49 protein-coding genes (2 of these 49 cut by a window edge) are annotated in these 57,671 nt (G+C 40.7%); 31 read left to right on the top strand and 18 right to left on the bottom strand.

Annotated elements, in window-relative coordinates:
* The 5 genes from T7867_RS00495 to hemN all read left to right on the top strand — a co-directional run.
* Nucleotides 1-592: the 3' portion of a Crp/Fnr family transcriptional regulator gene (locus tag T7867_RS00495; protein WP_068219880.1), read on the top strand. It extends 131 nt beyond the left edge of the window; the window shows 592 of its 723 coding nt (coding positions 132-723); the start codon falls outside the window, past its left edge; its stop codon occupies nucleotides 590-592.
* Between the two features lie 268 nt (nucleotides 593-860).
* Entirely contained in the window at nucleotides 861-1,640 is a 780-nt protein-coding gene (locus tag T7867_RS00490; RefSeq protein ID WP_068219883.1) for a hypothetical protein, read from the top strand.
* A 2-nt stretch (nucleotides 1,641-1,642) separates the two neighbouring features.
* The gene (locus tag T7867_RS00485; RefSeq protein ID WP_068219887.1) at nucleotides 1,643-4,039 is read left to right on the top strand and encodes a heavy metal translocating P-type ATPase; all 2,397 of its coding nucleotides are present in this window, start codon (nucleotides 1,643-1,645) and stop codon (nucleotides 4,037-4,039) included.
* 1 nt (nucleotide 4,040) lies between these two features.
* Nucleotides 4,041-4,226: a cbb3-type cytochrome oxidase assembly protein CcoS gene (gene ccoS / locus T7867_RS00480; RefSeq protein ID WP_068219891.1), complete on the top strand. Its 186-nt coding sequence runs from the start codon at nucleotides 4,041-4,043 to the stop codon at nucleotides 4,224-4,226.
* Entirely contained in the window at nucleotides 4,192-5,535 is a 1,344-nt protein-coding gene (gene hemN / locus T7867_RS00475; protein ID WP_068219894.1) for an oxygen-independent coproporphyrinogen III oxidase, read from the top strand. The genes ccoS and hemN overlap by 35 nt, the downstream gene beginning before the upstream one ends.
* A gap of 22 nt (nucleotides 5,536-5,557) precedes the next feature.
* Here the strand turns inward: hemN and T7867_RS00470 are convergent, their stop codons facing one another.
* Nucleotides 5,558-6,163 (bottom strand): hypothetical protein, encoded by a 606-nt coding sequence (locus T7867_RS00470; protein WP_068219896.1) that lies wholly within the window; start codon nucleotides 6,161-6,163, stop codon nucleotides 5,558-5,560.
* A gap of 202 nt (nucleotides 6,164-6,365) precedes the next feature.
* The gene (locus T7867_RS00465) at nucleotides 6,366-6,905 is read right to left on the bottom strand and encodes an outer membrane beta-barrel protein (RefSeq protein ID WP_157717590.1); all 540 of its coding nucleotides are present in this window, start codon (nucleotides 6,903-6,905) and stop codon (nucleotides 6,366-6,368) included.
* Between the two features lie 238 nt (nucleotides 6,906-7,143).
* Here T7867_RS00465 and ccoN point away from each other — a divergent pair, with 238 nt between their 5' ends.
* The 9 genes from ccoN (at nucleotide 7,144) to T7867_RS00420 (ending at nucleotide 15,407) form a co-directional block, all read left to right on the top strand.
* Nucleotides 7,144-9,267: a cytochrome-c oxidase, cbb3-type subunit I gene (ccoN, locus tag T7867_RS00460; RefSeq protein ID WP_068219901.1), complete on the top strand. Its 2,124-nt coding sequence runs from the start codon at nucleotides 7,144-7,146 to the stop codon at nucleotides 9,265-9,267.
* A 3-nt stretch (nucleotides 9,268-9,270) separates the two neighbouring features.
* The gene (locus tag T7867_RS00455) at nucleotides 9,271-9,459 is read left to right on the top strand and encodes a hypothetical protein (RefSeq protein WP_068219904.1); all 189 of its coding nucleotides are present in this window, start codon (nucleotides 9,271-9,273) and stop codon (nucleotides 9,457-9,459) included.
* Between the two features lie 10 nt (nucleotides 9,460-9,469).
* Nucleotides 9,470-10,351: a cbb3-type cytochrome c oxidase N-terminal domain-containing protein gene (locus T7867_RS00450; RefSeq protein ID WP_068220804.1), complete on the top strand. Its 882-nt coding sequence runs from the start codon at nucleotides 9,470-9,472 to the stop codon at nucleotides 10,349-10,351.
* Between the two features lie 168 nt (nucleotides 10,352-10,519).
* On the top strand, nucleotides 10,520-11,941 hold the full coding sequence (ccoG, locus tag T7867_RS00445; protein ID WP_068219907.1) for a cytochrome c oxidase accessory protein CcoG: 1,422 nt from the start codon (nucleotides 10,520-10,522) through the stop codon (nucleotides 11,939-11,941).
* A 3-nt stretch (nucleotides 11,942-11,944) separates the two neighbouring features.
* On the top strand, nucleotides 11,945-12,385 hold the full coding sequence (locus tag T7867_RS00440) for a FixH family protein (RefSeq protein ID WP_068219910.1): 441 nt from the start codon (nucleotides 11,945-11,947) through the stop codon (nucleotides 12,383-12,385).
* On the top strand, nucleotides 12,385-13,092 hold the full coding sequence (locus T7867_RS00435) for a sulfite exporter TauE/SafE family protein (RefSeq protein ID WP_068219913.1): 708 nt from the start codon (nucleotides 12,385-12,387) through the stop codon (nucleotides 13,090-13,092). The genes T7867_RS00440 and T7867_RS00435 overlap by 1 nt, the downstream gene beginning before the upstream one ends.
* 90 nt (nucleotides 13,093-13,182) lie before the next feature.
* Nucleotides 13,183-14,031, top strand: coding sequence for a universal stress protein (locus T7867_RS00430; protein ID WP_068219916.1), 849 nt, complete (start codon nucleotides 13,183-13,185; stop codon nucleotides 14,029-14,031).
* Nucleotides 14,032-14,134: 103 nt separating this feature from the next.
* Nucleotides 14,135-14,488, top strand: coding sequence for a translation initiation factor (locus tag T7867_RS00425; RefSeq protein ID WP_068219920.1), 354 nt, complete (start codon nucleotides 14,135-14,137; stop codon nucleotides 14,486-14,488).
* Nucleotides 14,481-15,407, top strand: coding sequence for an alpha/beta fold hydrolase (locus T7867_RS00420; protein WP_157717591.1), 927 nt, complete (start codon nucleotides 14,481-14,483; stop codon nucleotides 15,405-15,407). The genes T7867_RS00425 and T7867_RS00420 overlap by 8 nt, the downstream gene beginning before the upstream one ends.
* Nucleotides 15,408-15,715: 308 nt before the next feature.
* Here T7867_RS00420 and T7867_RS00415 read toward each other — a convergent pair whose 3' ends face one another.
* The gene (locus T7867_RS00415; protein WP_068219928.1) at nucleotides 15,716-16,603 is read right to left on the bottom strand and encodes a dienelactone hydrolase family protein; all 888 of its coding nucleotides are present in this window, start codon (nucleotides 16,601-16,603) and stop codon (nucleotides 15,716-15,718) included.
* A gap of 102 nt (nucleotides 16,604-16,705) precedes the next feature.
* Here T7867_RS00415 and T7867_RS00410 point away from each other — a divergent pair, with 102 nt between their 5' ends.
* Nucleotides 16,706-17,836 (top strand): Gfo/Idh/MocA family protein, encoded by a 1,131-nt coding sequence (locus T7867_RS00410; protein ID WP_068219930.1) that lies wholly within the window; start codon nucleotides 16,706-16,708, stop codon nucleotides 17,834-17,836.
* Between the two features lie 29 nt (nucleotides 17,837-17,865).
* On the opposite strand, the gene T7867_RS19640 is transcribed toward T7867_RS00410, so the two are convergent.
* Nucleotides 17,866-18,075, bottom strand: a complete 210-nt coding sequence (locus tag T7867_RS19640; RefSeq protein WP_068219932.1) for a PLDc N-terminal domain-containing protein — start codon at nucleotides 18,073-18,075, stop codon at nucleotides 17,866-17,868.
* A 119-nt stretch (nucleotides 18,076-18,194) separates the two neighbouring features.
* Between T7867_RS19640 and T7867_RS00405 the strand changes: the two genes are divergently transcribed.
* Nucleotides 18,195-18,713 (top strand): DUF6155 family protein, encoded by a 519-nt coding sequence (locus T7867_RS00405; RefSeq protein WP_068219933.1) that lies wholly within the window; start codon nucleotides 18,195-18,197, stop codon nucleotides 18,711-18,713.
* 30 nt (nucleotides 18,714-18,743) lie between these two features.
* Here the strand turns inward: T7867_RS00405 and T7867_RS00400 are convergent, their stop codons facing one another.
* The 3 genes from T7867_RS00400 to T7867_RS00390 form a co-directional block, all read right to left on the bottom strand.
* The gene (locus T7867_RS00400; protein WP_068219934.1) at nucleotides 18,744-21,422 is read right to left on the bottom strand and encodes an ABC transporter permease; all 2,679 of its coding nucleotides are present in this window, start codon (nucleotides 21,420-21,422) and stop codon (nucleotides 18,744-18,746) included.
* 380 nt (nucleotides 21,423-21,802) lie between these two features.
* Nucleotides 21,803-24,511: an ABC transporter permease gene (locus tag T7867_RS00395; protein ID WP_185101243.1), complete on the bottom strand. Its 2,709-nt coding sequence runs from the start codon at nucleotides 24,509-24,511 to the stop codon at nucleotides 21,803-21,805.
* 108 nt (nucleotides 24,512-24,619) lie between these two features.
* Nucleotides 24,620-24,961 (bottom strand): PadR family transcriptional regulator, encoded by a 342-nt coding sequence (locus T7867_RS00390; RefSeq protein ID WP_068219939.1) that lies wholly within the window; start codon nucleotides 24,959-24,961, stop codon nucleotides 24,620-24,622.
* 151 nt (nucleotides 24,962-25,112) lie between these two features.
* Here T7867_RS00390 and T7867_RS00385 point away from each other — a divergent pair, with 151 nt between their 5' ends.
* Both T7867_RS00385 and T7867_RS00380 read left to right on the top strand, forming a co-directional pair.
* Nucleotides 25,113-25,910 (top strand): LytTR family DNA-binding domain-containing protein, encoded by a 798-nt coding sequence (locus tag T7867_RS00385; RefSeq protein ID WP_068219942.1) that lies wholly within the window; start codon nucleotides 25,113-25,115, stop codon nucleotides 25,908-25,910.
* 103 nt (nucleotides 25,911-26,013) lie between these two features.
* Complete coding sequence (locus T7867_RS00380) at nucleotides 26,014-27,261, top strand: S41 family peptidase (RefSeq protein ID WP_084375639.1); 1,248 nt, start codon at nucleotides 26,014-26,016, stop codon at nucleotides 27,259-27,261.
* A 181-nt stretch (nucleotides 27,262-27,442) separates the two neighbouring features.
* On the opposite strand, the gene T7867_RS00375 is transcribed toward T7867_RS00380, so the two are convergent.
* Entirely contained in the window at nucleotides 27,443-27,856 is a 414-nt protein-coding gene (locus tag T7867_RS00375; RefSeq protein WP_068219948.1) for a DUF6896 domain-containing protein, read from the bottom strand.
* A gap of 195 nt (nucleotides 27,857-28,051) precedes the next feature.
* Entirely contained in the window at nucleotides 28,052-28,549 is a 498-nt protein-coding gene (locus T7867_RS00370) for a hypothetical protein (protein ID WP_068219951.1), read from the bottom strand.
* Nucleotides 28,550-28,740: 191 nt separating this feature from the next.
* Between T7867_RS00370 and T7867_RS00365 the strand changes: the two genes are divergently transcribed.
* A complete protein-coding gene (locus T7867_RS00365; protein WP_089082285.1) occupies nucleotides 28,741-31,836 on the top strand; it encodes a VPS10 domain-containing protein in 3,096 nt (1,031 codons plus the stop codon).
* Nucleotides 31,837-31,999: 163 nt separating this feature from the next.
* Here T7867_RS00365 and T7867_RS00360 read toward each other — a convergent pair whose 3' ends face one another.
* From T7867_RS00360 to T7867_RS00350, 3 genes are all read right to left on the bottom strand, one after another.
* Complete coding sequence (locus tag T7867_RS00360) at nucleotides 32,000-34,597, bottom strand: ABC transporter permease (protein WP_322299734.1); 2,598 nt, start codon at nucleotides 34,595-34,597, stop codon at nucleotides 32,000-32,002.
* A gap of 3 nt (nucleotides 34,598-34,600) precedes the next feature.
* A complete protein-coding gene (locus T7867_RS00355; protein WP_273274220.1) occupies nucleotides 34,601-34,921 on the bottom strand; it encodes a PadR family transcriptional regulator in 321 nt (106 codons plus the stop codon).
* A gap of 90 nt (nucleotides 34,922-35,011) precedes the next feature.
* Nucleotides 35,012-36,220: a T9SS type A sorting domain-containing protein gene (locus tag T7867_RS00350; RefSeq protein ID WP_322299733.1), complete on the bottom strand. Its 1,209-nt coding sequence runs from the start codon at nucleotides 36,218-36,220 to the stop codon at nucleotides 35,012-35,014.
* A gap of 354 nt (nucleotides 36,221-36,574) precedes the next feature.
* Here T7867_RS00350 and hisG point away from each other — a divergent pair, with 354 nt between their 5' ends.
* The 5 genes from hisG to T7867_RS00325 all read left to right on the top strand — a co-directional run bounded on the left by hisG (nucleotide 36,575) and on the right by T7867_RS00325 (nucleotide 41,958).
* A complete protein-coding gene (gene hisG, locus T7867_RS00345; protein WP_068219963.1) occupies nucleotides 36,575-37,435 on the top strand; it encodes an ATP phosphoribosyltransferase in 861 nt (286 codons plus the stop codon).
* Entirely contained in the window at nucleotides 37,432-38,718 is a 1,287-nt protein-coding gene (gene hisD, locus T7867_RS00340) for a histidinol dehydrogenase (protein WP_322299732.1), read from the top strand. The genes hisG and hisD overlap by 4 nt, the downstream gene beginning before the upstream one ends.
* The gene (gene hisC, locus T7867_RS00335; RefSeq protein ID WP_407691174.1) at nucleotides 38,708-39,760 is read left to right on the top strand and encodes a histidinol-phosphate transaminase; all 1,053 of its coding nucleotides are present in this window, start codon (nucleotides 38,708-38,710) and stop codon (nucleotides 39,758-39,760) included. Before hisD ends, hisC begins: the two co-directional genes overlap by 11 nt.
* 155 nt (nucleotides 39,761-39,915) lie before the next feature.
* The gene (gene hisB, locus T7867_RS00330) at nucleotides 39,916-41,013 is read left to right on the top strand and encodes a bifunctional histidinol-phosphatase/imidazoleglycerol-phosphate dehydratase HisB (protein ID WP_288341961.1); all 1,098 of its coding nucleotides are present in this window, start codon (nucleotides 39,916-39,918) and stop codon (nucleotides 41,011-41,013) included.
* Between the two features lie 21 nt (nucleotides 41,014-41,034).
* Complete coding sequence (locus tag T7867_RS00325) at nucleotides 41,035-41,958, top strand: hypothetical protein (RefSeq protein WP_322299730.1); 924 nt, start codon at nucleotides 41,035-41,037, stop codon at nucleotides 41,956-41,958.
* A 178-nt stretch (nucleotides 41,959-42,136) separates the two neighbouring features.
* On the opposite strand, the gene T7867_RS00320 is transcribed toward T7867_RS00325, so the two are convergent.
* Together T7867_RS00320 and T7867_RS00315 are read right to left on the bottom strand one after the other, a co-directional pair.
* Nucleotides 42,137-43,504 (bottom strand): SPFH domain-containing protein, encoded by a 1,368-nt coding sequence (locus T7867_RS00320; RefSeq protein WP_068219979.1) that lies wholly within the window; start codon nucleotides 43,502-43,504, stop codon nucleotides 42,137-42,139.
* Between the two features lie 87 nt (nucleotides 43,505-43,591).
* Entirely contained in the window at nucleotides 43,592-43,939 is a 348-nt protein-coding gene (locus tag T7867_RS00315; RefSeq protein ID WP_273515824.1) for a DUF3052 domain-containing protein, read from the bottom strand.
* 280 nt (nucleotides 43,940-44,219) lie between these two features.
* On the opposite strand from T7867_RS00315, the gene guaA reads away from it, so the two are divergent.
* Genes guaA through hemL form a run of 3 tightly spaced genes read left to right on the top strand, consistent with a single transcriptional unit; the run spans nucleotide 44,220 to nucleotide 48,860 of the window.
* Nucleotides 44,220-45,749: a glutamine-hydrolyzing GMP synthase gene (guaA, locus tag T7867_RS00310; protein WP_273515825.1), complete on the top strand. Its 1,530-nt coding sequence runs from the start codon at nucleotides 44,220-44,222 to the stop codon at nucleotides 45,747-45,749.
* Nucleotides 45,749-47,566: an ABC transporter substrate-binding protein gene (locus tag T7867_RS00305; protein WP_273515826.1), complete on the top strand. Its 1,818-nt coding sequence runs from the start codon at nucleotides 45,749-45,751 to the stop codon at nucleotides 47,564-47,566. Before guaA ends, T7867_RS00305 begins: the two co-directional genes overlap by 1 nt.
* Before the next feature lies 1 nt (nucleotide 47,567).
* Nucleotides 47,568-48,860 carry a glutamate-1-semialdehyde 2,1-aminomutase gene (hemL, locus tag T7867_RS00300; RefSeq protein WP_322299729.1) on the top strand — a complete coding sequence of 431 codons (1,293 nt, stop codon included), beginning with the start codon at nucleotides 47,568-47,570 and terminating at the stop codon, nucleotides 48,858-48,860.
* A gap of 6 nt (nucleotides 48,861-48,866) precedes the next feature.
* Here hemL and T7867_RS00295 read toward each other — a convergent pair whose 3' ends face one another.
* The 4 genes from T7867_RS00295 to T7867_RS00280 form a co-directional block, all read right to left on the bottom strand.
* Nucleotides 48,867-50,030 carry a DUF3667 domain-containing protein gene (locus tag T7867_RS00295; protein WP_322299728.1) on the bottom strand — a complete coding sequence of 388 codons (1,164 nt, stop codon included), beginning with the start codon at nucleotides 50,028-50,030 and terminating at the stop codon, nucleotides 48,867-48,869.
* Between the two features lie 116 nt (nucleotides 50,031-50,146).
* Entirely contained in the window at nucleotides 50,147-50,782 is a 636-nt protein-coding gene (locus T7867_RS00290; protein ID WP_322299727.1) for a hypothetical protein, read from the bottom strand.
* 210 nt (nucleotides 50,783-50,992) lie between these two features.
* Nucleotides 50,993-52,159 carry a DUF2911 domain-containing protein gene (locus tag T7867_RS00285; protein ID WP_322299726.1) on the bottom strand — a complete coding sequence of 389 codons (1,167 nt, stop codon included), beginning with the start codon at nucleotides 52,157-52,159 and terminating at the stop codon, nucleotides 50,993-50,995.
* 67 nt (nucleotides 52,160-52,226) lie between these two features.
* Nucleotides 52,227-52,736, bottom strand: a complete 510-nt coding sequence (locus tag T7867_RS00280) for a DUF4442 domain-containing protein (RefSeq protein ID WP_322299725.1) — start codon at nucleotides 52,734-52,736, stop codon at nucleotides 52,227-52,229.
* Nucleotides 52,737-52,782: 46 nt separating this feature from the next.
* Between T7867_RS00280 and T7867_RS00275 the strand changes: the two genes are divergently transcribed.
* The 4 genes in view from T7867_RS00275 to T7867_RS00260 are tightly spaced (at most 45 nt apart) and all read left to right on the top strand, a layout consistent with a single transcriptional unit that may run on beyond the window.
* Nucleotides 52,783-53,901 carry an NAD(P)/FAD-dependent oxidoreductase gene (locus T7867_RS00275; RefSeq protein WP_068220003.1) on the top strand — a complete coding sequence of 373 codons (1,119 nt, stop codon included), beginning with the start codon at nucleotides 52,783-52,785 and terminating at the stop codon, nucleotides 53,899-53,901.
* 38 nt (nucleotides 53,902-53,939) lie between these two features.
* A complete protein-coding gene (gene nhaC, locus T7867_RS00270; protein ID WP_068220006.1) occupies nucleotides 53,940-55,409 on the top strand; it encodes a Na+/H+ antiporter NhaC in 1,470 nt (489 codons plus the stop codon).
* A gap of 38 nt (nucleotides 55,410-55,447) precedes the next feature.
* Nucleotides 55,448-55,996 carry a 3'-5' exonuclease gene (locus T7867_RS00265; protein WP_221405985.1) on the top strand — a complete coding sequence of 183 codons (549 nt, stop codon included), beginning with the start codon at nucleotides 55,448-55,450 and terminating at the stop codon, nucleotides 55,994-55,996.
* A gap of 45 nt (nucleotides 55,997-56,041) precedes the next feature.
* Nucleotides 56,042-57,671, top strand: partial view of a M28 family peptidase gene (locus T7867_RS00260; protein WP_068220012.1) — the 5' portion only. Its footprint extends 89 nt past the window's final position; 1,630 of the gene's 1,719 nt are visible here — the first part of the coding sequence; it begins with the start codon at nucleotides 56,042-56,044; the stop codon falls past the right edge of the window.

The raw sequence follows: 57,671 nt of genomic DNA, 5'->3' as shown, positions 1-57,671 counted from the left end.
CAAAAAGGGGCAAACGCTTTTCTATGAAGGAACCAGGCCTATGGGTATTTTTTGTATCAATCACGGAAAGGTGAAAGTATACAAAATGGGCTCCAATGGTAAAGAGCAGATTCTATTCATTGCTCAGCCAGGAGATTTTCTGGGGTATAGGTCTTTGCTAAGTGAAGAGTTTTATGGGGCTACCGGAACGGTGCTTGAGCAAGCTGCAATATGCTTTATACCTAAGAGCGACTTTCTATCTATTTTAAGTAAGAACCCAGCATTCTTTCAAAAGCTAATGAAAGCGGTTTGCCATGAACTTGGTGTTATGGAGGAGAAATTGGCGCAACTAGCTCAAAAGTCGGTAAGAGAGCGACTGGCTGCTACCATCATTATGCTGAAAGAGACCTACGGAATGGAAGGTGAGGGTAGTGATGTAATCGATATAGCACTTTCTAGAGAAGATTTAGCCAATATAGTGGGCACCGCAACGGAGACAGTTATTCGCCTGCTTTCCGATTTTAAATCAGATGGACTCATCGGTTTAAAAGGGAAGAAGATACAAGTGCTAGATGCTCAGCGATTAATTCACGAAGCAGATTTCTACGCATAAGGCTTTTGTAAAAGCCAATTTCGAGTTTAAGAGATAACAAGACTCTATAGATGTTTTTGGTCGCTTTTACCCAGACCTTTTAAGGAGAGTCCTAGTTGATCTGTTATGCCCTTGGGGAAATTTAAGGAGGGATAAGCTTTCTGGTTTCTGCCATTAGCTTACTCTAAATGAATGGTAAACATGATTTTAATCATGTTTTAGTCTGATGGCCATCAATCACAACTTTTAGCGGTCCACATACCTTTGATTACCAATTAAATCTAAGGTAGTGAAACAGACCATACTCTTAGCTTCAGCCTCACAGGCTAACTTAATTCCTCTGCTAGAAAGCACTGAGGGTGTGTTAGCTCCAATCAATCAGAAGTATTGTAAGGTGTTTTTCATTGAGCAATTGGAAAAGGCTCATGTGTCTTCTGGGGCTCAGACTTCTAAGAAAGTTTCGGAGAGTCTAGATTCTCAGGTAGAGTATGAGATGGGTGTTGAAGAGTACACCAAGAGCCATGGAATTGAGGTGGAAACCTTAAAGAAAGTAGAAACGGAAACTTTGATTAGTGAAAGTTCTGTGGCCGATTTAATGGTGATTGATCTTCAAAGTGCACAACATAAAAGTGCACCTGATTGGCTGAATTATCTTATTGAGTTTTCTGCTTGCCCATTGCTACTGTTGCCGGGTAATGTTGATGTAGAATGCTTGGTAGCTGCCCACGATGCCAGTCAAGAGACAGTGAAAATGATGAAGGGTTTTCTTAAACTTTTCAATGAAGACTTAAGAAATCTGCCGCTTTCATTGCTTATGTCTGACCCCGAAAGCGAGTTAGAGATGGAGCGTGAAAAGGTGTTCATTAAATACCTAAAAGTTTACTTTCAGAATATTGGTGCCCAACACCTATACGATGAAGCTTTTCCAAGCCTATTCAGGTATGTACAGAATGAATGCGATAAACCAATGCTTATTGTCAATACCGATTTGGGGCGACAGATTTTAGAGAGCACCGAACAGTTCGAGACTCAAATTCTAGAACATCCAATTTTCATCTTCAAAGACTGAGCATGCGAGAGACCATTGAAAAGCAACAAACCACTTGCTATCACTGTGGAGATGAATGTTACACAGGCCAGATAACGGCCGATGAAAAAGATTTTTGCTGCACTGGGTGCAAAACAGTTTATGAGATTTTATCTGAAAATGAGCTTTGCGATTACTACACCTTAGAGCAGAACCCAGGGATAACACAAAAGAATAAAACCGCTCTTTTCGACTTTTTAGACAATGAAGAAATTGTCAGGTCTTTGCTAGAGTTCTCTGATGGAAAGCATGAGCGAATCACTTTAAGCATTCCTAATATCCATTGTAGTAGTTGTATCTGGCTGCTAGAACATTTGGACAGGCTAAACCCTGGGGTGTTAGATTCTAAAGTCAATTTCAGTCAGAGAAGGCTGACAGTTCATTACAACTGTCAAGAAATTTCATTGCGCCAACTGGCAGAAGGACTAGATAGAATTGGCTACACACCAGTTTTTAACTTAGAGAAGAAGGAAGAGTCTAACAGTGTTTATCAGCAGTTCGATAAGCAATTGCTCATAAAAATGGGTATCGCAGGCTTTTGCTTTGGTAATGTAATGCTACTGAGCTTCCCCGATTACCTCGGAATAACTTCGCTTGAGTATAATTATCAGGTCTTTTTCAGGTGGTTAAATGCGGTATTGGCTTTGCCTGTGGTTTTCTACAGTGGTTGGGATTACTTCGTTTCGGCCTTCAAATCTATCCGTCAGAAATATGCCAATATAGATGTGCCAATTGCCCTAGGGCTAGTGGTGCTGTTTTTACGCAGTGTCTATGAGGTGGCTTCAAAAACGGGTTCTGGCTATTTCGATTCACTCGTTGGCTTAGTGTTCTTTCTGCTCATTGGTAAATGGTTTCAGAACAGAACGTATCAGGCGCTTTCTTTCGACAGAGACTATAAGAGTTACTTTCCGCTGGCTGTACTAAAGTTGGTAGGTAAAGAGTATAAACCTATCATTGTGAATGATCTGGAGAAAGGTGATGAAATGCTTATTCGCAATGCCGAGCTGATCCCTGCCGATTCAATCTTAATCGATGATCAGGCTTTTATCGACTATAGCTTTGTAACGGGTGAGGCAGAACCTGTGCAGAAAAGCAAGGGGCAATACATCTATGCTGGTGGACGAATTGCAGGAAAACAGGCTAGGTTCATCATTCAAAGGCCAGTTTCTCAAAGTTACCTGACTTCGCTTTGGAATGAAGAAGGCTACGAAAGGAAGGAGAAATCGCTCAAGCTAATAGATAGAGTGAGTCAGTATTTCACCATTGCCATAGTAGCTATTGCCATTGTGTCGGCAGTTTACTGGCAGTTTACTGATCCATCAAAAACATGGCTGGTCTTTACTTCAGTCTTAATTATTGCCTGCCCATGTGCTTTGGCACTTTCAACACCGTTTACCCAAGGCAGCATTCTCAGAGTACTTGGAAAGCACCATTTGTTTCTTAAGAATGCTGATGTAATTGATGATCTACAAAAGGTTGATACCATCATTTTCGATAAAACAGGGACTATCACAGATCCGAAAGCAAAGCAAATCGAATTTGAGGGCGAAGAATTAACAGCTGCCGAGGCTTCTTTGGTTGTGGCAGCCGTTTCGAGCAGTACCCACCCATTAAGCAGGTATGTCAAAGAATTTTTGAATGCCGAGCCAGATGTCTATCAGATTGAGTCGTTTGAAGAAGTTACTGGCAAGGGCATTTTGGCTGTGGTAAGTGGGGTAGAGGTGAAGCTAGGTTCGGCAAAGTTTATAGGAATGGAAAGCCTTGAAGAAGCCAAATCTAGTGCTGTTTACTTAACCATAAGCGGTAAGTACAGAGGGGTATTTAAGGTGAATAACACCTATAGAAATGGATTGAAAGAGGTGATTGAAGAGTTGTCTCTGGCGAATGAGCTCAAGCTGCTCTCAGGAGATAATGATCAGGAAAGGGCTGCATTGACTGAATTGTTTCCAAAAGGAACCGAAATGCAGTTTGAACAAAAGCCTGACGATAAATTGAAGAAAGTGCAAGCTTTGCAAAAGAATGGTCATCGGGTAATGATGTTCGGTGATGGCCTCAATGATGCTGGAGCACTAAAGCAGAGTAATGTTGGTGTTGCTATTACAGAAGATATTTCATCTTTCAGCCCAGCCTGTGATGCTATTATGGATGCCAATGCTTTTAAGAAATTAGGTAGTTTACTGTCATTAATTACCGAAGGGAAAACGGTGGTTATAGCAAGCATGGCCATTTCATTGATGTATAACGTGGGTGGCATCACCTTCGCGGTATTGGGTATTCTTACTCCGCTTTTTGCGGCAGTGCTAATGCCTTTGAGTAGTATTTCTGTGGTGGCTTTTACCACCGCAATGGTAAGGTTAAGAGCAAAAAGAAAGGGATTGTAATATGTCGGTTATTCTAGTTCTAATTGTTACCAGCATTATTGTAGCAATTGTCTTTTTAGGAGCCTTTTATTGGGCAGTGAGGTCTGGGCAATATGACGATACCTATTCGCCTTCAGTGAGAATGTTATTTGAGGAAAAGAAAAAGAAGAAAAATGAAGAAGGAGCTGGAATTGCTGAAAAAGTATGATGTGCCCGTGCCTCGATACACCAGTTATCCAACGGTGCCCGATTGGCAGGTAAACACCTTCACAAAGAAGGGCTATAAAGAACTAGTTCAACAGTCATTTGCCAAGCATGGTAAAGATGGTTTGAGCCTCTACATCCACTTGCCATACTGTGAGAGCCTCTGTACTTACTGTGGTTGCAATACTCGCATTACGGTAAATCATGCAGTGGAAGGTCCATATATTCAAGCTCTTATTAAGGAATGGCAGCTTTATTTACAGGTTTTAGGAGAGCGGCCAACCATTAAAGAAATTCATTTAGGGGGCGGAACCCCTACCTTCTTTTCACCTAAACATCTGAAGGAGCTCATTGTAGGTCTGCTGGAATATGCAGACCTGCACGAGCGATATGAGTTTAGCTTTGAAGGACACCCAGGCAATACTACTTACGACCATCTGAAAGCCTTGGCCGAGGTTGGTTTTACACGAGTCAGTTTTGGCATTCAAGACTTCGACCCGAAGGTGCAAGAGGCTATCAATAGAAGACAGAGCTTTGAAGAGGTTGAACAAGTAACCCTATGGTCTAGAGAGTTAGGCTATAAGTCGGTGAATTTTGACCTTATTTACGGACTGCCATTTCAGACCCTTGAGAGCATTCAAGATACTATTGATTATGTGTCTGAATTAATGCCTGATAGAATCGCTTTTTATTCTTACGCACACGTGCCATGGCAACGCCCAGGTCAAAGAGCATATTCTGAAAAGGATTTACCAAAGCCAGAAATGAAGCGGAGGTTGAATCAATTTGGTCAAGAATGCTTAAAGAACTTAGGCTATAAACTCATTGGTATGGATCATTTTGCTTTGGCAGATGATTCGCTGCTCAAAGCCATGCATACTGAAGATCTGCATAGAAACTTTATGGGCTATACCACCAACCCGGGTAAAATACTCGTTGGCTTAGGAGTTTCTTCTATTTCAGATGTTCACTTGGCTTACGCTCAGAATGTAAAAACGGTAGAAGGCTATATGGAAAAAGTGAATAATGGCGAACTACCAGTTTTTAAAGGTCATTTTATGTCTCAAGAAGATATAGAAGTGAGAGAGCAAATACTGAAAGTAGCCTGTCAGAAGTATTTCGATTCGAGCGATATAAGTCTTGATCAATCTGTTTTACAGGAAACACTGCTAAACGATGGCCTTATTCAAAAAGAAAAGGGCAGGTATTCAGTAACCGAAATGGGCAACCAATACCTGCGCAATATCTGCTCACTTTTCGACCCCAATTATGGAAAGAAAAGAGAGGGGAAGGTGTTTAGTCAGGCGGTTTAGGTTAAACTTCAATAGAATCGTCTCATTTAAATGGGGAGATGCTGATATAAGGAGAGAATATTGTTCTGCCAATGTCAAAATTGAATGAATAATAGATATTCATGTCCAGGCCAATAAAGATTGAATTAGATAGTTTATGCTTAAGTCTAGCACCTGCTATCCAATTTCGAAATGGTTCCTTTTCCCCTTTATCGTAGTGAGTTGTACTTTTACTTTCAGGCTGTCCCGCAATCTGAGTTTGAATACTATTATATTGATTAAGGTTAGTTACCCCGAAACCCATTTGTGGAATTATCTCAGTGAATTCAGAGAGCTGAAAACCATATCCGGTTTTCAGCTCGTAATAGGAGTTCATATATCTTCTTTCCAAATCTCGATATTCGATATTATTAAGGCTGTATTTTAGATTTATTAAGACATCATTGCTTAGGGTATGATTTAACGCTAGTCCAAAACCATATCCATCATTATTGTTGTTTTGAAAATCATCTAGTTTACTCCAAGCATTGACGTTATTGTAGCTTATTTCAATATCAGTTTGCGGTAAAAATTGTGCTTGGAGATGGACTTGCGATGACATGAAAATCGCAATAATAAAAAGATATAAAGACTTTGTTGCTTTCTGCATAAATGTGTGTTTCCTACTCTCATAATAACCATTTCCTTATAATTATTCAAGCCTAAGTCTACACTACTGGATGTATAATTTGATTCATGATTAGCGACTTATATTCAAGAAATAGCTTAGAAATAAGCTATTTACTTTTCGACCCCAATTATGGAAAGAAAAGAGAGGGAAAGGTGTTTAGTTAGGCGGTTTAACTCCTAGTTTAAAAAAGGAAGCTTACGCCAACATTTACGGTGTTAGGGTTTAGGCTGAACCCAGTGAAAGTTCTTTCGTTTGCTCCTTCTTCTCGGTTCTCATAATTAAAGCCTTGTACCGACATATCCATTGAGATTTTGTCTGATAGGAAGTAAGAGAATCCAGGTCTGATACCAATGCTAAAGGCAGATATATCTGCTTCCGCTGCTGTCTCTCCTGTTCCAAAAGCAATTTGAGGTTGAGCAAAGAAATAGAATCTATCTGCAATAGGCTTATAGAACCTACTAAATACTCCAAAGCTAAAAAGCTTGTCTTTTGCATTGGAGTTACCAGCCGATTGGTAGCCTAACACTACCCCTAGACTTATATTGTCTGATAAAAAGTAACCTGCTTGTGGAGTCAGGTCAAAACGGTTGGTTTCTATTCCGTTAACCTCAATACTTGAGATGTTAAAGCTACCGCTTACCTGAACTTTCCCTTTTTCTATTTGAGCGTTTGCCGTTAAAGCGAAAAGACTAAATAGAATAATTGCACTTAATTTTTTCATGATTTTGAGTTTAATGTGAATATAGAGCATAGACTCCTTTTATTGATTTAAGGTTTAGCTAACCTCTATTAAATGATTTAAGTGGTTTTAGCCTTTGTATTAGTGGTTATATGGCCATTTTTCTAACTACAATCTAGAACATGATTTAAATCAGTTTTTTACCTAATGGCCATCAGGTCGCATTCTTCCCCGCACAGCTACCTTCGAATCATAATTTTTGAAAACCCAAGCTGTGACTATGGAACTGCAACAATTCAAGTATGACAACAAAATTGTCAAGTACTTTGCGATAGCAACCGTTGTATTCGGTGTTGTCGGTATGTTGGTAGGGCTCATTATTGCCACCCAACTATTCTTACCCCAACTTAATTTCGGCATTCAGTATACCACTTTCGGAAGACTAAGACCGCTGCACACCAATGCAGTGATTTTTGCTTTTGTGGGTAATGCCATGTTTGCTGGAGTGTATTACTCCATGCAACGCTTACTCAAAGCCAGAATGTTCAGCGATATGCTCAGCTGGATTCACTTCTGGGGTTGGCAACTCATTATTGTGGCTGCGGCTATTACGCTTCCACTAGGTATGACCACCTCTAAAGAGTATGCCGAGCTAGAGTGGCCAATTGATATTGCCATTACCTTAATATGGGTAGTGTTCGGTATCAACATGATAGGTACAATTCTTAAACGAAGAGAGCGCCACATGTACGTAGCTATTTGGTTCTACATAGCCACTTTCGTAACAGTTGCTGTACTACACGTGGTTAACTCATTCGAAATTCCTGTCACATTATTCAAAAGTTACTCATGGTATGCTGGTGTGCAAGATGCGCTTGTACAGTGGTGGTATGGACACAATGCGGTGGCATTCTTCCTCACTACACCATTCTTGGGCCTAATGTACTATTACTTGCCTAAGGCAGCCAACAGGCCAGTTTACTCTTACAAACTATCTATTATTCACTTCTGGTCGTTGATATTTATCTATATCTGGGCTGGTCCTCACCACTTATTGTACACCTCGCTTCCAGATTGGGCGCAATCGCTCGGAACGGTATTCTCAATAATGCTTATTGCACCGTCTTGGGGTGGTATGCTCAACGGTTTGTTGACACTTCGTGGTGCTTGGGATAGGGTTCGAGAAGACCCAGTTCTGAAGTTTATGGTAGTGGCAGTTACCGCTTATGGTATGTCTACTTTGGAAGGTCCTTTGCTTTCTATCAAGAGTGTAAACGCTATTGCCCACTTTACCGATTGGATTATCGCTCACGTTCATGTTGGTGGTTTAGGTTGGAATGGGTTCCTCACCTTCGGTATGCTTTACTGGTTGATACCAAAAATGTGGGGTACTAAGCTCTTTTCAACCAAAATGGCTAATACACACTTCTGGTTGGGTACACTGGGTATAATAGTGTATGCTCTGCCTATGTATACCGCAGGTGTTGTTCAAAGCTTAATGTGGAAGAACTTCAATGCTGAAGGCTTCTTGGAGTACCCGAACTTCCTAGAAACAGTAACTCAGATTATACCTATGTATATGATGAGAGCTATAGGTGGTCTACTTTACTTCTCAGGTGTGATTATAATGGTGGTGAACCTTATGAAAACTGCCAAGCAAGGTAAGTTCATGGCCGAAGAAGCTGCAGAAGCTCCAGCATTGGAGAAGAAGAAAGTGGTTGGTGGTCACTGGCACAGTGCTTTAGAAAGAAAGCCGGTTATTTTCACTGTACTAACCTTGGTAGCTATCCTTATTGGTGGGGTTATTGAAATGGTGCCTACTTTCTTAATCAAGTCGAATATTCCAACCATTGCTAGTGTTCAGCCTTACACTCCGCTGGAACTTCATGGTAGAGATATCTATATCAGAGAAGGTTGTAATAACTGTCACTCGCAGATGGTAAGACCATTCCGCTCAGAGACAGTCCGATACAAAGGTGAGTACTCTAAGGCTGGTGAATTTGTGTACGATCACCCATTCCTTTGGGGCTCTAAACGAACAGGTCCAGACTTACATAGGGTAGGGGGACTATACAACAATGTATGGCACTTCAACCACATGCTAGACCCAACATCTACTTCACCAGGTTCTATTATGCCGCCATATCCTTGGCTATACAGACAGCAGATAGATCCAGGCTTAACAGCAGGTAAAATCAAAGCCTTAAGAACGGTGGGAGTGCCTTACGAAGAAGGATATGAAGAAGTGGCCAATAATGATCTGAAGGAGCAAGCAATGGCCATTAAGAACGACTTGAAGGAAAACAATATCGACATTCCTGAAACGGCAGAAATCGTAGCCCTAATAGCCTACTTGCAGAGATTAGGGACGGATATTAAAGCAGAACCAACCGCAAATAAGTAAGCCATGTTTAAGTATTATTTCGAACAAGTTCATAATGTGGAGGTTTGGCCCATTATTTCGCTCATCATCTTCTTCGTGTTCTTTGTAGGGCTGATTGGCTACGTGTGGAAAATGCGCAAAGACTATGTAGAGCACATGGGAGATCTTCCCTTGTCAGACGAGAGTTTAAATGAGTTTCAGTCCCAAGAATAAATTCAGAAGCATGAACATTTTAAGAAAATTCAAACATAAAACTTCTGCCCTCATGGTAGCTATTTTGATGCTCTTGGGTACGAAATCTTATGCCCAAACCACAGCAGGTTCAGGCATAAGTCAAGAAACCATGTTATACATCACTTTTGGTTTGGTGTTTCTAGTGTCTCTTTTGGTGCTCTTGGTAGCTATTTATGTCTTACAGCTATTAAAAGGCTTTATCCGAAAGGAAATGACAGAAGAGCAATTGGCCAGACAAGAAGCCGAACCAGGTTGGTTTGCCAAGCTTTGGGCTAAGTGGAATGACTTCAGGCCAATGGAGGAGGAAGAAGAACTCTTGTTAGACCATGATTACGATGGCATCAAAGAGCTAGACAATCACTTGCCACCGTGGTGGAAGGGCTTGTTTTACGTAACCGTGGTCTATGCCGTTGTATACCTTCTCATTTTCCACGTTTTCAAAACCGCACCTCTTCAAGAGGAGCAATATGAAAGAGAGATTGCAGCTGCAGAAGCACTAAAGGCCAATGCAGAAGCAGACTTGGTGGTAGACTTTGATGAGAATACCGTAACGGCTACTACAGACGCTACAGAGTTGGCTGATGGACAAAAATTCTTCGAGGCTCAATGCGCAGTTTGTCACAAGGCAGACGGTGGAGGTTTGGCTGGGCCTAACCTTACTGATGAATATTGGAGAAACGGTGGAGGTATTTCGAACATCTACAAAGTGATTAAGAACGGTGTGCCGAACACAGCCATGATCTCTTGGGAGAGTCAGTTGAATCCGATAAGAATGAGAAATGTGGCTTCTTATGTAATGACCTTACAAGGAACGAACCCTCCTGGTGCTTTGCCTCCAGATGGAGAGCTCTATGAGCCGGAGAACGAATAGACGTAGCTAGTCCTAGTATTTCACTAGGGCTACGTCATTCCCCCTGAAAACGGGAGTCTCTAAATGGTCTGTACAAGTGATCATGAGGTTCCCGATCAGCTTGGGACTGACGATCATGTTTTGAAGTTGCCAGTCTCGGTGTCACACTGAGACAAAAAATGAAAGTCAATGGAGCAGGATAAAATAAAGGATCTCTACAATTACGATGAGCAATATCGCGATACTATTGCTACCGTAGACGAGAAAGGGAAAAGGGTATGGATTTACCCTAAGAAGCCGAAGGGCCGATATCACAACAAAAGGATAGTGGTTTCCATTGTCCTTTTGGCTATTCTTTTTGCTGGGCCATTCATTAAAATTGGTGGCGAGCCTTTCTTGCTTCTCAATATTTTCGAACGCAAATTCTCTATTCTTGGCGCTGTATTTTGGCCTCAAGACTTCTTTATCTTGGCCCTTATGGCCATCAGTTTTTTCGTATTCATCATTCTTTTTACCGTAGTGTTCGGTAGGGTTTGGTGTGGTTGGGCTTGTCCGCAGACTCTCTTTATGGAAATGGTATTCCGTAAAATTGAATACTGGATAGATGGAGATACTGGCCAGCAACGTAAACTCAAAAAAATGCCTTGGAATGCTGAGAAGATCAGGAAAAGGTTGCTCAAGCATAGCATTTTTGCCCTGATAGCCATTCTTATTGGTCACACCGTGATGGCTTATCTCATAGGAATTGAACAGGTGAAAGAGATTGTTTCTCAGCCTCCATCTGAGAACCTGGCAGGCTTTATAGGGCTAATTGCCTTTAGCGCTATATTTTATGGAGTCTTTGCCTTTTTGAGAGAACAGGCTTGTGTAGCTATTTGCCCTTACGGAAGACTTCAGGGTGTGCTTTTGGTCAAAGACTCAATGGCCGTAATGTACGATTGGTTGCGAGGTGAGCCAAGGGGTCGAATGAAGCGTAACGAAGATCGAAACACCAAAGGCGATTGTATAGACTGTAAACTTTGCGTTCACGTTTGCCCAACGGGTATAGACATTAGAAACGGAACGCAATTGGAGTGCGTAAACTGTACCGCTTGTATTGATGCTTGTGATGATGTAATGACCAAAATCGGTAAGCCAACTGGGCTTATTCGTCCTACCTCTTATAGCGCTATTGCTGAAGGAAGGAAGAAACTCTTCACCCCAAGAGTTGCTGGCTACACTGGAGTATTAGTAGTGCTAATGACATTGCTCACTATTTTTGTGTCGGGCAGATCTGATGTGGAAGCCACGGTTTTGCGCATGCCAGGTATGATGTATCAGAAGGTTGAAGGTGGCATGATTCAGAACATCTACAATATTCAGTTCTTAAACAAAACTGCGGAAGATATTCAGTTAGATGTATCGCTAATTGGTGTTGACGGAACCATTGAATCTGTGGGGGAGGGTGCCACAATTCTGCCAGCCAAATCTAAAGTAGACCGGGTGTTTATCATCAAGCTGCCAGAAGCGGATTTAACAGAAACGAAAACCAAAATAGAGCTAGAGCTGCGCTCTGGTGAGCAGATCATCGATAATATTACTACTAATTTTCTTGGGCCTGTAAAGTTTTAAATTATGAATTGGGGAAATAGAATTATTGTGGCTTTTGTACTCTTTTTTGGAGTGCTTTTCACGCTCGTCTATATCAGTATGAATACTGAATTCAGCCTAGTGGCCGACAATTACTACGAGCAAGAGTTGGCTTATGAAGATCAGCTCACTAGAATCAGAAACGTAAATGCTCTAGACCAAAAACCTGAGTTTTCAATAGACAGAACAGGCTTGAAGGTTTCGCTTGCTTTCCCCGAAGGTGTTGCTCAAAACATCAAAGAAGGAAAAGTGAAGTTTTACCGATCTAGTAGTGCAAGGCACGATAAAGAAATGGAGTTAGAGCTGAATGAAACCAATCAGTTCGAACAAGATATTTCTGAGTTTGTGGTAGGTGCTTGGAAACTACAGCTTTTCTGGACTGACGGAAATAAAGAATACTATAAGGAAATAGACTTTGTAATCTGATGTTGCTCTTGTGGACTGGCTTTTTATTTGGGTTACTAGGAAGCATGCACTGCCTTGGTATGTGTGCTCCTCTCATTTGGGCCTTACCACAACAAAAGGATAAACGTGCAGCTTGGTGGAGAAATAAACTGGCCTATAACCTCGGGAGAGCAAGTACCTATGCCATGCTTGGTTTAATTATCGGTTTGGTGGGAGAAACGATTTCCTTTGTCGGATTTCAGCAATATCTATCAATAGGTACGGGTGTTTTGATGATTCTTTTTCTGCTTTTTACTCGAGGCCGAATTCCACAGTCATTTTCCGTTAAGCCACTCAATAAGCTAGTGCTCAAGGTGAAGATGAGATTGGGTAAACTACTTCAAGGTAATACCTTCAAATCGAATGCTCTCATGGGGCTTTACAATGGGCTGTTGCCATGTGGTTTGGTTTATATGGCTTTATTAGCTTCTCTTTCTATGTCCTCTTTGGGAGGAAGCGCTCTTTACATGCTAGTTTTTGGTTTAGGTACATTCCCAATGATGTTGGCTGCTGCCTTTTTCGGTAACACAGTGAAACAATGGAATCAGAAAGTGTTCAGCCGATGGGTGCCTCGTTTTATCTTATTGGTTGCTGCGCTTTTGATATTCAGAGGGCTCAATTTGGGAGTGCCCTATTTAAGCCCTAAGCTCAGCGCGAATAATGACATTGTGGTTTGCGAAACTCCATAGAAACTCTTCTCCGTTCATGACCTAAATCATTCTTTTCTTCGGATATTTTTTCGTATTTAAAAGTAGACAGAAATAAGAAAGGAAATAGTCATGAAAACCATACTCGTACCAACAGATTTTTCGGAACAAGCCAGAAATGCCACTAAGTTGGCGGCTGAAATTGCCAAAAGAGGCAATGCCAAAATATTGCTAGTGAATGTTATTGAAGGTGCTAGAAACTTCTCTTTTAACACTATGGGCGAGGGAGCCGAGCCTGTAGGTGAAGAGGCCTTCTACATCAATAAGCTCATTGAAGTTCAGAAACAGCACTTGAAAGACTCCGCAGCAGATGAATTGCTAAAGGGACTAACGGTAGAAACCATTTTGGAAATGGGAAACCCTTATCAGGGAATTAGTAATGTAATTGCTGAACATAAGGCAGACCTACTAATAATGGGTACTCAAGGTTCTAGCGGATTAGATGAAATACTCATAGGCTCGAATACTGAAAAAGTTGTTCGTTACGCCAAGTGCCCTGTAATTACCGTGAAAGACGAAGTAAGTTTAAGCGATATTCAGAATATCGTTTATGCGACAGACTTAACTACAGATCAGTCTAAATTCATCAGCCATATTAAAAGCATACAAGCTTTAACAGGTGCCAAACTTCATTTATTAAAGGTGAATACGCCTAATCACTTCTACACTCAGCGGCAGATGAAAGATAAGTTCAAGAAATTTATCGATCAGAATGGGCTAGAAGAGGTAACGGTGAACATCTATAATGAGGCCACTGAAGAAGATGGTATTCTTTACTTTGCCGAAGACCTTGGTTCTTGCATGATAGCCATTGCCACTCACGGTAGAACTGGTCTCTTACATCTCTTAACAGGAAGCATTGCAGAAGACTTAGTGAACCACGCCACTATTCCGGTAATGACACTTTCAATGAAGAAGTAAATATTATAGCTAATTCGAAAAAGGTAAATCGGGAATTAGGTTGAATAGACTTGATTTCCGATTTCTGTTTTCTAAATACCTTGTCAATAGCTAATTTCGAATTATGTCTAAGAAGAATAAAAGAGATAAAGGAAGAACTGGGGTAGTCTATTCGACTAATCAAGATTATGACTATGACTATGAGGGTGAACTCGAGGAAGAAACCCTATCTCCTTCAGAGCAAAACCTGAAAGTTATGCTCGATAAGAAGAGTAGAGGAGGTAAGCAAGTGACCTTAGTGGAGGGCTTTGTTGGAACTGCAGACGACCTCAAAGAACTTGGCAAAATGCTTAAGTCTAAATGTGGTGTTGGAGGCTCGGCCAAAGATGGTGAAATCTTAATTCAAGGAGATTTTAGAGCAAAGGTGTTAGAAATACTACAGTCAGAAGGATATAGAGCTAAAAAAGTAGGTGGCTAAAATTTTGCGCTCATATAGCATTATACTTTTACTTCTCCTGCTCGGAGCATGTAAGGAAAAGCCGCTTGAGGTGGAAGAAGGCTATATGATAGTGAATGGCTCTGACGTCTATTACAAAACTATGGGTGAGGGCGAACCGCTACTGGTTATCCATGGTGGTCCAGTATTAGATCATTCGTATTTCCTGCCTCATTTTGAGCGCTTAGCTAAAGACTATCAGCTGATTTTCTATGACCAACGTGCTTGCGGGAAATCATCAATAGAAATTGATTCCGCAACAATGAATCTTGCTGGTTTTGTGGATGATATTGAGCAAATCAGGCAGAAGTTGGGTCATGAAAAGCTCAATGTCTATGGTCACTCATGGGGCGGTTTGATAGCCATGAAATACGCTATTGCTTATGATGACAAAGTGGATCATTTGATTCTTTCAAACTCTATGGCACCAAGTGCAGTCGACTGGCAGAAAGAGAATTTAGAAGCTGCTAAGAACATCAATGCAGCCGATCAGCGAAGGTTAGATGTTATTGTGAGCACAGGGCTTCTACGCTCGGCTAATGCTGTTCCATACATTAAGGAAATGATGCTCCTTTCCTTTAAATCTCAAATGTTTGACGCTAGAAACATTAACAAACTCAATCTCTTTATTCCAGAAGATTTTCAGCAGAGAAGTGCCGTGTTCGGGCTTTTAGGGCCAGATTTAGGTACTTACGATTTATATGCTGATCTATCTAAAATTAAATCACCCACCCTTGTTCTATTTGGGCAGAGTGAGGCTGCAGTCAATTTGCACGCCCAAAAAATGACGAAGGCCTTACCAAATTCAAGGCTAGAGGTAATCAAAAATTCAGGTCACTTTCCATTTATAGAAAACCCTACCGAGTTCGATAAATCAGTTAGAAGCTTTCTAAATCAGTAAGTATAAAGTGCTGTCATTCCCGCGCTGTCAAAGAACTCCATTAATTGCGTTTAACTACAGATTTTGCCTTCGCAGGAATGACAGGTTACCTACATCAAATGCTTCTTAAAGAAAACCCTCGATCCCTAAAACGGTGCCAACTCATTAAACTTTGAGTTTCTCTCCAAAATTTTATAAAACCGAACCTCTTACCCTCCCGATGCTTCGGGAAGGTCTGGGATAATGACTACTTGTCAAAAAGAGTCTTTGCGTTCTTAGCGCTCTCTGCGGTAATGTTTAATCGCTAAGGTTGCTTGACTCGCAAGTAATTACATCAAGTGCTTCTTAAAGAAGTCGAAAGTTCTGTCTTCAGCAAGTGTAGCAGCAGCTTCATCGTACCGAGGTGTGGTGTTATTATGAAAGCCATGGTTTACTTCCGGATAAACAAAGGCTTGGTGTTCTACTCCATTGGCCTTTAATGCTTTTTCGTAATCTGGCCACCCAGCATTTACTCTAGTATCAAGTCCTGCATATTGAAGCATCAAAGGAGCCTTGATTTTTGCTGCGTCTTCAGCAGAAGGCTGGCTACCATAAAAAGGAACTGCCGCACCAAGTTCTGGTAAACGAACAGCCATCATGTTGGAGATCCAGCCGCCAAAGCAGAAACCAACTACACCTACTTTGCCGTTGCTTTCCGGTCTTGCTTTCAACCACTCATAGGCTGCTATAAAATCTTCCAGCATCTCATTTCTATCGCGCTTGCGCTGCATGGCTCTACCTTCATCATCATTACCAGGGTAGCCACCAAGAGGGGTCAATGCATCTGGGGCAATGCTCATAAAACCAGCAACGGCACACCTTCTTCCAACATCTTCAATATATGGGTTTAGCCCACGGTTCTCATGTACCACTACTATACCTGGTAGCTTGCCTGAAGCATTCTCTGGTTTTGAGAAAAGGCCTTTTATCTCACCACCACCTTTGGGAGAATTGTAAGTGACGTAATCTGAGCTTAGTCTCTTGTCATCTGGGTTAACAGTAGCCGTAGTCACATAGTCAGGCATTATAAAATTGAGCAAAGAAGCAACTGTAAGACCACCTACAGCATAAATGGAAAGCCTTTCGAGAAATACCCTTCGGTCAATTTTATTATGAGCATATTCATCATATAGGTCGAATACCTCTTGGTTGATGTCTTGTTTTTGGAGTTTTTTCATAGTTAGAGTTGATTAGTTAATGAGTAAGTTACTCATTATAAGCTACTAATGTTTAGCTCTTTTTGTGAGCGGGCTGCATGGTAATTCGTTAAATTCAGACCTATGAAATTATCACGCAGAGATTTTAGCATGAAGACAATAAAAGGAGTAGGAGCCATGGCGGCCATGGGAGTTTTACCATTGTCCAATTTGGCGTGCCAAAGTCAAGGGAGAAAACTTGGAGTAGCCTTGGTGGGTTTGGGGTCTTACAGCACCTATCAGTTGGCTCCTGCGTTGCAAGATACACAACATTGCTACTTGGCGGGTGTAGTTACGGGGACTCCAGCTAAAGAGAAGGAATGGGCAGATAAATATGGAATACCTTCAGCCAATATTTATAATTATGAAAATTTCGATGCCATTGCCGATAATAAAGACATAGACGTGGTTTATGTTGTGCTGCCGAACGCCATGCATGCTGACTTTTGTATTCGAGCGGCAAAAGCAGGGAAGCATGTCATCTGCGAAAAACCTATGGCTATCAGTGTTAAAGAATGTGATGATATTATCAATGCTTGTAATGAAGCTGGGGTAAAGTTAGGAGTTGGCTACAGGTTGCAATCTGAGCCTTACACCAATGAAATTAAGCGAGTTGTTAGGGAGAAACCTTTTGGTGAGGTTCGTTATGTTTCTGCCGAAGCTGGCTATCGATCGAGAAGTAACCCAGACCAGTGGAGGCTGGATAAAGCACTTGCTGGAGGAGGTGCTCTCCTCAACATGGGTGTTTATGCTATTCAAGGTTCTATTTATGGTACAGGGCAGAATCCTATTTCAGTTTCTGCACAAGAATTCAGTACTGATCCTGAATACTTTAAAGATACTGATGAGTCGATCTCAGCTCAGTTCAAATTCCCGAATGGAGCCACTGGTAATATCTTTACCTCTCATAGTGCTAATGTAAACCGACACTATTCTGCCTTCGACAATGGTTGGCTGGAATTGAATCCTGCCAATAATTATGGGCCATTATCAGGAAGATTATCCACAGGAGAGGAAATCAAATTCCCTCATGAAAGCCAGCAGAAGCTACAAATGGATGACTTTGCTCTTCATGTTCTGGAAGGCGCGCCAAATAAGGCCCCTGGAGAAATGGGTAAGCGAGATATGATTATCTGCGAAGCCATTTATCAATCTATCGCTGAAGGAGGAAGGACAATCGACTTAGATTTGGGTAGAATGGGAATTGTAGACTAAATAGTCATGTCTACTTGAGCAATAAATCTTTAACGAAACTTGGGCTGGAATTTCCTTTTAGGTGCTCTTCCTTTGAGTTGAAAATAAAGAATTGAGCCTAATACTGGAAAGGCAATGATCAATAAGAAAAAGATAGATTTTTGAGATGGATCTTGTCTTCTGGTTTTCGCAATGTCAAACAAAGCCCAAGACCAAAGTACTACAGTTAAACCGATCGAGATCAATACTAAGAATTCCATTTAGTGTTCATTTGTTTTATTCTAAGTTAAGCCCTTTTCTTGTTAGAGACAAACCAAGCTAAATTTACGCTGGGACTGAGCAAGAGAAAATTACATTACAGAATCACTACTTTTACTCCATGAGCAAAAGAGCCCTCACCAAGTACTTACAATCTCTGCCCAAGGAGGAATTGGAAAATCAAGTACTTGATTTATATAGCCGATTTAAACCTGTTAAAGATTATTACAACTTCGTTTTTAACCCTAAAGAGGATAAGTTGGTAGAAGAGGCTAAGGCTAAAATTGCCAATGAGTACTTTCCTTTAAAACGTAAACGAGCAAGGGCAAGAAGGTCGGTAGCGCAGAAATACATTAAGCAATTTCTGTTGCTAGAAATGGATGCTGCCCTTATTGCAGATGTTATGCTCTTCAATATAGAAACAGCTCAGCGCTTCAATGAAGCCAAAAGAATCAATCAAGAAGCTTTCTATAAAAGTATGTATAACTCTTTTGAGCAGGTGGTTCAGTTTACTGAGGCCAATGGATTAAGAGCGATCTATCAAAAGCGAATTCACCAAGTGGTTGAGATCGCTTGGGAGCAAGAATGGTTCAATGCCGAAGGCTTGGATAGATGTTTGGAGGAAATGAAACTGGCTTAGTTATTCCGCTAAGCCAGTTTCATCCTTGCTCTATTCAGACCTTAAACTTCTAACAGGGTTAGCAATAGCTGCTTTTAGTGCTTGAAAGCTAACTGTGGCTAAAGTAACTACAAGTCCGCCAAGTCCGGCTACAGCAAATACCCACCAGTAAAGCTCGGTTCGTACCTCATAGCTATCGAGCCATCCTTGCAGTACATTATAGGATACTGGAATTGCAATAAGACAAGATAAAATGATAAGCAGAGCAAAGTCTTTAGAAAGTAACTTCCAAAGGTTAATGACGCTGGCTCCTAAAACTTTTCTTATACCAATTTCCTTAGTTCGCTGTTCAGCTAAGAAAGATGATAGTCCAAATAGTCCTAAGCAACTAATAAGAATGGCTAGTAGGGTAAAGAACTTCGCTAGACGACCAATGCGTAGCTCGGCCTCAAACTTTTGATTATACTGATCGTCAGCAAATTGATAGTCGAACGGAGCTTCTGGTAAAATTTGGCTGTAAACCTCACCAATGGCAGCAATAGATTCGCTCGTACTCACATTCGGGTTCAAACGAATGTACATATAGCTAGTATACTCCTGATCTAAAAACATAATCGACTGATCGGTTTGCTGAAACGGGGAGCCCTTTATCATGTCTTTTACTACGCCAATTATGGTGTAGTTTACCGCTTCTCGCCAACTTGGGTCATATTTAACCACCGTGCCTACTGGGTTCTCCAACTGCATGGCTTTCATGGCAGATTCGTTGATTATGATGGCGTTCTTGTCGGTCTCACGGTTCGGATCAAAGTCTCTTCCTGCAATGAATTCCATATTCACCGCATCTGCATAACCATTAGAAATTGTGATGGTGTTGAATGACTGGTCGAAACTTGGATCCATTCCTTCCCAAGTAAAACCACCATTCCACCCCAACCGACTTGTAACTGGGTAATTGGAAAAGCCAACAGCATCGGCCATCCCAGTATTCAGTATCTCCTGTTTCATCAGTTCTCTTTGCTGGCCAAATCGGGGCGAGCCAGGTGCTAAAGCGATCATGCCTTTGGGAGAATAACCGATAGGTCGGTTTTTGGCGGCCTGAATTTGATTATTGACTGTAATGGTACCAATGATCAAGGCAATGGAAATATTAAACTGAAAAACAACCAAAACCTTTCTAGATAAGGATGCTGCTTTACCTGGTTTTAGCCCGCCTTTGAGTGCTTTAATTGGTCTAAAGCTAGAAAGATATGTGGCTGGGTAAGAACCGGAAACTACTGTAGTAAAGAGAATGAAAGCCATACCTGCCAGCCAGAATTCGGTCAGATTCCAAGGAGCAACTATGCCTTTACCCGATGTTTCGTTAAACCAAGGCAATAGTGCCCAAAGCAGTACCAGAGAAAGTCCAAATGCGGCAATGGTGTAGAGGAATGATTCCATGTAAAATTGAGTGATCAGCTGCTTTCTAAGTGAGCCAAGTGTTTTGCGAATGCCTACTTCTTTAGCTCGTTTTTCAGACCTGGCAGTACTTAAATTCATAAAGTTGATGCACGCCAGTAATAGAACGAATACGCCAATGACTCCGTAGAGCCTAACGAATTTCTTTTCCTGACTTAACACATTCACACCATCTTTCCATTCAGAATTCAAGTGCCAATCTTTCATGGGGTGTAGAATAAACGTTTGACCTGCTTCTTTTGCCCAATCATCGTAATGGTCTTGAATTTTTTCGGTTACCAGCTCTGCCAGCTGTTCATGATTTACATGGTTGGCCAATTTTACATAGATATCTATGTTGTAGTTATTCCATACGTTCATAGACTCTTCATTTTCCCGAAAAAGCAATAGTAATCTTGAGAAGAATGCGGCTTCAGAGAACTTTGAGTTCTTGGGTAAGTCTTTATAAACTCCGCCAACCAATAGGTCTTTGTCTGAATTGAGCTTTACAGTTTTACCGACCGGATTTTCTTCGCCAAAGAGCTTTTGAGACAAAGTTTCTGATAGCAGAATTGATCGGGTTTCTTTCAGTCCGTTAGTACTGCCATAAATCATCTCTAGGGTGAGTACGCTTGGTCCGTTTTCTTCAAGAAAGATTCCTACTTCTCTAAACTTCTTTTCGCCATTACCAATAATAGGTGCTTGCTTTCTGGCTCTCACCATAAAAAGTTCTTCTATTTGATCGGGGAACGATTGGCGTACCAAGTTGCCCATGCCAGTAGTTAAGGAGTTGTTTACTGCTGTTCCGCCTAAGCCATCAGATTCCACACGAAGCATCTGCGCTATGTTATTGTAGTTTTTGTGGTTTTGGTTGAAGGTGAGTTCATCTTTTACCCATAAGCCAATAAGCATGGCCACTACCATTCCCATGGCTAAGCCTCCAATATTGATAAAGGAGTAGCCTTTGTTTTTGAGCATCTGCCGATAGCTCACTTTAAAGTTGTGATTGATCATAGTGTTGTAAGAGTTTTTGAATTTGAAATATCGAAGAGCAAAAGGGCGTAGATAGTTAATGACCTGAAACCAATAGTTGCGCTTTGCCTTTCGCGTAGAATGTTTTGCTGCCGTTGAATAGAACTTCTCGTCCAAATCGCCCAACACCTCTTCTGCCAGTTCATCTTTCAAGAACCAGAGCAATAGCTTTTCTGCTAGGCGAGGAGGGGTACCCCCTTGTATTCCCCCTGAAGGGGGAGAGTTGGATTCGGAATTGATATGGTTTTTAGAATTCTTCATCGTTTTTCGTCATTGCGAGGCGCAAAATAAACGCAGTGGAATTTTGCAACGCGGCAATCTCCTCTTCGTTGAGAAAGTCCCTAGGTACTGTGTTGAAGCATACTCTAAATCCAGGTAGAGAGATTGCTTCGTCACAACCTTTGCTCCCGATGCCTCGGGACGCGAAGCTTGCTCCTCGCAAAGACGTCTTGCGAGTTCGTCTGTCGCGGTTCGAATATCCGGAAGGGGAAGGTTGGATATAGAATTAATATGGTTTTTAGTTTTCTTCATCGTTTTTCTTCATTGCGAGAAAGAAGAGATGTGCAACAATCTTTTCAGACGAAGCAAACTCTCGAATGATTTGTGAGGTAGCATCGTTCACTTGTAGTGACGTTTCAGTTTCATTCAGACCTTAATTTTTCAGCCGGATTGGCTATTGCAGCTCTCACCGATTCGTAGCTAATGGTGAATAGGGCAATACCAAAGGCAACCAATGCCGACACCAAGAAAATTGACCAGTTCAAGTCTATGGTATTGGCCATTCCTTGTAGAATCTCTTCCGATAGAGCCCAGCCGACAGGTATTCCAATAACTATGGCAATAAAAATCAGCTTGATGAAGTCTTTAGCTAGCAATGTAAAAAGCCGGCTCACACTAGCTCCAAGCACTTTCCTAACACTTACTTCTTTGCTCCGTTGCTCAACAGTGTAGGCAGAAAGCGCGAAAAGGCCTAAGCAAGCCACGGTAATGGAAAGGATACTGAAGATAATAAAGATGTTCTTTGCCTTGAGCAGGCTTGTGTACATTCGCTCAAACCTATCGTCCATAAATGAATACCTGATAGGTTGATTAGGCTTAATGTTATCCCAAGTTTTACCAATGCTGCTAGTAACTTCAGCGAGTTCATTGGTGCTTATTTTAATCGAAATAGTATTAAAACCTTTTCCGCGAGTCATGGCCAAAGGTCTTACGTTAGTTGCCAGCGACTCAAAGTTGAAGTCTTTTACCACGCCAATAATGGTTCGTTTATTGTTGAACATGTCTACCACTTGCTTTCCTATGGGGTCATCTAAAAGCAGTTGATTGAGCATACTTTCATTAATAATAATGGCTGAACTGTCAGAGGCTTGTTTGGTGAAGTTTCTGCCTTGGGTCAGTTTCATGCCCATAGTCTCAATATAGTCTTCGTCAACCCGCCAAGTGGCAGCTTCAAAGCTTGGATCTAGCTCTTTTCTTCCTTCGTTCCAAAAGGCCGCATTGGTTATTCGGCCTCCAGAGACAGGTAAATAGTCAGCTAGAGTGGCGCTAGAAATACCCGGAAGTCTCAATAATTCTTCCTTCAGTAAATCACGCTCTGATGCTTCTATGGTGTTGAGGCCGAGAATATTAATTACTTGATCTTTTTCATAACCAAGCGATTGATTCATGTAATGGTTGAATTGCTTGTGTAGCACCAATGAGCAAATGACGAGAATAACCGTGGCGGTAAACTGAAAAACCACCATGCCATTTCGAACTAGAGAATTTTTGCCACGGGTTTTTGTTTTGCCCTTAAGGGCATCTATTGGACTAAATCTGGAAAGGTAAAGGGCAGGGTATATTCCTGAAATAAAACCAATAATGATAGCGGCCAGGGCCAGGCTAGGAATAAACCAGAAATTATTGACGGGCAATACTAAAGTTTTATCGGCTAATTGGTTGAAGGTAGGGAGTGCAATGCTAGCTATTGCTAAACCGAGGATGACTGAAATGAGACTGTAAAAAATTGATTCGACTAAAAACTGACGAATAAGTCCTGTTCTCACTGAACCAACTACTTTTCTTAAACCAACTTCTTTAGCCCTCTGTATAGATTTTGCAGTGGAAAGATTGATGAAGTTTAGGCAGGCTAGCACAAGAATGATGAGTGCAATGCCTCCAAAAATCCAAACTAAATCCTCTTGTCCATGCTGCTGGTAGTCGCCAATTTCTTCAGGATTCAAGTGTACATTGGCTATGGGTTGTAAATAGAACGACCTGTAGTTGCGCATGTCGTCTAATTCAGACACACCTTCCGCAGCCAATAGGTCCATTACATAAGTGTCTCTAATTTCAACCAGTTTTTGCTCGAGTGCTTTCTTATTTGCTCCAGCTATGGTTTTTATGTAGAAAGTATAGTTAGAACAGCACCATCCTGTAGAGCCAGGGCCCGATTTTCGATCTTTTAAAGTGAGAATATAGTCACCTTGCAAATGGGTTGTGCTGGGTAGATCTTCCATTACCCCGCCAATAGTGTAAGGTTGATTTGAGTTGTCGTTTAGAATAAGCTGCTCGCCCACTGGATTGGTACCTGGAAAGAATTTCTCGGCCTTGCTTTTAGAAATGACTATTGAATTAGGCTGAGAGAGTGCTGTCTTTTGGTCGCCATAGAGCAAGGGTATTTCAAGAATTTCTAACAGCTCTGGGTCTGCATAAAAGAAGCCACTTTCATAGATGTTGTTGACCGATTCTTGCTTTCTGACGTGGTTCTCACCTACATCGCCCCATTTCCAGAAAACTGTCTTTGCTACTAACTCTATTTCGGGGACATAGTCTTCTAGAATTGGCTTGAATGGTCCTTGTAAGTTAGTCCACCGACCAAAATCTCCCGCATTGGAGTATTGATTGGCAATTCTAAAAATCTGCTCCTGATGTCTGTAGTGTTTGTCGTAGCTCAGTTCGTGTCTCACAAAGAGTGAAATGAGAATACAAGCAGCAATGCCTATAGCAAAACCACCAATTTTAATGGAAGAGAAAACCTTTCTTCGAAGTAAAGTTCTCCATGATATTTTAAGAAAATGACCAATCATAAATGTTGCTGTTAAGTTTCTGAACTTTGTTGATTTGAGTGCAAAGGGGCGTAAGTAATGAATGACCTGAAACCAATAATTACGCTTTGCCTTTCGTGTTGAATGTTTTTCTGCTGTTGAATAGAACTTCTCGTCCAAATCGCCCAGTACCTCTTCTGCCAGTTCATCTTTCAAGAACCAGAGCAGCAGCTTTTCAGCCAGGCGAGGAGGGGTACCCCCTTTTATTCTCCCAGAAGGGGGAAGGTTGGATTCAGAATTGATATGGTTTTTAGAGTTTTTCATTTTTTTATGAGGCGTCATTGAGAGAAAGAAAAGATGTGCAACAATCTTTTCTGACAAAGCAATCTCCATATTGAAAGAGAGAGACTGCTTCGTTCCTCGCAGTGACGTTTAAAAATTGAACTTCAAATTCCCAGCAAAAGCAGGAAACTGATTCCAAAGCGACATTTTAAAGTCTCTAGATTCTTCCAAAACCCGCTGACCAGACGCTGTAATGGTATATATCCGTTTTCTTCTTCCGCCTCTTTCTGCTGTGGCTCCACTCATTTCAGAACTTAAAAAGCCTTTTTCACCAAGTCTGTTGAGCGTAGAATGCACCGCACCTATAGAGACTGCACGCTGAGTTTGCGATTCAAACTCTTCCGCAATTCTGAATGCATAGGCTTCTTTATCTAAGATTCCCACTAAAAGCAGTAGAGTCTCCTCAAAATCACCAAGTTTAGTTTCTTTCATACGTTACTTACTAAATTGTAGAACAAATATATAGATGTAAAATTGATATGTTCTACTTTTTAGTAATAAATCTGATTTAGTTAGTGGAAGCTTCGGAATAGATTAGGGTTTTATATATTTCGAACTGCAAATAAGAAAGCCTCAAGTATTTGTGAATAAGCACTATCCGTTCGACCCTTCTTTTAAACACCATCTGCTGATTGCTGCGGGCTTAACTATATGGGTTTTTGCCTTTTTGTTTTTTACTGAGCCTTTAGATGTTGGTGAGCTTACCGACAAAGAGAAGTTATTGTACTTGCCTGTTTATGGACTCTTTAACTCAGCTTGTTACGTACTGACTTTGCCGTTTCAATACTGGTGGTGGCGAAAGCAAAAACAGAAGTGGTCTCTCACTGCTGAAGTACTTCAGCTTGGGCTTTTAACCGTTACTTGTTTTCTGGTTTCTAGACTGGTCTACTATTATATAGTGATGGATGCTCATCCTAATGCCTATACTCTTGGATACTTCGCTACTCATATTTATTTACCTGCAATTGCGACTATTCTCCCAATAATTGCCATAGGTAGATGGTCATTTGGGAAGTACAAAGAGAAGCAGTTGGAAGATAAGAAGATTGAAATTCAGGGCGCAGGTAGCTATGAAGGTTTGCGGCTCCATTTAAGTGATCTCATTTGTATTCAGTCGGCCGACAATTATGTAGAAGTAGCTTATTTAGTTCAAGGCGAAGTGAAGAAACAACTGATCCGAAATAAGCTTTCAGAAGTGGAGGCGAATAGGCCAGAGTTGATTCGAACTCACCGTTCTTTTCTAGTAAATCCTACTCATTTTATACAGTGGAAAACGGGAAATAGAAAGTTGTTTATGATGCTTTCTTCAGATTTAGAAGTTCCTGTTTCAAAAACTTATCAGCAAGCGGTAGAAGTAGCCGTCAATTCTACCACAGAATAGTGGTGTTTCGCCCCAAAGCCTTCTAAATAGGTTTAAAGGGCGATTTCTGTTTGTACGTTTGAGTCATCAGTCAATCGAAGTTTCGCAACAAAAACAAACAGAAATGAAAAAGCTACTTACACTAATCGCATTATTTACCATCACTCTTTCGCTACAATCACAGTCCGAATGTGACTGTAAACCTGAGTTAGATTTTGTCTATGAACAGATGCAAGATATCTCGTCTTTTAAAGATCAGATAAAGGGGGATAGACGAGACGAATTTGAACAGACTTACCAGAGTTTGAGGACACAAATGTCAGGCTCGATGACGCTATCTGATTGCTTTTGGCAACTCAATCAATTGATGTCTTTGGTGAATGATAAGCACGCTGAAATTTTTGGAAAGAAGCCAGGTTTTGAGGCAGAGAGAATTTACGATTCAGCTTTTATTGAAGCGTACAGAGCTTCTGACAATTTTATCAATTTCCCTAAAATAAACCGTGACTTGGATGAGCTTCAAACCTACCTTAAGACGAAAGCGGTAGATGACATAGAGGGCATTTATAATATTGGTAGTAAAATGAAAATGGGTGTTTATCGAGTTAATGAAACGGATAGTTTGGTGGGAGTAATACTCAGTTCTGAATTAGGTATTTGGGAGCCTGGGCATATTTACGCTTACATTAAAGAAACAGATAGACCAGCTCATTATGATATGGCCGTTTATGGTCAAACCCGAAAGAATTTAATGTATGCTAAAGCTCAGTTTTTTGATAATGGAATGCTGCTTTCTAATGTGATTAAAGAAGACTTTGGGAAGAGCTATAGTTTGATCCAAAAGAATCAGGAAGAGGGCTATCAATTGGCTTACGTGGCAGACGATGTTCAGTACGTTTGGCTTACTAGCTTCAGCAGAACAAAGATGGCTCAAAAGCGAGATGCTCTGATCGAACAGATTAATAATGAGTTAAAGGCATCTAACCTGATCATCGATTTACGGAACAATGGTGGAGGAGCGGACAAAATATCTCTACCTATATTGAAGGCGCTCAAAAAGAAATCGGTTAGCATTTACGTGATTACCAACTTCTATACTGGGTCTAATGCTGAAATGACTACCGTAAGGTTAAAGGAGAAATTCGATGCTATTCAATTGGGTCAGAGAACTTATGGCGCTATTAGTTACGGTTCTAATTATGGCAAAACTTATCACTCACCTTCCGGACTGTTTAGCTTTTACCCAACCGATATGCGCCAAAAGCAATTCATAGACTATGAAGAAGTTGGCGTGGAACCCGATGTTCAGCTTACTCAGGAAAAAGACTGGATTGAGCAGACTTTAGAATTCATTGAAGGTCAGAATTATTAGAACGTCATTCCAGAATTTTTCTTCCAAAATTTCAGCAATGGAAGAAAAATATCAGGAATCTCAAGGAATAAATAATAGTTGTTTACTTGAGCACTATTTAATCATCCTTATAAAATTTCTGGTGAAACATGTTTGACTGATATGTTAGCTAGGTAAGAAGCCGCCCGTAAGGGTGGCTTTTTTAATTACTTCTAACTTCAATAATTTGATTTGAGGCATAGGAATCCTCTAGTTTCTTTTTTAATGCTTGCCAAGTCAAATTCATGATTGAGGAATTGTGAAGACTTGTTGTATCTATAAACTCTTTTAAGAACCAAGGCTCTACTACTCTAAAGTTTGGATGGTCAGACAATTCAACTTCAACTGTTTGTCCATTTCTCTTATAAAACCCACATTGAGTGCCATGAAATGAGTATTTCCACTCACTATTAAGTTGTCCAGTTCTTGGAATGTTTTTATTTCCCACCCATACCAACTCATCGTAGTGTTGCCTATCTTGGATATCCAAATCGAACTTGCCTCCTAATTCGAATATGAGTTTCTTACAAAGAACCCTAAAATCTGCAACAGCATTTATTAAGTCTTCATCTTTCATTTTCTAATGTGAGCTTTTAGTATATGATAAGTAGGGCAGTAGAAAGCAATAAACTTTCAAATTTGCACTAAGCCGAAACGTTGTATTTTGTTTTTATCTTATTCATATTAAAGGCCAAATCAAGGATTTGGCGGTGTTAGTAAATAGCAATGAACTTTCCTAAACCACAGAATGCCCTATTTGCTATATACAGTGTTATTTTCTATATTTTCCTTCATTCATTTGGCTTTCAATATATTCTTTCAGTGTACGAGAGATTTGTTTAAGTGCACCAGTGCTTGAAACTAATTGGTCTTTTTCATAAGCATATCTCCATTTGATGAAGTCTCCTTTTATTTCATCTAAATGCTCTGAAATTTCATTCTTGTATTTATGAGAGTATAATTTTGAAATCTCTGACTGGTCTGCATCAGGAAGCTTTTTAAATAGTTTCAGCAAGTCATGTTTATTATCTCTTATCGTGCTTATTGAGCGTTCATATTCAGGATATCCGGGCTTATCAATTAAGTTAAATTCAGTTGTTACGAATAAGCACTTGATATAGAGTTCTATTGAGAATGCATAGTTGACAATTAGTGCCCTGGTTTTATTTTCTTCTTGAATGAGTTCAGCAGTTTCATAAAACTCTGTCGCATCGAGATAAATCATTGGATCAATACCCCTAGATTTTATTTTTTTTGGTGGTTCATTCATAATTGAAGATAACGTTAGCTACCGCGCTCTTTTAAGCGCCTTTATCCTCAGTAATTTATAAAAAACTCACGTTAGCCAACCAATTTTCAAGGGCTAACGTGCACTTTCCCCAAAACACTAACCACTTAAAGAAAACCATTTAAGTCAACTCTATGGCTTGGAGTATCTTTAAGTCAATCATTCTTTGTTTTATGAAAATACTCAAGCTTTCTCTTTCTGTGTTTTGTCTGTTTTTGTTCAGTCTAGCGCAGGCGCAAACAGATCTTTCACTTTTCAAGTCAATGGAGCCTCGTTCTATTGGTCCTGCCGGAATGTCGGGTCGTGTTACTGCAATAGATGTGGTAAGGCACAACCGAAACGTCATCTACATTGGTACTGCCTCAGGCGGTGTTTGGAAATCTACCAGTGCTGGAACCGAATGGGAGCCCATTTTCGATGATCAGGAAGTAGCTTCTATTGGAGCCTTGGCTATCGACCCATCGAACCCAAGTGTAATCTGGGTAGGAACGGGAGAGGGAAACCCTAGAAACTCTCTGAATTCTGGCTATGGTTTATATCGAAGCTTAGATGCCGGAAGAACCTGGCAGCATATGGGGCTCGAAAAGACTCGTAATATCCACCGAGTAATTGTTCACCCAAACGACCCTAAAACTGTTTGGGTAGGCGCCATTGGTTCTCCATGGGGAGAGCACGAAGAGCGAGGAGTCTTTAAAACTACCGATGGTGGTAAAACCTGGAAAAAGGTGCTTTATGGAGGTCCTGGTGTAGGAACTGCCGATTTGGTCCTAGACCCAAGCAATCCAAATAAACTGATTGCTGCCATGTGGGAGCACCGCAGATATCCTTGGTTTTTCAATTCTGGAGGCCCTGCATCGGGTATTTATATCTCTCACGATGGTGGTGAAACCTGGGACAGAAAGACATCGGAAGATGGTTTGCCTAAGGGTGATTTAGGTAGAATTGGACTGGCTATTGCACCTTCTATGCCCGATAGAGTTTACGCTTATGTGGAGTCTAAAGAGAATGCAATCTACAGATCGGATAATGGAGGGGTAGATTGGTATAGAATCTCTAATAGAGGCGATAGAGGAATTGGTAACCGTCCGTTTTACTATGCTGAAATCTACGTTGACCCGAAGAATGAAAACAGAGTTTATTCCATTCATACTTATGTCACCTCAAGTGAAGATGGCGGAAAGAGCTTCAATACTTTCGTAAACCCAGGCTATGTTCATGTAGATAATCACGCCTATTACATTCATCCAGATGATCCGAATTTCATAGTACTCGGAAATGATGGCGGCTTGGTAATCAGTACCGATAGAGGAGGTAGCTGGCAGTATTCGGAGAACCTACCGATTGGTCAGTTCTACCATGTGAATTACGATATGGAAACGCCCTACAATGTAATGGGCGGCATGCAAGACAATGGTGCTTGGTTAGGCCCAAGCCAATTATTGAAGCAAGGTGGAATCAGAAATAGTTATTGGGAAAGAATTGTTGGTGGCGATGGTTTCGATGTGGTGCCTGACCCACTAAACCCAAGATACGGATACTCACTAAGCCAAGGAGCGAACATTCAAAGATACGATCGCGAAACCGGAGAAATGCGTGGTATTAGGCCAGAGCATCCAGAGGGTGAAGACTTAAGATGGAATTGGAATGCTGGAGTAAATGTAGATCCACACGATAAGAAGACGGTTTACATTGGTGCTCAGTACCTTTTCAAATCGAGTGATTATGGCTTGAACTGGGAAATCATTTCACCAGACCTGACTACTAACAATCCTGAAAAGCAAGATCAGATCAATACTGGTGGACTGAACTATGATAATACAGGTGCAGAAATGCATACAACCATCACCGTGATTGAGCCAAGCACAAAAACTGAAGGTATGATTTGGGTCGGTACAGACGATGGAAATGTACAGTTGACTAGAGATGGTGGTAAAACATGGGCAAACAGTGCCGGTAAATTCCCGGGCTTACCTGAGGCCACTTGGGTACAGCAAATCAAGGCAAGTACTTATGATGAAGCGACAGCCTTCGTAGTTTTCGATGATCACAGAAGAGATAATTGGTCACCTTACGTTTACCAAACAACTAACTACGGAAGAACTTGGAAGCGCATTGTAAATGAAGACGATGTGTTCGGTTTCGCTTTGTCTTTCGTTCAAGATCCAATTGAGCCAAACCTGATGTTCTTAGGTACCGAAGGCGGTCTGTATGTGAGCATGGACGGTAGTGAAACTTGGGAAAAATGGACGCATGGCTATCCAACGGTTCCAACAATGGATTTGGCTATTCACCCGAGAGAGCATGACTTAATAATCGGTACTTTCGGTAGGGCCATCTGGATTTTAGATGACATCAGACCTATTCGTGAAGCAACTACCATGGGGATGAAGAAACTGAAAGATCAGACAGTTCATTTGTTTGAAATTCCTGATGCCACTAATGCTATTGTAGGGCCTTATTGGGGTTACAGAAGTACTGGTAACGGAATGTTCTTTGGAGAAAATAAGCCATTCAGCGCAGCCATTAGCTACTACGTAAAAGAGAAAAAAGGTAAGGTGAAAATGGAAATTTCTGACCAGTCTGGTAAAGTGGTGAGAACCAGATACTACACTCCAGATGCAGGATTGAATAGAGTATATTGGGGTTTTGAGACTGATGGAATTCGAAGCCCAGGTTCTAGACAGCCGAGCGGAAACGAAGTGACTCCACCAAGTGGCTATGATGCTTTGCCAGGCACCTACAATGTAAAACTGACTTATAACGGTCAATCTTCCATTCAGTCAATAAACCTCTTAAGAGATGAAAGAGTAGAGGGTTGGGATACTGCTGCTTTGCAAGAAAAGCAGGCCTTTATTACTAAGTACTATAATTTATCGAACGAGGTAACTGAGGCCGTTGATAGGCTCAATGAGGCGCAGGAAATTGTTGGGAAGGTTCAGCAGCTAGATGAAGACAATAAAGAACTTCAGGCAAAGTCTAAAGAAGTAAAACAGAAGTTGGCTGAATTAAGAAAGCTTTTCTACTCAGAGCCTGTGCAAGGAAATCGTGGAGATGATAGCCCAATTACAAGTCAGCTTAGAAATGTAAGGGGAAAAGTAGGAGGGAGCTATACTCCTGTTTCTCAGGCTGCGGAATATGCTTACGCCAACTTTGTTAGAAACTGGGAGCCAGTGAAAGAGCAGTTAAACGCTTTCTTTAATGAAGATTGGAGTGAATACAAAAGCTTTGTTGAGGGCTTAAATTTGCAGCTAGTGAAGAGTTTTAACTAGGTTAGAGTTAGCCTGAATTTAAAAGTGCTGTCTGAAGAGGTAACGTCATACCCGACTCCGTCCCGATAAATCGGCAGGGAATCTCCCAACTTTGCCTCAAAGCTAATGGAGATTCCCTGCCAAGCGGAGACTGACGAAAGCGACTAACTTCAGACAGCACTTCTTATTCATTTCTCAAGTTATTGGCCGGGTTCAGTCTCGCTGCTTTAAAAGTTTGGCCAAAGACGGTAAGCCAAGCAATGGCTAGTGTTGCTATTCCGGCAAGTGCAAAGAACCACCAGCTCAGATTTATTTTTACCGCAAAATCATTAAGCCATCGGTTGGCGGCCCAATAGCTAATGGGTAATGCAATGAGTATTCCAATGGCTACCAGGGTAGAGAATTGCTTGGTTAAAAGGAATACAATTCGCCATATTCCTGAGCCTAATACTTTTCGGATACTTATCTCTTTGATGCGTTTTTCTGTAGTAAATGCTGTAAGTCCAAAAAGCCCTAAGCATGATATTATTATCGCCAAAGCGGCAGCATATTTTGAGAGTGAGGCTATCCGCTGCTCAGATGAGTATAAAGCCTGATAGTCTTGGTCCACAAAAGCGGGTTTAAACGGAAATTCGGGGTTGAATTCAGCGTACGCTCTCTCTATTTCTTGCAAGGTTCGCGCGGTACTCGTTCCATCTATTTTAACCATTATAAAGTTGGCAGATGCTGGTCGGTTAAGGAATATAGCAGGTTCAACGTCTTGGTGTAAAGAGCCAATGGTAAAGTCTTTTACTACACCAACTATCTTTTTGTTTCCTGTATAATGGACTATGGATTTGCCGATAGGGTCATCCATTCCCATAGCCTTAATGGCGGTTTCATTGAAGATTACGGCATCTTGGTCTGTAGCGAATTCTTCGGAGAAATCTCTGCCAGAGATAAATTCAACACTCAGTAGGTCGATTGAATTCGCGCCTACATTATACTCCCAAAATTGTATCTGATCCTTGTCGGTCTTGCCTTCCCAAGCTACACCACCAGTTGAATTTAGGCCGCCTACCATAAATCCAGATATGGCTGCATTTTCAACTCCAGTAATATTCTTAATTTCATTGATAAAAGCGTCTGATTGGTCGGTTAGGTTGCCCTCCCTTTCGAAGTAGATCAGATTATCGCGATTATATCCCAAGTTCTGATTTTGAATCAATTGCATTTGCTGGTAAATAACCAGCACGCTCACTATTAGGATGGTTGACAGGGTGAATTGAAAAACAACCAATACTTTTCTGCCTATGCCGCCAGAGCTTTTGGCCAATTTAAAACCCTTTAGAATGGAAAGGGCTTCCATTTTAGACAGGTAGAGAGCTGGGTAGCTGCCAGCAACTATGCCAACTAAGGTCACTAAACCAACAACTGATAGCACTAGAATTAAATCAAATTGAAGTGCTATTTCTTTCTCTGTAATTTGGTTGAAGCCCGGAAGTAATAAAAGCGTAAGAAGGCCACTAATACCCAAAGCGATTAAGCAGATAAGAATAGACTCAGTTAAAAACTGATAGGCTAAAGACCTCTTACTGGCACCCATAGATTTTTTCACACCAATTTCCTTCATGCGCTGAGAGGCCTTAGCCGTTGCTAAGTTGATGAAGTTTATGCAGGCTATGAATAGTATCAATAGCACTATAAAAGAGATCAGTCTTACGTATTCAATACGGCCTCCTGCCTGTATGCCGTTTTCATATTCTCCGTAAAGATATAGGCTTGAATAAGGGGTTAGGAATAAGTCTACATTGGTGTCTTCTAGGTTGTTTTTGAATATGGTGTCAACCTTTTCGGTAACCAATTGAGGATTGGCATTGGCTTGTAAAACCGTAGCAATTCTTGCGTAATAATTTCCCCACTGTTTAAAAGTGATGAGCTCATCGTGGTAAAAGTTCCATGGCAAAAGCAGCTCGAATTGTTCTGAGCTATGACTTGGGATGTTTTCCAGAATTCCACTGATGGTAAAAGCTTTTTTGTTGCCTCCAAAATGCCATTCAATAGTTTTCCCAATAGCATCCTCATTACTGAATAGCTTTTCTGCAAGTGCTTTTGTGATTACTGCTTCTGAGTTGTAGGCCAGAACAGAACTGGCGTTTCCTCTAACCAACGGATAACTATAAACACTTAAGAAGTGCTCGCTAGCAAACTTTCCTTCAACCTTCAAAGAGATTGGAGTTTCACTTTTTGTGGAAATAGTGAACTCATGAGTGTCTGTATATGCCGTTGCCAGTTCTATTTCAGGTATTTGTGCTTCAATCTCTTCTAGCAACAAACCGGGTGTGCCTTTCCAAGTTCTGGTTCCACTAGCATCGGTGTGGTTAGACATGATGTAGTGAAGCTGGTCACTGTTTTCATGAAACCGATCTGTTTTTAGCTCATCGTTTACCCAAAGAAGTATGAGTAATACGCAGGTGAGACCAGAAGAAAGTCCGATGAGGTTGATGATAAACGAGCTTTTTTGGCGTAAAAAGCTTCTAAAGGTAATGGTGATGTTATGCTTGAACATGTCGTAATAATTGAGTTTTTGTTGACCTTGAAATGAGCGGATCATGCTTGGCCTAAATAGCAATAGCACATCCTTTATGAAGAGTAATTTGGCTCGAAACTGACCTTTGGTTGTTAACCTTATTTCGAACCTTTCTAACAAATCTCCTTCTATATCTTCTGCCATTCGCGGGTGGCAAAACCAGCGGAAGAAGGTTAGGATTAAATAAGGAGGGGTAGGTGATTTTTGCTTCATACCTTAAGCAAAATCTGGAATGGCACTCCAAAGGCTCATGCGTTGATCTTTGGTGGCTTTAAGTATATCTTTGCCTAAGTTGGTTACAGTGAAAAAGCGCTTGCGTTTTCCGCCTCTTACGCTAGTGGCTTCCCCTAATTCAGAGGTGAGATAGCCTTTGTCTTCCAATCGTTTAAGAACAGTTTGTAATGAGCCCATGCTGACCGAGCGTTTGAGCCTATTTTCTATTTCTTCAATGATTGAAACTCCGTAGGCTTCACCATGCAAAATGGCTACAGTGAGCATCACTACTTCTTCAAATTCACCTAAATGATGTTTCCCCATAATTAAGTATTTGCCTTAAATGTAGTTTTAATTATTCGAGCAGAAAAGATAGTGGTGAATTATTTTTACCTTAATTGTAGTAATTACTCCTTAGTCATTCTTTACAAAGCTCACTTTATTTACTTTTCCGAGATAAGCGATCGTTAAAAAGTATAAACCAGGACTGAGTTGAGAAACATCGTATTTCTGATCTTGTGTCTTTTTTAAAGTGAATTTGCAGCCAGTTGAATTAGTGGCTGTGATGAACTCAATATCCAGGTCTCCAGAAATATTGATTTCGTTTCTACATGGGTTGGGATAGATGTTAAAAGTGTTGCTTTCATCGCGCCATACGCTGACCGTCTCAAAGGTCTCTGAGGTACCAGAAAAGTCGTATTGAACCAATCTGTAATAAGAGCGACCGGTCAATGGGAAACTATCTACATAGCTATAGTTAATCCTTGAGCTGCTATTGCTTTTTCCTGCGATAGTGGCTAGCATAGTCCAAGTTTTTCCATCTGCCGATCTTTCTATTTCGAAGTGACTATTCTCTATTTCTTCTGCTGTAGCCCATTTTATCTGAACCACTTTGTCTTTTGGTAGAGCCTTAAAGTATAGGAGATTCACTGGCAAAATGTTGGTGTCTGTAGGGTTACAACTTGCATAGTTTGCATAAATAAACGCAGATCCACCGCCATCATGCCAAGCTGCGTAGTTCCCATCTGCGTTGCTAGACCATGAATTTGTGTAAGTGAAATCGGTAGTTGTGGTGTTGATGGTAGATCTTAAATGTCTTGTTCCGCTTGGAGAATTAGAGAACAGACCGCTATCTGCCCAAGTAATGTCAGTGGAAATAAAAACGTATACATCTTTAAGAATACCGCACATACCTGTCAAATCAATGAGTCTGACAGGTGCAGGTGTGGCGTTAGGGTTGTCTGCATTAATAATGAGTATATGTGAACCTGCGTTTATGGTGGTTCCTACTGTTCCCGCAATCAAATTAAGGCTTGTGCAGCCAGCTAAGGGCAAAAGCGCTTCTAGACTGGCTATGTAATTGGAAAGAACAGAAGTGCTGTTGTCGTCAAATGACTCAGTAAAAGCTTGATTAGCAGGGCTGCTTGTGCCGTAAGATAGGTTTATTGTAGCTGTGGAAGCAACAAAAGAGGTTGGGCCGCTATAAGCTAGAACAAATTCCCCCGCACCATCTTCCAATCCGCAGCCATTAACCATCAGGCTGACCATCTGGGCGTTTTGAGCGTGAATGCAATGGGTGGCTAAAAGAGCTAGGTAAGCCACCCATAAGTTCTTAGGTCTCATTATTATGAAAGGTTGAGGGTTGTGTGTGGCGAAAGGAATATTAAAATAATATAAGAATTTATATTAACAAAATGATTTTGAGTGTAAATTCCTGTGAGTTTATAGGGGAGTTTTGACTTGCGATAATTTGTATGTAAATGACTTCCTTTTTCTTCTTCTATTTAGTTGGATCAGAAAAACAACCCACTATCTTTGCAGCGTAATGCAAATGACAGTAGCCCATTTCCACGCTCATCATTTCCATCATCTCTCTTGAGAGAGATAATGCAACACCCCCTATGCGGCCTACGCGGCTGCTGTACTTTTCACAAATACTTTCAATCAATTTCTTAAATCACCAGTTGAATAATTCAAATGGAAACTAATCTGCGAATTGCAATTCAAAAAAAAGGCCGCCTAAGCGAAGACTCATTGAAGCTTATAAAGGAATGCGGTATTAAGGTTAATAACGGAACCGGTAAACTCATGGCAACAGCCACTAACTTCCCTATGGAATTCTTATTCCTTAGAGATGATGATATTCCGGGCTATGTACAAGACGGTATTGCCGATATTGGTATAGTTGGAGCCAATGAGGCCGATGAAAAAGATAAAGATGTAGACTTAGTAAAAAGCTTAGGCTTTTCTAAGTGTAGACTTTCTCTGGCTATTGCCAAAAATGAAGAATACAACGGCCTGCAAGACTTTGAAGGTAAAAGCATTGCTACTTCTTATCCGAAAATTCTTGGAGACTACTTATCTGATAATGGCATTAGTGCAGATATTCACGAAATCAGTGGTTCGGTGGAAATTGCGCCTAGCATCGGTTTGGCCTACGGTATCTGCGATATAGTAAGTTCAGGTTCTACTTTACTCAGCAATGGGCTGAAGGAGGTTGAGGTTATTTTTAAGTCTGAAGCAGTAATGCTTGCCAATAAGGGGCTTTCAGCCGAAAAACAGGCTATCCTAGAAAAGTTGATCTTCAGAATCAATGCAGTTCAAGCTGCTAAGAACAGCAAATACATATTGCTTAATGCGCCTAATGATCAGATTGAGGAGATTATCAAAATTCTTCCTGGCATGAAAAGTCCTACTGTGCTGCCACTGGCTATGGAAGGGTGGAGTTCGGTGCATACCGTTATTCAAGAAGATGATTTCTGGCAAATTATTGAAGAGCTAAAAGAGGCTGGTGCCGAAGGGATTTTAGTGGTTCCAATTGAAAAAATGATTCAATGAGAGTCTTTGTAAATCCTGATAAAGCCACCTGGCCAGATTTGCTCAAACGCCCAACAATGGACCTTGAGGAAATAGAGCAAAGGGTAAGGCCCGTGATGGAAAAGGTAAAGCTCGAAGGTGATGCTGCCTTAAAGCAATTCACACAAGAGTTTGACGGTGTGGCTATTGATGACTTTCAAGTCTCCGAAGCTGAATTCACCGAGGCGGAAACACTAGTGGAGGCTGATCTTAAAACTGCCATTCTTACTGCTAAGTCTAATATTGAGGCTTTTCATAAAGCTCAAAAACAAGGAGAGCTTGTGGTAGAGACTATGCCAGGGGTGAAGTGCCACCGCAGGTCAGTTGGGATCGAAAAGGTAGGCCTTTATATTCCTGGAGGTACTGCTCCTTTGTTTTCTACCGTGTTGATGTTGGCCGTACCTGCTAAGTTGGCCGGCTGTCAAGAAATTGTATTGTGTTCCCCTCCAAATAAGGAAGGAAAGATTCACCCTGCCATTCTTTACACCGCCAAGGCAGTAGGAGTAACCAAGGTTTTTAAAGTTGGAGGTGCTCAAGCCGTAGCAGCCTTCACTTTTGGTACAGAATCTATTCCGCAGGTGAATAAAATTTTCGGGCCTGGTAATCAATATGTAACTGCGGCCAAGCAGCTGGCAACTCGATTTGGCCTGGCCATAGATATGCCTGCTGGTCCATCTGAAGTAGCGGTCTATGCCGATGCTTCTGCCAACCCAAGTTTCGTGGCGGCAGATTTACTCTCTCAGGCAGAGCATGGGGTAGACTCTCAGGTTGTACTCGTGGCTAGCTCAGAAGAGGTTGTGAAAAATGTTCAAGCTGAAATTGAAAGTCAACTAAAGGCGTTGCCTCGTGCAGAGTTTGCTGCCAAGGCACTAGCCAATAGTGTAGCGGCTGTTTTAGATGAAACTGAAGCTGTCGCATTGTTAAACGAATATGGAGCAGAGCACTTGATTTTAAGTGTAGATGAACCATGGAACATAGCCAATCAAATAATTAATGCTGGTTCTGTGTTCTTGGGTCACCTTACTCCAGAATCTGCTGGCGATTATGCTTCAGGTACCAATCACACCTTACCAACGAATGGCTATGCTAAGATGTACAGCGGAGTGTCTTTAGATAGTTTCGTAAAGAAAATTACCTATCAGGAAATTACTCCTGAAGGATTAAAAGTGCTTGGCCCTGTGGTTGAAAAAATGGCTGCTGCAGAACAATTGGAAGCTCACAAAAACGCAGTTACTTTACGTCTTAAATCATTAAATAATGTTTAACCCTACTGATTTACTGAGGCCTCACTTGAAGCAATTAGTGCCTTACTCATCGGCTAGAGATGATTATAAAGGTAAGGATGGGGTTTTTCTCGATGCTAACGAAAACCCTATTGGTTCTATAACTGAGGAAAATTGGAATCGCTACCCAGATCCTTATCAGCTGGAGCTAAAAGCAAAGTTGGCAGAAATAAAAGGAATAAATGCAGAACAGATTTTCTTGGGTAATGGAAGTGATGAGCCAATCGATTTGCTTTATAGGGCTTTCTGCGAACCTCAAACTGATGAGGTAATTATTAACCCACCAACTTACGGCATGTATAAGGTGAGTGCGGATATCAATAATGTCAAAGCTAAAGAAGTACTGCTCACCAATCAGTACGATTTAGATACTCAGGCTTTACTCTCGGCTATTCAGCCTAATACAAAGATTATCTGGATTTGCTCACCAAATAACCCTACGGGAAATGATGTGAGTTTAGAGAAAATCGAAATCATTCTTAAGGGTTTTAAAGGTTTGGTTGTGGTAGATGAAGCTTATATTGATTTTGCTGATAGGCCTTCATTCACTACCCGACTTAATGAGTTTCCGAACCTTATCGTTTTGCAAACTATGAGCAAGGCTTGGGGCTTAGCTTCTTTAAGGTTGGGTATGGCGTTCTGTTCTCCAGAAACAGTGGCAATTCTGAATAGAATTAAACCACCTTATAACCTTAGCGGACTTACCCAAAGAACAGTGCTAAATGCATTGAATAATTTGGAGAAGAAAGACCAGATGGTTGCTGAAATCCTTGAAAATAGAGAGGAATTACAGAATGAGTTAGAAGCACTAGAAATTGTGAAGCGAGTATATCCTACAGATTCCAACTTCTACTTGGTGAAAATGAAGGACGCTAAAGAAGTTTACCTTAAGCTTATAGAGAAACAAGTTATCTTGAGAGATCGCTCAAAAGTAGTGCTTTGCGAAGATGGAATAAGAATCACCATCGGCACGAAAGAGGAGAATAAAAAACTGATTGAAGAACTGAAGAAATTGTCAAATTAGCCGTCATTGCGAGGAATGAAACCTGTAATAACAAGGTTTCATGACGAAGCAATCTGTCTGTTCTGTACCCAGTGCCAGATAATAAGCGGATTGCTTCGTCACAATCTTTTGCAAGTGCAAAGCTTGCTCCTCGCAATGACGCACTATAACCAACCATGAAAAAAGTACTTTTTATAGATAGAGACGGAACCATCATAGTGGAGCCGCCAACCGACTATCAGGTAGATTCATTAGAAAAATTAGAGTTCTTACCTGGAGCAATTACCAACCTAAGAAAGATTGCAGAACAACTCGATTATGAGTTGGTAATGGTTACTAACCAAGATGGGTTGGGGACCGACTCATTTCCAGAAGATACATTCTGGCCAGCACATAATAAGATGCTCAAGACTTTGGAAAATGAAGGAGTTGTCTTCGATGAAATCTGCATAGATAAAACCTTTGAGCATGAAAATGCACCTACAAGAAAGCCAGGAACTGGCTTGCTTACCAAATACTTGGAAGGTGATTATGACTTAGCCAATTCTTATGTTTTTGGTGATAGAAAAACGGATATTCAACTAGCTGAAAATCTAGGGGCTAAAGCTATCTACCTTGCAGAAGAGGCGGATGAAAGAGCTGCATTAACTACAACCAGCTGGGACGAAATTTATCAATTCTTACGCTTGCCAGATAGAAAAGCTACTGTTCAGCGTACCACCAAAGAGACTGATATTCTTGTAGAACTGAACCTAGACGGTGAAGGTAAATGTGATAACAAGACTGGTTTAGGTTTCTTCGATCATATGTTAGATCAGCTAGGAAAACACTCAGGAGCTGATTTGAAAGTTCATGTTGAAGGAGATTTGCACATAGATGAGCACCATACTATTGAAGATACAGCCTTGGCATTGGGTGAAGCCTATTTGAAAGCTTTAGGAGATAAAAAAGGCATCAATCGTTACGGTTTCCTGCTTCCAATGGATGAAGCGTTGGCTCAAGTAGCAATAGACTTTAGTGGTAGGCCATGGTTAGTTTGGGAGGCCGACTTCAAGAGAGAGAAAGTTGGGGACATGCCAACCGAGATGTTTATGCACTTCTTTAAGTCTTTTTCAGATACCTCTAAGAGTAATCTAAATATTAAGGTAGAGGGAGATAATGAGCATCATAAAATTGAAGCAATCTTTAAGGCTTTTGCTAAAGCCATTAAAATGGCTGTTTCTAGAAATGAAAATGAATTAGATAAGCTTCCTTCAACCAAAGGAACTTTATAATTTCGGCCTTCATTTAAGACTATGCGCAGGGCACTAGCCATTTTTTTTGTATTCATCAGTTTTCAAGTTTCAGGTCAAGGTGTTTTAGATTGGTGGGATCAGTTGCACAATTATCCTGATGCAGCAGGTCCTGATCGGTCTAGGTACATCAACTTATCTCCTGGGTATTTAGGGCCAAATGCCATGATTATGCCCTCTTTACCTAATATGACTATCGATAACGAGTTTTGGGTACAGGCCTTAGGGCAAACTCATGCTGGTAATGGAGATAAAACACAGAACTTCTTTCTTAAGGGGAACTTCCCGTTAGCAAGAGATAGGGTAATGCTTTACATCACTAGCGTTCCCTATGAAACATGGGAGGTGACACCTGAGACTCGTGATGAAAGAAGAATGATGGGGCTCGGTGGAAAAGGTGGAAATACTGGTGATGTGGCTTATGGAGTGATATTTAAGGTTTTTCGAGAAAATCATTGGTTGCCGTTCAATTTTGGTTTTAGGCTACATACTAAAACCACTACTGGTGGAAACCTTACTAATGCGAGGTCTACCGATAACAGTCTTTACCAGTGGGAAGGAAATTTCTCTAAAACCTTGATGGAAAAAGAAGAAGAGAAGTTACTGCTGAAGGCATCTTTGGGTTTTGTTACTTGGCAAACGAACAAGAACCGCCTTCCTGGCGGTTCTAACCATAATCAGAATGATGCGCCTTACTACGGATTTGGCGTTGAGTATTTAAACAGATCGTGGTTGTTAAGTAGCGATGTAGTAGGGTATACTGGTTATTTAGGAAATAGAGATTACCCACATTTTTTTCGAACACAAGTTCAATACAGGTTTAATAGATTAGCCTTGCGAACAGAGTATAATTATGGTTTGCAGTCTTGGGACTGGAATACATTTTCTTTAGGAGTTAGGTACTACATCCTAGAGCTTCTGGATTAAGACGAGAAAATAGAGACTGTCTCAAAAGCAACTAATTTGGTCATTCACAGCTTGACTGAGAATCTCTTCAGTTCTGCAAAGCCAGTTTAGTTGATTTCCTCCCGATATGACGGCACGGAATCCGAAATGATAATTAGCTTTTAGATTAAAGAAAAAAGCGAGCCGGAGCTCGCTTTTTTTAGTTGCCACCCTTAGTGGTGGAGGTTAATTGTTTAGTCATCGCTGCACCGATTAGTGCTTCTAGTGGTGTTCCGCCTCCATCATCTCCACCACCCATTATCATGGTAGTTGGAAATTTGATTTTAGCAATCTCCTTGGCTACACCAATGGCGATTTCTTTTTCTAACTCAGCCCTCTGCTGAGGCGTCAAACCTGCCGAAACTAGTTTGGCGTTTTGATAAGACTCGGCATCGGCTTTCACTTTTTGAGCGGTTGCTTTAAGTCGCTCAGTTTCTAGCGCTATGGCAGCAAGCTTCTTATTTGTCTCTTCCTGCTTCAACTTGGTCTCAATTGAGATCAATGCTTTCACCTGCTCTTTCTCCTGAGTTACCCTCTCTGCAGCCTTATCTCGCTCACCCTCCGCAATAATTCTGGCTTGAGCATCTTTGGCAGTCTTGATTTTTTGCTGCTCCAATTGCCTTTTGGCAGATTCATCTCTTTGGGCTTCAAGTCTTTGTTTGAAGACTTGCTCCAAGATCACATCGTCTACAATCACCTGTGCTACTATTATATTGTTCTCATTTATATCGTGAGGTATCCTGATGAATTTACCATTTCCATCTTCACGCTTTTTCACTTCGTAGCGAGTTTGTACTTCTTTGATCTCACGGTTTTCTTGCTCAATTGCTGTCACAACAGTGTCTCTATATTCCGTTTTTTCTACACTGTAAGCGCCATCTTTCAATTGCTCTTCTATGGCCACCCTAAAGTCTGAAGCCGAACCAGAGATGTAGTCTTGAGCTGCAAACATGTACCCGGTGTTAGAAACAACCTCTCTCACTGTAGGTATTAAGGTGTTTTGTGCGAGGTTTTGTAAGCTACGGAACTCGATAGCCAGCTCGATGAAAGACTCCTTGTCTGCAGGTAACTGAAAACGAGTTGAAAGCTTTGTTGTAGCGGTAACTTGGTCGATGAACCGGATGGGAATGGGATCCATTTCTCCTTCGATCTCATCGGTATCTTCTCCATCGCTGACCACTTTAACATCGATGAATTTTTGCCAGGGAGTAATTTTCGCAAACCCACGAAATTTGATTCCCTCGGTCATTACTGCATCTTTCTTACCGTTAGGATACACTACAAAGTACTGGTAGCCAGGCTCTGCCCAAAAGAACAGATAAGGTACCATAATCATAAAAGCTCCAACAGCCACTATGGCTAGAGATATCCTTCTACTGAACATGAGTAGCCAGGGAGAAGCTTTAGATTTAGTTTTTATCATCTGACCGTCTTTCCCTTCTGAATATTTGTCCTCTTCAGAAAGAAATGGCCTGACAATGAGTGTTATAAGTCCAAGTAGGATAATGATTATTCCAATAAAGGTCATAGTAATAATTGGTTAAAGGTTAAACATAATTCTTCCATTCAGCCCGTACGGCTGGTGTATAGTATTCCTGAAATGTTGGGGTGGGTATTAGCGATCGGTTAGTCGGTACACAAACTTTAGTGCAGACCAGATGTCGTCAATCGCGCATACTTTTACATCAACTAGCCCTGCTTCTAGACCAGTGTGGCGAACAATCCTGTCGCTTAGGTCAGTGGGTACATTAGATGATTTCTTTGGCCAAGAAATCCAGAGCTGTCCCGTTTTCTTGAGTAAAGATTTGAGTTGTAGAATTTCCGCCCTCAGCGTATCGGCCGATTTGCAGAAGTAATGGATAGAATCTACCTCGTTTGACTGATTTTCGGAACTTACCTGAACGTTATCAGGTAGCGGCCCTAGGTCATCCCAGTAATTGCTCGGTTCATGATAGGTTTGCAAAACAAAGCCTTCCTTGATACCGAGTTTTTTTAATAAGGGTGTTCCTGAATATCCTGCTATCTTTATTTGAGATACAATTAATTATACGAATAAAGTTCTGCAAAAGTTACATATTCAGAATAATATTTTATATATTGATATATACAGAATATTGTTCTGATGGTACGTATGGTTCTTAGAGGCTCATTTTCAGTAGAATACAGGGGTGAGGAATTTTAGCTAAGAGAATAGAAATAGTTCTTTTTGTTTAGCGAATCATTGGGCTTTGTTATTTTTGCGCATGGCAGAACAGATCCTCATCCTTGATTTTGGATCGCAGTATACTCAACTAATTGCACGAAGAGTCAGAGAGCTCAACGTCTACTGCGAAATACATCCTTACAATAACCTTCCTGAAATTACAGACGATATAAAAGGAGTAATACTCTCCGGTAGCCCTTGCTCAGTGAGAGAAGAAGACGCTCCCGATGTTGATGTAGATATGTTCCGTGGCAAGGTTCCCGTTTTAGGGGTGTGCTATGGAGCGCAACTTATGGCTCAGAAGTACGGTGGTAATGTTTTGCCTTCTGAAATTAGAGAGTATGGTAGAGCGCGCTTAAGTCATGTGGACTCTCACTTCGACTTAATGAAAGAAATAAGCCTAGATTCTCAAGTGTGGATGTCTCATGGAGATACCATTAAGGAGCTTCCTGAGGGTTTCGATATTATAGCAAGTACACCAAGTGTTGCCGTGGCGGCCTACAAGGTTCAGAATGAGCTTACTTACGGTATTCAGTTTCACCCCGAGGTAACCCATTCGGAAGAAGGTAAAATACTCTTAAGAAATTTTGTGGTTCATATATGTGGTTGCGCCCAAGAGTGGACTCCAGATATTTTTGCAGAGACTACAATTGCTGAGTTGAAGGAAAAACTTGGAAATGATAAGGTTGTTCTTGGCCTTTCAGGCGGGGTAGATTCTTCAGTAGCGGCTGTTTTAATAAATAGGGCTATTGGCGATAATCTACATTGTATTTTTGTTGATAATGGACTGCTAAGAAAGAATGAGTTTGAGTCTGTGCTTGAGTCTTACAAAGGCATGGGTTTAAATGTGAAGGGGGTAGATGCCAAGCAGCAGTTCTACGATGCTTTAGAAGGCATTACCGATCCGGAAGGGAAAAGAAAGGCCATCGGTAGAGTATTTATTGAAGTTTTTGATCAAGAGGCGCACAAGATTCAAGATGTAAAATGGTTAGGTCAAGGAACAATTTATCCTGATGTAATTGAATCTGTTTCTGTGAAAGGACCTTCAGCTACAATAAAATCGCATCACAACGTTGGAGGTTTGCCTGAGAAGATGAATCTAAAGGTGGTTGAGCCGCTGAATACACTTTTCAAAGATGAGGTGAGAAACGTTGGTAGAAGTCTGGAAATTGACCCGAATATATTAGGTCGTCACCCATTCCCAGGGCCAGGGCTTGGCATTAGAATTCTCGGAGATATTACACCAGAGAAGGTAGCTATACTTCAGGAGGTTGATTACATTTTTATCAACGGGCTAAAAGAAAAAGGACTTTATGATGACGTTTGGCAAGCAGGAGCTATGTTGTTGCCAATTCACTCGGTTGGAGTAATGGGCGATGAAAGAACTTATGAACAAGTAGTGGCACTTAGAGCCGTTACTTCTGTAGATGGTATGACAGCCGATTGGGTAGATCTACCTTATAACTTCTTGCAAGACGTTTCAAATGATATTATTAATAAAGTAAAAGGAGTAAATAGAGTGGTTTACGATATCAGTTCTAAACCACCGGCCACCATAGAATGGGAATAATGCAGAGATTTTTACTGGCAGTTGTTTTTGTGCTAATGAGTTTTTCAACTGCATTAGCACAAAACATTAAGCAGTTATTTGAAGAAGGAAAACAGCTTTTCGACCAAGAGCAATATGCCTTGGCTTTTGGAAAGTTTGAACCATTGACCGCTCTTACTCAAGAGAATGACATGGTGAAATATGCCTCTTTCTATTATGCGGTTTCTGCCTATAAAACTGGTGATAAAGTAATAGCCAAAAATGCTTTTAAGCAGATTGAAGGCAAATATCCTAATTGGAAGATCGATAATGAAATCGATTACTGGTTGGGCTTAATCGCCATTGAGCAGGGGCAGATTGCCGAGGGGTTTGATTACTTGGCAAAGGTTGAAGATGATAACTTTAGCTCTTCAATTCATGCGCTTAAAAAGCAGGCTGTTGATTCAATTCGAGATATTGACCGCTTAAAAGCTTTGCTGAATGATTACCCAGAAAATCTGATTGCTTCTCAACTAGCATCTGAAATGCTCCGCTTAGATGTTCAAGAACAAGATTTGGAGCTTTTGAACTCCCTTCAGGAGCAATACGACTTACAGATTTCTCTTACCTTAGACGATATTGAGGTTTCTCCAAAGAAGGAAGTTTACAATATCGGATTGTTTTTGCCTTTTGCCTATAGAGGTGATTCGGCCAGAATAGCTCAACTAGAGTCTAACTGGACCACTAGAATGTATCATGGTGCATTATTAGGTGTAGAAAAGTTAAAGAGTGAAGGCATCAATGTAAACCTGATAACTGTAGATACTCGAGATGGCAGGCAAAGGCTTGATCAGATAATTCGATCTGGAGAGTTGGATGATTTAGACTTTATTATAGGCCCAGTAACTCAGGGGGCTGTAGAGCAAATGACGCCTTTTTCTAAGGAGAAGAGAATTAATATGATCAACCCTCTTTCTTCCAATAGTGAGATTCTAGTAGAAAACCCTTTTGCTTTTTTATACTACCCAAGTAATGAGTCAATAGCCATTAGGTCTGCAGACTATGCTGTTAAGCACTTTAGGAAAAATAAGAATGCAGCTGTATTCTATTCAGGAGATGCCGATTTAGAGCGAGCTCTATTGTATAAGGAACTCCTTGAGAAAGATTCTTTTAATGTGCCAATTTTTAAGCGTGTGCCTCCTAATGAGTCAGTAAAAATTCAACAGTGGTTGGTAGAGGAACAAGAGATTGACCAAGATTCTAGCTTAGTCAATCGAATGATTGAAGAAATGGACTCGCTGAAGGCTGCTGGGGTTCAGCGTTGGCAGAAGTACTCAGAGAGGGACTTTGTAAAAGACACGCTTAAAATATTACCAGATAGCATAGGCCATGTTTTTATAGCGTCTGACTATTCTCAGCTTTCTACTAGTGCGTTAAGCGGTATTGCAGCTAGGCCAGATACCGTAGGGTTTCTTGCTTCTTCTAGGTTTTTGACAGCGGAGCAATCACTTTCTTTCGATCAACTAGAGCGTTTGAATGCGATTTTAGTGGGTAGTAATTATATGAATTACTCTACTTCAAAAGTGGCTGAGTTTAGAGAGAATTATATAAACAGATTTCTTTCAAGTCCGGTTAAAGAAGAAAGACTTGGAGATGCCTATTTGGGCTATGATATTGTAGTAACCTTTGGAAAACTTTTGCAAGAATATGGAAAGTATTTTCAGGTAGGTTTAAGGCGAAGAGATTTGATTGAAGGAGAGCTTACCGAATACTTTAGATACAGGCTTTCTAACGATAACAGATACATGCCATATTTAAGGGTTAGGTCTGCGAAGGTAGAGAAGATAGAAGATCAGTAGTATGCATCAGATTACAAAAAGCAATAACCTCTTTGAAGAGGCTCAAAATTATATCCCTGGTGGTGTTAACTCGCCAGTGAGAGCATTTAAAGCAGTTGGTGGAAATCCGATTTTCATTAAAAAGGCAAAAGGAGCTTTTATTTATGATGAAGATGGAAATGAATACATCGAGCTGATTAACTCATGGGGGCCAATGATTTTAGGGCATGCCAATGAAAAAATAGAAGAGGCTGTTCATGAGGCCGTAAAAGGCTCTCTATCGTTTGGTGCACCTACCGCAAAAGAAATAGAAATGGCCAAGACCATCTGTGAGATGGTGCCAAGCATTGAGAAAGTGAGAATGGTTAACTCTGGCACAGAGGCAACTATGTCGGCTGTTCGTTTGGCTAGGGGGTACACGGGTCGTTCTAAGGTTATTAAGTTTGAAGGTTGCTATCACGGTCATGGAGACTCTTTTCTGATAGCTGCTGGTAGTGGTGCTATTACACTGGGAGAACCTAATAGCCCAGGAGTAACTAAAGGCACAGCTAGAGATACCATCACGGTGCCTTTCAATGATATTAATAAAGTTCATGAGGCCGTTATGGCCAATAAAGATAATGTAGCGGCTATAATCATAGAGCCAGTTGCCGGAAATATGGGCTGTATTTTGCCCAATCAAGGTTATTTAGAAGCTCTTAGAAAGATTTGCGACTCTGAGGGGATTGTCTTGATTTTCGATGAGGTAATGACAGGCTTTAGGCTGTCTAAAGCAGGTGCTCAAGGTGTTTTTGATGTTCAGCCAGATTTGACTACCCTAGGAAAAATTATTGGTGGAGGAATGCCAGTAGGAGCCTATGGTGGCAAAAAAGAGATTATGGATTTTGTAGCTCCTGTAGGGCCTGTTTATCAGGCCGGTACATTGAGCGGAAACCCAGTGGCCATGGCAGCAGGGCATGCTATGTTGAATGAAATAAGTAGTGATGAGAGCTTGTATAGCGACTTGGCATTAATCACTGCTAAACTAGAAAATGGTATTCAAGCTGGTTTAGATGAGCTTGGCTTACCCTACACTATCAATAGAATAGGTTCTATGATTAGTTTGTTCTTTACCTCTGAAAAAGTGACTGACTTTGAAGGAGCTAAGAAATGTGACTTGAAACTATTTGGACAATACTTCAGAGAGATGCTCAAAAGAGGGGTCTACTTACCGCCATCACAATTTGAGTCTTGGTTTATATCTAAGTCTATTACGCCAGCATTAGCCGATAGAATTATTGAGGCCAGCAACGAAAGTCTTAAAGCCATTCACTAGTATTTATTAGTAATACCAGAAACTAATAAGTACTTCTAGTGAGAAGAAAATCTGAAGAAAGAAAACGTAGATGAAGCCAACTATGTTAAACTTTATCAGTGTCTTAAACCATTGCTGCTTGTATACTTTTAGAAAGGAAATATAGGCGTACGTACTAGTGACAACAAAGACGGCAAAGCCTAAGATGCCTCTTAGGCCTACTGCTTGTCCATCTGGAAAACTACCTTCAGTAATTAGTTTGAACATAATCAGTAGCGTTAATCCGTAGATCAAATAGGCAAAGGAGTGTATGTGCAGTGCATGTACAATATGCTTAATATATAGGTGTTTTCTCCTTACGTAAATCAGTTTTAAGATTCCTGCGAATAGAGGAATAAGAATAAACATCATTAGTGGAAGGTTGCCAAGTACAAAGCCTTTAAAGCCCTCATCATTCTTAAATATCTTTCTTACCTGCTGTTGTAGATGGGCTTCATCACTGTTGGAGAATAACTTGAAGTTTGTTTTACCTCCTTGAGTCAGGGAGTCCCAAAAAACAGAGTCGGCAATTCTATTATCACGGGCCAATCGGTGCATTTTATTAATGTAGCCTTCTTCTTTTCTATCCGGAATGGAGACAGAGCTTAAGGAAACCTTAAAATCTTCTAAGAAGTCTTCTCCATAGTCTGCATCTAATGAGTCTACTAGTTGGTCGAAAGAGGCAATATTACTGTATCGGTCCACTAAAGAGTCTTCCAATAAAGCCATTCTGGTGCTGTCGGATAACAGTTGAAGCCTACTATTGTCTTTAAGAGCCTCAATGCTAGCAGTGGTGAATTCGGCCTCTTCATCAAAAGTATTTAAGTTAATGTCTGACAGTAAATAGCTTATTGTGAAAAAGTAAAAGAGACTCATTACCAAGTAAAGCCTTACCGGATGTATGAAGTGCTTCACTTTACCTTCATGAAACCTATTGGTAAGTGCTCCTGGGTTGAATAAAAAAGGAATAAAACTATGGGCTAGCTTTGAGTCTATTCCAAAGTAGTTATCCAAAAACTCCTTGAATAGCGTGGAGAAGGTAACATTGTTGTCTGAATTAGACTGACCGCAACTTGGGCAATAGTTGTAATCTTCCTCTAAATGAGAACCGCAATTGTTGCAGGTTGTGCTTCTTCTTTGTTTGGCTTTCATGACTGGGCACTACTTGGAGCTTAAAGATAGTAGATGTAGCTATTAAGCAAAAGCACAAAAAAAGCTAATCCAGAAGAATAGCTTTTTTGTGAGTTGTGTTTAGGTGTAAGGGTACTCTAACTCCATCGTAGAGCAATTTGTGGTGTGTTGTATATTGAGTAGTTATTATTCTTTTCAACCAGATGGTTCAATTCATGATTGATGTTACTCCATAAAGCTTGGTTATGAGATAAAAAGCTCACTTTAGGTGTAACATCATCCTTTAATATGATCCTATTTCCCAACTCATCCTTTACAGTCTGATTCCAATCAAGGTTGTGTAAAGCATGTTTGGTTTTAAATAGGTTTAGAAAAATGTCTTTAAGCTGGTTGTTGTGACTCCTTAACTGAATTTGAGCAAAGAATAATTCATCTTCATAAAAGTGCATTTGAATAATACTCTTAATTCCTTTTATGCTGAATTTATAGAATAAGGTTTGTTGAGATTTGAGTGGTAGGTTTTTGTGCTGAATGAAATTTGGCTTACCAAAGAGCTTTTTAGCGTCCTTAACTGAAGCCCCAAATTCTAGTCTATAAAATCTAATTGGTTTTGCGGTGCTAAAACCTACATGGCTTGTTTCTTTATTGAAACTAAAGGCCGAAGCTACATTAAGAGCGTTTAGCGAGTGATAGAAATCCTCTTTTTCGAGATAGTATAGTTTTCTCTTCTTGCTTCTAAATATAGAGAGGCAAGGCCAGTCGGCAGTCCGCATAGTATCTGAATGTTTAGGTGTCAATTTGTCCCTAAGGACTCTGTGAAGTTAGGTAAAGAACCTTAGAAATAACAGGAGCGGACAAAGCAAAACTGGCTTCTAATTTACTCTAGAAGCCAGTTTTTGGAGTTGATCAAACCATTATTTAGTTTGAAATGCATTTATGTGTATGTGAAAAAAATGGAGGTTTCTAAGTCGATTTTTAAACTTCTATTCAAAGTTAAAATTTACATAGTAAATAGTCCTATCCCATAGCAGCTCAATGCTTCCGCCATTTTCTGTTTCTACCACTTGGATAGTAAAACCTTCAACTTCCTCGCTGTTTTCTTCCCTCATCATGGGTACTCGCATTAGGTCTCTACTTTCATCGTAAGACTGACCGTTTTGTCCTGTTTGTTTATTTATGATTAAGGTGCCACCATTTTCTTCAGGAATGCTGAACAAGGTGTATTCACCTGCTGGTACTTTATTTCCTGCAATGTAAATGTCTTTGGTGGTAGAGAAGTGGCTCGCGCTATTGGCTCCCGTTCTCCAATGTTCACCATAAGGAACAATTCCACCAAAAATTGTTCTCCCTCTCTTTTGAGGCGAACCAAAAGTAACTTTGAAGTCGGATCCGCCAAAGCTAGTTTCCATCTCTTCAGCCGGACTAAGTGTGCCAAACGGAGAGCCTTTTTTGTCGATTTCGATATACTTCTCTGTTAACATCTCAAAGTCTAGATCAGATACTCTTTCAACTATCAGTTTTCTGGTAGTCTCTTTGGCATCTAACCAGGTCATGTTGCCCTTATTATCGGTTTGTACATACATGTAACCTCTAGACGGGTGTCTCAGGGTATATTCGTTGTCTGCAGTTCTATGAATGATGAAATCAGACGCTCTTCTGCCAGTCAATAAGTATTGATGAATTGAATCTTCTGCAGATAAGTGTGCTCGGTTGAAGGCGATGTCATAAGGCCAATGTACCATATCAATAAATGGTAAATAAGTATTGTCATTGAGCATTGAGCTTCTGACCATTCCGTTTCTTCCTTCACTTTCAGAGACTAAGCTGTCTCCTTCGGCTTCAATATTTTGTTTTACAGAACCGCCTACAGGGAATTCTCCAAACAGGCCTTCGTAAGCTATGGCAGTCAGCGACTTTAATTTATTATTGGTGTCCCAGCTAATGCCGTAAGAGGTTAGGCTAATTCTTGGGCTTCTTAAGACTACATCTGCCCTAAGGCTGTTTTCTTGTTTTTCTACTCTTTCAATTGCTAGAGTGTCGCTTCCTAGTCTGGTTACATAATAGAAAGTGTTGTCTATAGATTGCTCTTTTGGGCTGCAAGCGCAAAATGCAAGTCCTATAAGCAAGTAAGCTGCTAAATGCTTCTTCATAAGGTCAATGGTTTTTTATGAAGTTAGCAAGTAGGTTAAATTCGACTAAACGCTTTTACTTCAGCGGTTAAAGCTTTGTTTTCACCTTTGCCCAATCTTTTATTTGCCAATAAATATGGCCTGTAGTTAGGTGGTTTCCATCCTTATCATAGGCTTTGGGTTCACAGCAAACCACTATAGATTCTTTATCTTTCAACGGCTCTATCACTTCATTTTTGAGCCATTCTTCAGAAATTTCAAATTTGACAACCGTATCCATTTTTGCCTGATAGTGGTAGTCCATTTCCATTCTCTGCATAATGATTCTATATTTTTTAGAATCTAAGCTGTTGAGCAATACCAAACCCGAAGAGTACTCGGAAGCCGTGGCCAAGGCACAGGCATGAATACCTTTAATGTGGTTGAAGTTGGCTTTCTTATATGGAATGGATACTTCTACAGAATGGTCTCCAATATTCTTGATTTTAAAACCATGCGGTTTATTAAATGGGATCATTCTGGCTAAGCCAAAGTTCAATAATGCCAAATGCCGCTTAGATGATTTTGCGCGCTCTAATAAGGTAGATGTGTCTAACATATTTTCTGTTTGTTTGAATTTATTGATTCTTCACTAATTTCCCGTCATGCTAAGTTTTTGGGAAAAGGATTTTTTCATTGCCTATGATCATATTGTGGTGGGTAGTGGAATTGTGGGGTTATCTACTGCCATAGCTATTAAGGAAAAGCAACCGAATAGCCGAGTGCTTGTGCTAGAAAGAGGGATTTTTCCTACAGGAGCGAGTACAAAAAACGCTGGTTTTGCTTGTTTTGGTAGCTTATCTGAAATAGTGGCCGATTTAGAGAAGCTATCAGAAGAAGAGGTTTTCAATCTAGTAAAGCTTAGATGGGATGGTCTGCAGCTACTCCGCAGCCGTTTAGGTGATGAAAAAATAGACTATAAGAGCTATGGTGGTTATGAGTTACTGCGTAATGATGAACTCAAGGCACTTGATCAATTAGATAGAGTTAATAACCTGCTTCTTCCGCTTTTTGGTAAGCCAGTCTACTCTGTTGAAAACAATAGAATTAGTGACTTTAACTTCCCCAAGGAGGCCGTAGATGCTATGGTGTTTAACCCTTTAGAAGCTCAAATTCACTCAGGCATGATGATGAAAAACCTTTATCAGTATGCAGCCGAAAAGGGAGTGGAAGTTATAACAGGGGCTCAAGTAGTAGCTTTCGAAGAAAAAGGCGATGTGGTAGAGTTAGCGGTTGCAGACGGCCCAACGTTTAAAGCTCAGCAAGTTGCCTTTTGTACCAACGCCTTCTCCAAGTGGTTTTTTCCTACTATGGATATTGAGCCTGGTAGAGGTGCGGTTTTGGTTACTAAACCTGTCGATGGACTCAAAATAAAAGGTACTTATCATTATGATGAAGGCTATTACTACTTCAGAAACTATCAGGATAGGGTCATATTCGGAGGAGGAAGAAATGTAGATTTCGAAACGGAAAAGACTACCAATTTTGATGTGAATCAGCGCATTCTTGATAAGCTATTAAATGATCTGGAGCAGATGATATTGCCTAACCAAAAGTTTGAGGTAGACCACGCTTGGTCTGGTATCATGGCTTTCGGCCCCAATAAGAAACCAATACTACAAAAACAGTCAGATAGAGTAAGTGTTGGTGTGCGATTAGGCGGAATGGGTGTTGCCGTTGGCAGTAAAATCGGTTCCGAACTGGCCGATTTAATGCTCCAATAATTAAATATTGTTATCTTCAAAGCTTACCAAATACACTTATGAGTTATAAGTTTCAGAAGCCATCTCTTTTTCAGGCACTTATCCCTATTATCTTTCTTGTCATTGCACTTTTTATCAATGTTCGGATTTTTGGCGATGCAGCTCTGGATGGTTCAAATCAGATTATATTAATTCTATCTGCCGGAGTAGCTTCACTAGTTGCTCTAAAGTTAGGCATGAAGTGGAATCAGATTCAGAATGGCATTGTAAAGAGCATTAGTTCTGCCATGGCATCCATCATTATTCTACTGCTAATAGGTTCTTTGGCTGGTACTTGGTTGCTTTCTGGAATTGTGCCTGCCATGATTTACTATGGTCTTCAGATTTTGAATCCGACAATATTTCTATTTGCAGCTTGTATAGTGTGTTCTATTGTTTCCTTGGCCACAGGTAGCTCATGGACCACTGCAGCAACAGTGGGTATAGCCCTGATTGGAATTGGTAAAGCTTTAGGTTTACATGAGGGTATGATTGCCGGTGCTGTGCTTTCTGGAGCATACTTTGGCGATAAAATGTCTCCGCTTTCAGATACAACTAACTTAGCTCCAGCAATGGCTGGTACTGATTTGTTCACGCACATCCGATACATGGCCTACACAACTGTGCCATCTATTAGTATTGCGCTTATTCTCTTTTTAATCATTGGGTTTACAACAAATAGTACTGAAGGCATAGGGCAAACGGAAGCCATTTTAATGGCTATAGACTCTAAGTTTAATATTAATGGCTGGTTGTTCTTAGTTCCGCTAATGGTCATTATCCTTATAGTTAAAAAAATGCCTGCTATACCAGCCATTCTAATAGGTGCGCTACTCGGAGGAGTGTTTGCGCTTATTTTTCAGCCAGATATTGTTAAAGAAGTTTCTGGTTGGGAAGGCACAAGCAATGAAATGACATTTGTAGGGATTATGAAGTCTCTCTATGGATCCATTTCCATTGTTACAGGAAACGAAATTGTGGATGAATTACTTTCGTCTGGAGGAATGTACGGTATGCTAAATACAGTTTGGCTTATTGTTTCTGCCATGATTTTTGGTGGAGTAATGGAAGCCAGTGGTTTGCTGATGAGAATTGCTGAAGCTGTAATTTCTAAAGTAAAGTCTACAGGTTCATTAGTGGCTTCAACTGCGGCTACTACTATCTTTTTTAATGGTACTGCTTCAGATCAATATTTGGCTATTGTGGTTCCGGGAAGAATGTATGCCGATATTTATAAGAAGAAGAAATTGGCTCCGGAGAATTTAAGTAGAACCTTAGAAGATTCTGGAACAGTAACTTCGGTACTGTTTCCTTGGAATACCTGTGGAGCTTATCACAGTGGAGTATTGGGAGTAGCTACAGGAAGCTATTTCTTCTACGCTTTCTTTAACTTGATAAGCCCAATTATGACTATTGCATTTGCCTATTTTAATATTAAAATCAGAAAATTAACAGACAAGCAAGAAGCTGAAGAGCTAGAAGTTGCCTAATTATGATGTTTCCACTTTCCATAAGTAAGAATGAGGTCATGGAATTTCCCCTAAGTCACTACACGGGGAAAATAGTGGTGGCTGCAACAGAAGAACAGATAGAAAATGCTGTTAGAGAAATCAATCAGGCTGAAATAGTAGGTTTCGATACAGAAGCAAAACCTACTTTTCAAAAAGGACAAATTCGAAATATTGGATTAATTCAGGTAGCAACCGAGAATAAGGTCTTTCTACTTAGAATTCATAAAGTAGGAGTTTTAGACTGTATTCATGACCTGCTTCAGAATGAGAACATTCTAAAAATAGGGATAGGACTGAAAGATGATTATAACCTTTTAGACCGACTAAGATCTTTTGAGCCGAAAGGCTTTTTAGACCTCAATGACACCATGGAAGAGCTTGGAGCCGAAAGCATTGGAGCTAGAAATTTAGCTGCAATGATTTTAGAGATTCGGATTTCCAAATCGGCCCAAACGTCTAACTGGGAGGTGGAAGAGCTTACCCAAAAACAGCTCAATTATGCGGCTACAGATGCTTGGATTTGTCTGGAGATATACAAGAAGCTAGAGGGCTGGGGGTATATCTAATCCTAAACCTTTAGAATACTTACTTTTTCGTTTTAACTTTTTCTTATGAGAACAACAGTGCTTTTTCTTTTCGCCTTAATGGTGAGTTTATCTGCCAACGCCTTTCAGGTCGATGATTTTCAAGAACGATACATTGATCTGGTTGATAAGACCTTCAATAAAAATGAGGCTTATAGCACAGTGGCCTTTGTAGAAAAGTACTTCAGAGTAGTAGGTAACGAGGGGTTTGATGCTAGCATTTACCATGTAGCCAAAAAACTAGAAAAGGCAGGTTTTGTAAAGGAATCTGTTGCAAAAGCTAATGACAGACTTACTTATAGAATAGAGAAAAGAGCTTTAGAGCGAAAAACTTGGGAGCCAGTTTCTGCAAGTCTAAAGTTAGCTTCTGGTCAAGAGGTGCTAAACTTTGAGACCAACCGAAATATGATAGCCATCAACTCCTTCAGTACGGGAGGAGAAAAGAAGTATGAAATGCTGTTTGTTGGAGATGCAAAACCCAGCCAGTACGATGAATTCGACATGAAAGGCAAAGTTGTGGTTGGTTCAGGCTCGGCCAGAATGCTCTTTCAAGAAGCAGTGGTGAAAAGAGGCGCTTTAGGCGTGATGGCCTACAGTATTCCAAGCTATAACCAACCAACTAAACACGTTAACTCTATATCGTTTTCAGGAATCGGTTTAAATGAAGAAGCAAAATCATTTGCCATTCTGCTATCGCAAAAAGCTTATCAAACCATAAAAGAAGCTGCGTCCAAGAATCAAAATGAGATTCTTCTCAATGTGGAGACTCGTATTTATGAGTCTGAAGAACTTACCTTGGTTGCAGAACTGAAAGGAAGTAAAATGCCAGAAGAACGCTTTGTTTTCAGTGCCCACGTTCAAGAACCTGGAGCCAATGATAATGCCAGTGGGGTAGGTGTTTTAGCTGAAGTGGCAGCTTCTAGTGCCAGATTACTTCAGGCTAATCAAATAAATCCGGAAAGAACAATTACCTACCTTTTTGGAGATGAGATAGTGTCTACCAGAAGGTATGTACAAGAAGATAAAGAACGAGCCAAGGGTATTAAGTGGGGAATGAGCCTCGATATGGTAGGTGAAGACACTGAAAAAACGGGCGGAACATTCCTAATAGAGAAAATGCCTGACCCAGGTGCTATTTGGGTAAGAGGAGTTGAAAAGCACTCAGAATGGGGTGGTAGACCGCTTACTAAAGAACAATTGAAGCCACATTACTTTAATGATTTAGTTATCTCCGTCTTCAAAAATATAGGCGAGCAAAAGAATTGGGAGGTCAATTTCAATCCTTTCGAAGGAGGTAGTGACCATGTTCCTTTCCTTCAGGGTAATATCCCTGGACTTTTACTCTGGCACTTCACCGATCAGTTTTACCATACTGATGGAGACAGATTAGATAAAGTTTCGAAAGAAACAATGCATAATGTTGGAACAGGTGCTTTGGCCATAGCGCTTATGCTTACTGAGAACGAAGATAATTTAGCCAACATGATTTTGCTGAATACTACCACCAAGGCCACAATTCGGTTACAGCAAGAAATGAACTTGAGTAAGAGTAATATTGCAAGTGGTGCAGATAAAGCCATTGAGCTAGATATACTGAATACTTGGGTAGACTATTACAGCAAAGTTTTCAATACGGTGTTAGATATCGACCCGAAGA

The sequence above is a fragment of the Roseivirga spongicola genome (assembly GCF_034376045.1).
In the GTDB taxonomy this organism is placed as follows: domain Bacteria; phylum Bacteroidota; class Bacteroidia; order Cytophagales; family Cyclobacteriaceae; genus Roseivirga; species Roseivirga spongicola.
The sequence above is the reverse complement of the archived record's forward strand: the minus strand, read 5'-3'. Positions and strand labels throughout refer to the sequence as shown.

Bases quoted from the DNA above. Each gene is read 5' to 3' on its own strand.
- T7867_RS00400 (WP_068219934.1), bottom strand. From the start codon at position 21,422: ATGAAGAATTCTAAAAACCATATCAATTCCGAATCCAACTCTCCCCCT.
- T7867_RS00465 (WP_157717590.1), bottom strand. From the start codon at position 6,905: ATGAAAAAATTAAGTGCAATTATTCTATTTAGTCTTTTCGCTTTAACG.
- T7867_RS00290 (WP_322299727.1), bottom strand. From the start codon at position 50,782: ATGCGGACTGCCGACTGGCCTTGCCTCTCTATATTTAGAAGCAAGAAG.
- T7867_RS00375 (WP_068219948.1), bottom strand. From the start codon at position 27,856: ATGAAAGATGAAGACTTAATAAATGCTGTTGCAGATTTTAGGGTTCTT.
- T7867_RS19640 (WP_068219932.1), bottom strand. From the start codon at position 18,075: ATGGAATTCTTAGTATTGATCTCGATCGGTTTAACTGTAGTACTTTGG.
- T7867_RS00380 (WP_084375639.1), top strand. From the start codon at position 26,014: ATGAAAAAGCTACTTACACTAATCGCATTATTTACCATCACTCTTTCG.
- T7867_RS00325 (WP_322299730.1), top strand. From the start codon at position 41,035: ATGCGCAGGGCACTAGCCATTTTTTTTGTATTCATCAGTTTTCAAGTT.
- T7867_RS00265 (WP_221405985.1), top strand. From the start codon at position 55,448: ATGGAATTTCCCCTAAGTCACTACACGGGGAAAATAGTGGTGGCTGCA.
- hisG (WP_068219963.1), top strand. From the start codon at position 36,575: ATGGAAACTAATCTGCGAATTGCAATTCAAAAAAAAGGCCGCCTAAGC.
- T7867_RS00390 (WP_068219939.1), bottom strand. From the start codon at position 24,961: ATGAAAGAAACTAAACTTGGTGATTTTGAGGAGACTCTACTGCTTTTA.
- T7867_RS00305 (WP_273515826.1), top strand. From the start codon at position 45,749: ATGCAGAGATTTTTACTGGCAGTTGTTTTTGTGCTAATGAGTTTTTCA.
- T7867_RS00485 (WP_068219887.1), top strand. From the start codon at position 1,643: ATGCGAGAGACCATTGAAAAGCAACAAACCACTTGCTATCACTGTGGA.
- T7867_RS00405 (WP_068219933.1), top strand. From the start codon at position 18,195: ATGAGCAAAAGAGCCCTCACCAAGTACTTACAATCTCTGCCCAAGGAG.
- T7867_RS00450 (WP_068220804.1), top strand. From the start codon at position 9,470: ATGAACATTTTAAGAAAATTCAAACATAAAACTTCTGCCCTCATGGTA.
- T7867_RS00360 (WP_322299734.1), bottom strand. From the start codon at position 34,597: ATGAAGCAAAAATCACCTACCCCTCCTTATTTAATCCTAACCTTCTTC.
- T7867_RS00355 (WP_273274220.1), bottom strand. From the start codon at position 34,921: ATGGGGAAACATCATTTAGGTGAATTTGAAGAAGTAGTGATGCTCACT.
- T7867_RS00280 (WP_322299725.1), bottom strand. From the start codon at position 52,736: ATGTTAGACACATCTACCTTATTAGAGCGCGCAAAATCATCTAAGCGG.
- T7867_RS00415 (WP_068219928.1), bottom strand. From the start codon at position 16,603: ATGAAAAAACTCCAAAAACAAGACATCAACCAAGAGGTATTCGACCTA.
- ccoG (WP_068219907.1), top strand. From the start codon at position 10,520: ATGGAGCAGGATAAAATAAAGGATCTCTACAATTACGATGAGCAATAT.
- hisD (WP_322299732.1), top strand. From the start codon at position 37,432: ATGAGAGTCTTTGTAAATCCTGATAAAGCCACCTGGCCAGATTTGCTC.
- T7867_RS00410 (WP_068219930.1), top strand. From the start codon at position 16,706: ATGAAATTATCACGCAGAGATTTTAGCATGAAGACAATAAAAGGAGTA.
- T7867_RS00425 (WP_068219920.1), top strand. From the start codon at position 14,135: ATGTCTAAGAAGAATAAAAGAGATAAAGGAAGAACTGGGGTAGTCTAT.
- hemL (WP_322299729.1), top strand. From the start codon at position 47,568: ATGCATCAGATTACAAAAAGCAATAACCTCTTTGAAGAGGCTCAAAAT.
- ccoS (WP_068219891.1), top strand. From the start codon at position 4,041: ATGTCGGTTATTCTAGTTCTAATTGTTACCAGCATTATTGTAGCAATT.
- T7867_RS00320 (WP_068219979.1), bottom strand. From the start codon at position 43,504: ATGACCTTTATTGGAATAATCATTATCCTACTTGGACTTATAACACTC.
- guaA (WP_273515825.1), top strand. From the start codon at position 44,220: ATGGCAGAACAGATCCTCATCCTTGATTTTGGATCGCAGTATACTCAA.
- T7867_RS00285 (WP_322299726.1), bottom strand. From the start codon at position 52,159: ATGAAGAAGCATTTAGCAGCTTACTTGCTTATAGGACTTGCATTTTGC.
- T7867_RS00440 (WP_068219910.1), top strand. From the start codon at position 11,945: ATGAATTGGGGAAATAGAATTATTGTGGCTTTTGTACTCTTTTTTGGA.
- ccoN (WP_068219901.1), top strand. From the start codon at position 7,144: ATGGAACTGCAACAATTCAAGTATGACAACAAAATTGTCAAGTACTTT.
- T7867_RS00350 (WP_322299733.1), bottom strand. From the start codon at position 36,220: ATGAGACCTAAGAACTTATGGGTGGCTTACCTAGCTCTTTTAGCCACC.
- nhaC (WP_068220006.1), top strand. From the start codon at position 53,940: ATGAGTTATAAGTTTCAGAAGCCATCTCTTTTTCAGGCACTTATCCCT.
- T7867_RS00370 (WP_068219951.1), bottom strand. From the start codon at position 28,549: ATGAATGAACCACCAAAAAAAATAAAATCTAGGGGTATTGATCCAATG.
- T7867_RS00470 (WP_068219896.1), bottom strand. From the start codon at position 6,163: ATGCAGAAAGCAACAAAGTCTTTATATCTTTTTATTATTGCGATTTTC.
- hisB (WP_288341961.1), top strand. From the start codon at position 39,916: ATGAAAAAAGTACTTTTTATAGATAGAGACGGAACCATCATAGTGGAG.
- T7867_RS00395 (WP_185101243.1), bottom strand. From the start codon at position 24,511: ATGAAAAACTCTAAAAACCATATCAATTCTGAATCCAACCTTCCCCCT.
- T7867_RS00430 (WP_068219916.1), top strand. From the start codon at position 13,183: ATGAAAACCATACTCGTACCAACAGATTTTTCGGAACAAGCCAGAAAT.
- T7867_RS00275 (WP_068220003.1), top strand. From the start codon at position 52,783: ATGCTAAGTTTTTGGGAAAAGGATTTTTTCATTGCCTATGATCATATT.
- hemN (WP_068219894.1), top strand. From the start codon at position 4,192: ATGAAGAAGGAGCTGGAATTGCTGAAAAAGTATGATGTGCCCGTGCCT.
- T7867_RS00435 (WP_068219913.1), top strand. From the start codon at position 12,385: ATGTTGCTCTTGTGGACTGGCTTTTTATTTGGGTTACTAGGAAGCATG.
- T7867_RS00455 (WP_068219904.1), top strand. From the start codon at position 9,271: ATGTTTAAGTATTATTTCGAACAAGTTCATAATGTGGAGGTTTGGCCC.
- T7867_RS00365 (WP_089082285.1), top strand. From the start codon at position 28,741: ATGAAAATACTCAAGCTTTCTCTTTCTGTGTTTTGTCTGTTTTTGTTC.
- T7867_RS00295 (WP_322299728.1), bottom strand. From the start codon at position 50,030: ATGAAAGCCAAACAAAGAAGAAGCACAACCTGCAACAATTGCGGTTCT.